General features: G+C 33.1%; 38 protein-coding genes, 1 pseudogene and 1 riboswitch (1 of these 40 only partly in view). Of the genes and pseudogenes, 36 read left to right on the top strand and 3 right to left on the bottom strand.

Annotated features, from left to right (window positions below):
- Both N3C_RS04220 and N3C_RS04215 read left to right on the top strand, forming a co-directional pair.
- On the top strand, positions 1-834 hold an 834-nt coding region (locus N3C_RS04220), incomplete at its 5' end, for an alpha/beta hydrolase (protein WP_074364815.1).
- The gene (locus N3C_RS04215; protein WP_083604409.1) at positions 831-2,555 is read left to right on the top strand and encodes a MutS-related protein; all 1,725 of its coding nucleotides are present in this window, start codon (positions 831-833) and stop codon (positions 2,553-2,555) included. The genes N3C_RS04220 and N3C_RS04215, both read left to right, overlap by 4 nt.
- 39 nt (positions 2,556-2,594) lie before the next feature.
- On the opposite strand, the pseudogene N3C_RS04210 reads toward N3C_RS04215, so the two are convergent.
- Positions 2,595-3,638: pseudogene (locus N3C_RS04210) on the bottom strand (M42 family metallopeptidase).
- 250 nt (positions 3,639-3,888) lie between these two features.
- Here N3C_RS04210 and N3C_RS04205 point away from each other — a divergent pair.
- The 11 genes from N3C_RS04205 to N3C_RS04155 all read left to right on the top strand — a co-directional run bounded on the left by N3C_RS04205 (position 3,889) and on the right by N3C_RS04155 (position 13,175).
- The gene (locus N3C_RS04205) at positions 3,889-5,148 is read left to right on the top strand and encodes an ATP phosphoribosyltransferase regulatory subunit (protein ID WP_074364814.1); all 1,260 of its coding nucleotides are present in this window, start codon (positions 3,889-3,891) and stop codon (positions 5,146-5,148) included.
- Positions 5,145-5,789, top strand: a complete 645-nt coding sequence (gene hisG / locus N3C_RS04200) for an ATP phosphoribosyltransferase (protein WP_074364813.1) — start codon at positions 5,145-5,147, stop codon at positions 5,787-5,789. The genes N3C_RS04205 and hisG overlap by 4 nt, the downstream gene beginning before the upstream one ends.
- On the top strand, positions 5,786-7,072 hold the full coding sequence (gene hisD / locus N3C_RS04195) for a histidinol dehydrogenase (protein WP_074364812.1): 1,287 nt from the start codon (positions 5,786-5,788) through the stop codon (positions 7,070-7,072). Before hisG ends, hisD begins: the two co-directional genes overlap by 4 nt.
- Positions 7,072-8,130: a histidinol-phosphate transaminase gene (gene hisC / locus N3C_RS04190; RefSeq protein ID WP_074364811.1), complete on the top strand. Its 1,059-nt coding sequence runs from the start codon at positions 7,072-7,074 to the stop codon at positions 8,128-8,130. Before hisD ends, hisC begins: the two co-directional genes overlap by 1 nt.
- 36 nt (positions 8,131-8,166) lie before the next feature.
- Positions 8,167-8,754, top strand: a complete 588-nt coding sequence (gene hisB / locus N3C_RS04185; RefSeq protein ID WP_074364810.1) for an imidazoleglycerol-phosphate dehydratase HisB — start codon at positions 8,167-8,169, stop codon at positions 8,752-8,754.
- Positions 8,755-8,766: 12 nt separating this feature from the next.
- Positions 8,767-9,372: an imidazole glycerol phosphate synthase subunit HisH gene (hisH, locus tag N3C_RS04180; protein ID WP_074364809.1), complete on the top strand. Its 606-nt coding sequence runs from the start codon at positions 8,767-8,769 to the stop codon at positions 9,370-9,372.
- The gene (gene hisA, locus N3C_RS04175) at positions 9,369-10,076 is read left to right on the top strand and encodes a 1-(5-phosphoribosyl)-5-[(5-phosphoribosylamino)methylideneamino]imidazole-4-carboxamide isomerase (RefSeq protein ID WP_074364808.1); all 708 of its coding nucleotides are present in this window, start codon (positions 9,369-9,371) and stop codon (positions 10,074-10,076) included. The genes hisH and hisA overlap by 4 nt, the downstream gene beginning before the upstream one ends.
- 16 nt (positions 10,077-10,092) lie before the next feature.
- The gene (hisF, locus tag N3C_RS04170) at positions 10,093-10,854 is read left to right on the top strand and encodes an imidazole glycerol phosphate synthase subunit HisF (protein ID WP_074364807.1); all 762 of its coding nucleotides are present in this window, start codon (positions 10,093-10,095) and stop codon (positions 10,852-10,854) included.
- Positions 10,855-10,872: 18 nt separating this feature from the next.
- Positions 10,873-11,196, top strand: a complete 324-nt coding sequence (gene hisI / locus N3C_RS04165; RefSeq protein WP_074364806.1) for a phosphoribosyl-AMP cyclohydrolase — start codon at positions 10,873-10,875, stop codon at positions 11,194-11,196.
- Between the two features lie 152 nt (positions 11,197-11,348).
- Positions 11,349-11,678, top strand: coding sequence for a phosphoribosyl-ATP diphosphatase (hisE, locus tag N3C_RS04160; protein ID WP_074364805.1), 330 nt, complete (start codon positions 11,349-11,351; stop codon positions 11,676-11,678).
- A gap of 168 nt (positions 11,679-11,846) precedes the next feature.
- A complete protein-coding gene (locus N3C_RS04155; protein WP_373432795.1) occupies positions 11,847-13,175 on the top strand; it encodes a S1C family serine protease in 1,329 nt (442 codons plus the stop codon).
- Between the two features lie 18 nt (positions 13,176-13,193).
- On the opposite strand, the gene abc-f is transcribed toward N3C_RS04155, so the two are convergent.
- A complete protein-coding gene (gene abc-f, locus N3C_RS04150) occupies positions 13,194-15,110 on the bottom strand; it encodes a ribosomal protection-like ABC-F family protein (RefSeq protein ID WP_074364804.1) in 1,917 nt (638 codons plus the stop codon).
- A 346-nt stretch (positions 15,111-15,456) separates the two neighbouring features.
- Between abc-f and N3C_RS04145 the strand changes: the two genes are divergently transcribed.
- The 8 genes from N3C_RS04145 (at position 15,457) to N3C_RS04110 (ending at position 22,883) form a co-directional block, all read left to right on the top strand.
- Positions 15,457-16,101 (top strand): redox-sensing transcriptional repressor Rex, encoded by a 645-nt coding sequence (locus tag N3C_RS04145; protein ID WP_074364803.1) that lies wholly within the window; start codon positions 15,457-15,459, stop codon positions 16,099-16,101.
- 181 nt (positions 16,102-16,282) lie between these two features.
- Positions 16,283-17,065: a short-chain-enoyl-CoA hydratase gene (locus tag N3C_RS04140; RefSeq protein WP_074364802.1), complete on the top strand. Its 783-nt coding sequence runs from the start codon at positions 16,283-16,285 to the stop codon at positions 17,063-17,065.
- Positions 17,066-17,084: 19 nt separating this feature from the next.
- The gene (locus N3C_RS04135) at positions 17,085-18,224 is read left to right on the top strand and encodes an acyl-CoA dehydrogenase (protein WP_074364801.1); all 1,140 of its coding nucleotides are present in this window, start codon (positions 17,085-17,087) and stop codon (positions 18,222-18,224) included.
- A gap of 20 nt (positions 18,225-18,244) precedes the next feature.
- A complete protein-coding gene (locus tag N3C_RS04130; RefSeq protein ID WP_074364800.1) occupies positions 18,245-19,024 on the top strand; it encodes an electron transfer flavoprotein subunit beta/FixA family protein in 780 nt (259 codons plus the stop codon).
- 23 nt (positions 19,025-19,047) lie between these two features.
- The gene (locus N3C_RS04125; RefSeq protein WP_074364799.1) at positions 19,048-20,049 is read left to right on the top strand and encodes an electron transfer flavoprotein subunit alpha/FixB family protein; all 1,002 of its coding nucleotides are present in this window, start codon (positions 19,048-19,050) and stop codon (positions 20,047-20,049) included.
- Between the two features lie 42 nt (positions 20,050-20,091).
- Positions 20,092-20,940, top strand: coding sequence for a 3-hydroxybutyryl-CoA dehydrogenase (locus N3C_RS04120; RefSeq protein ID WP_074364798.1), 849 nt, complete (start codon positions 20,092-20,094; stop codon positions 20,938-20,940).
- A 103-nt stretch (positions 20,941-21,043) separates the two neighbouring features.
- Complete coding sequence (locus tag N3C_RS04115; RefSeq protein WP_074364797.1) at positions 21,044-21,949, top strand: DNA-3-methyladenine glycosylase family protein; 906 nt, start codon at positions 21,044-21,046, stop codon at positions 21,947-21,949.
- Positions 21,950-22,127: 178 nt separating this feature from the next.
- On the top strand, positions 22,128-22,883 hold the full coding sequence (locus N3C_RS04110) for a TVP38/TMEM64 family protein (RefSeq protein ID WP_083604408.1): 756 nt from the start codon (positions 22,128-22,130) through the stop codon (positions 22,881-22,883).
- On the opposite strand, the gene N3C_RS04105 is transcribed toward N3C_RS04110, so the two are convergent.
- Positions 22,884-23,576: a TIGR01906 family membrane protein gene (locus tag N3C_RS04105; protein ID WP_178377760.1), complete on the bottom strand. Its 693-nt coding sequence runs from the start codon at positions 23,574-23,576 to the stop codon at positions 22,884-22,886. It lies immediately after the preceding gene.
- Between the two features lie 370 nt (positions 23,577-23,946).
- Between N3C_RS04105 and N3C_RS04100 the strand changes: the two genes are divergently transcribed.
- The 15 genes from N3C_RS04100 to guaA form a co-directional block, all read left to right on the top strand.
- Complete coding sequence (locus N3C_RS04100) at positions 23,947-24,231, top strand: co-chaperone GroES (RefSeq protein WP_074364796.1); 285 nt, start codon at positions 23,947-23,949, stop codon at positions 24,229-24,231.
- Between the two features lie 31 nt (positions 24,232-24,262).
- Positions 24,263-25,885: a chaperonin GroEL gene (gene groL, locus N3C_RS04095; protein WP_074364795.1), complete on the top strand. Its 1,623-nt coding sequence runs from the start codon at positions 24,263-24,265 to the stop codon at positions 25,883-25,885.
- Between the two features lie 443 nt (positions 25,886-26,328).
- Positions 26,329-28,023: a GspE/PulE family protein gene (locus tag N3C_RS04090; RefSeq protein WP_074364794.1), complete on the top strand. Its 1,695-nt coding sequence runs from the start codon at positions 26,329-26,331 to the stop codon at positions 28,021-28,023.
- Between the two features lie 12 nt (positions 28,024-28,035).
- Positions 28,036-29,259, top strand: a complete 1,224-nt coding sequence (locus tag N3C_RS04085; protein WP_074364793.1) for a type II secretion system F family protein — start codon at positions 28,036-28,038, stop codon at positions 29,257-29,259.
- A gap of 46 nt (positions 29,260-29,305) precedes the next feature.
- The gene (locus N3C_RS04080) at positions 29,306-29,728 is read left to right on the top strand and encodes a type II secretion system protein (protein ID WP_074364792.1); all 423 of its coding nucleotides are present in this window, start codon (positions 29,306-29,308) and stop codon (positions 29,726-29,728) included.
- 404 nt (positions 29,729-30,132) lie between these two features.
- Positions 30,133-31,677 carry a pilus assembly protein PilM gene (gene pilM, locus N3C_RS04075; protein WP_074364791.1) on the top strand — a complete coding sequence of 515 codons (1,545 nt, stop codon included), beginning with the start codon at positions 30,133-30,135 and terminating at the stop codon, positions 31,675-31,677.
- Position 31,678: 1 nt separating this feature from the next.
- Positions 31,679-32,431 carry a hypothetical protein gene (locus N3C_RS04070; RefSeq protein WP_074364790.1) on the top strand — a complete coding sequence of 251 codons (753 nt, stop codon included), beginning with the start codon at positions 31,679-31,681 and terminating at the stop codon, positions 32,429-32,431.
- Positions 32,432-32,439: 8 nt separating this feature from the next.
- Positions 32,440-32,964, top strand: coding sequence for a type II secretion system protein (locus N3C_RS04065; RefSeq protein WP_074364789.1), 525 nt, complete (start codon positions 32,440-32,442; stop codon positions 32,962-32,964).
- 4 nt (positions 32,965-32,968) lie between these two features.
- A complete protein-coding gene (locus N3C_RS04060; RefSeq protein ID WP_074364788.1) occupies positions 32,969-33,808 on the top strand; it encodes a type II secretion system protein in 840 nt (279 codons plus the stop codon).
- 9 nt (positions 33,809-33,817) lie between these two features.
- Positions 33,818-35,236 (top strand): hypothetical protein, encoded by a 1,419-nt coding sequence (locus tag N3C_RS04055; protein WP_074364787.1) that lies wholly within the window; start codon positions 33,818-33,820, stop codon positions 35,234-35,236.
- Between the two features lie 104 nt (positions 35,237-35,340).
- Positions 35,341-37,155, top strand: coding sequence for a carboxypeptidase regulatory-like domain-containing protein (locus tag N3C_RS04050; RefSeq protein ID WP_074364786.1), 1,815 nt, complete (start codon positions 35,341-35,343; stop codon positions 37,153-37,155).
- A gap of 169 nt (positions 37,156-37,324) precedes the next feature.
- Positions 37,325-37,753 (top strand): prepilin-type N-terminal cleavage/methylation domain-containing protein, encoded by a 429-nt coding sequence (locus N3C_RS04045; RefSeq protein WP_074364785.1) that lies wholly within the window; start codon positions 37,325-37,327, stop codon positions 37,751-37,753.
- A gap of 158 nt (positions 37,754-37,911) precedes the next feature.
- Positions 37,912-38,679, top strand: a complete 768-nt coding sequence (locus N3C_RS04040) for a prepilin peptidase (RefSeq protein ID WP_143312593.1) — start codon at positions 37,912-37,914, stop codon at positions 38,677-38,679.
- 127 nt (positions 38,680-38,806) lie between these two features.
- Positions 38,807-38,904, top strand: a riboswitch (purine riboswitch).
- A 117-nt stretch (positions 38,905-39,021) separates the two neighbouring features.
- The gene (gene guaB / locus N3C_RS04035) at positions 39,022-40,476 is read left to right on the top strand and encodes an IMP dehydrogenase (RefSeq protein WP_074364783.1); all 1,455 of its coding nucleotides are present in this window, start codon (positions 39,022-39,024) and stop codon (positions 40,474-40,476) included.
- 19 nt (positions 40,477-40,495) lie between these two features.
- Positions 40,496-41,921, top strand: partial view of a glutamine-hydrolyzing GMP synthase gene (guaA, locus tag N3C_RS04030; RefSeq protein WP_074364782.1) — the 5' portion only. Its footprint extends 107 nt past the window's final position; 1,426 of the gene's 1,533 nt are visible here — the first part of the coding sequence; its start codon is at positions 40,496-40,498; its stop codon lies beyond the right edge, outside the window.

Raw genomic sequence — 41,921 nt, 5'->3', positions numbered from 1 at the left:
AGTTTAACTAATACTTCTGGGTCAGGTTCTTATTCCATAGTATTTATTAATGATATCAATACCCCTATAGAGCAATGGAATGATGTAAAAGAAAAAATTAAGGATGATTATAAAGTTTTTAGTTATGATAGAAATGGATATGGTTGGAGTGATTCTTCAGGAGAAGAAGTAGATATGAAAAAAACTATTTCAGAGTTGAAAAATGCTTTATCAAGGTCTGGAGTATATTCGCCCTATGTTTTAGTAGGACATGGATATGGTGGTTTAATAGCTACGGAATTTGCTAAAAAGTATCCTGAAAATGTGTCTGGAGTGGTTTTAATAGATAGTCTAATGGAGGAAGATATAAAATCTGAAGAATTTCAAAAGTCTATAAATAAGCAATTAATGAAAGCGGGAGTAGGAAGATTTTTTTCTTATTTTGGAGGACTTAGATTAACTTATAAGACCAAGATCTTTAAAAATGATGAAGCATTCTTAAAGAATCTTTCCAATACCGAAAAAGAATTGTTTTTATCTCAAAGAGTAACTTCTAAACACTATTCAGCCTATTACAAAGAGCTTCAAATTTTAAAGGATTATAAAGGTAAAATACAAGAAGATGATGCCTTGGGAGATATATTTCTTCATATATTAACACCGGCTAATAAATATAATGATGAAGAAAAGGATAATGATTATATTAATAAACAAAGTAATTTGGAGAAGTTATCATCTAAAGCTGAGCAAGTGATTGTAGAGGACTCTAGTAGCTATATTCAAGTAGATAGACCAGAAGCGGTTGTTAAAGCCATTAATAAAATTGTTAAGGAGGCAAAAAAGCAGAAAAAATGAATGAAAAGATCTATTCTAATTTAAATATTCTATCTTTAGCAGCTACAGCTGGAGTTGCCTATTTTGCTTATACTTTAGGAAGAAATGTTAATAAAATATATTATGCAGCTTTTCTCTTGTCTATAATTTTTTTATATTGCAGCTACTACTTTACAAAGAAGAAAGAAAAGTTAAAAGTGCTTAGAATTATAGAAGAAAGCTGGGGGCAGTTTAGGGATAAAAAGAGAAATTTAGATATTAGCAGAAGATATTTTGATATTTTATCAAAGGACAATAATGAAGTATATATGGATGACCAAACCTGGGAAGATCTAAATATGGATGAAATATACATAATGTTAGATAGAAACCTTACTACTTCTGGGGAACAGGTTCTTTACCATATATTAAGAACTCCTTTATTTCAGGAGGAGCCTTTGATCTATAGAGATAAAATAATTAGACTTTTTCAAGAAGATAAGTATTTTAGGGAAAAGATTCAGATAGCCTTATATTACGTTGGAAAGATGAAAGATGATGATCTAAGTTCATTACTCTGGAAAGAAGCGCAAGTTAAACCTTATATGAGATTGATATGCAATGTGGCAGCTGGACTGCCAGTTGCATCATTGCTATTAATACCTTTTATGGGTTCTTCAGTATTTGTACCCTTTGTTATATGTTTTGGTATAAACGTATATATACATACAAATCATGGAGTTAAAAATGATGTAAGTATAAAAGCTTTAAGATACTTATCTGAATTAATAAAGTTTGCTGGCTTCCTTTGCCAAGAAAATAATTCTACTTTGAATCCGTACATAAAAGAAATGAAGGAAATATATGAGAAAGTTAAAGGTATTGCAAGAGGAAATAGTAATATAGGCATTCCTGAAGGTGTTGATGTATTTGCTGACTATTATAGAATTTTATTTCTTGTAGAGGAGAGAAACTATTATAAAGTAATAGCAGATATAAACAAAAATCGAGAAGTTTTACAAAGATTGTATAGGATAGTAGGAGAAATAGATTGCTTTATTTCAATAGCCTCTTATAGAGAAGAGATTGGTGAATTTGTAACACCAAAGTTTACAGCGGGACAGCTAGGAATAAGTGTAGAAGGCTTGATTCATCCTCTTATAGAAGAAGCTGTACCTAATGATATATGCATAGAGCAGGGTGGAGTAATTATTACAGGATCCAATATGTCAGGAAAATCAACTTTTTTAAGATCTATAGGTATTGCTACTCTCTTTGCTCAAACCTTTTATATGGTGCAAGCAGATAAATATCAGGCTGCCTTCTACCATATCATGACTTCCATAAGCCCTAGTGATAGTGTTGTGGATGGCAAGAGTTATTATTTAAGAGAAGCGGAATCCATATTGAGAATAATAAAGCAATGTGGACTCAAATATCCTATCCTTTGCATAATAGATGAAATATTTAGAGGTACGAATCCTGTAGAAAGAATTAGTGCCTCTGGAGAAATAATGGAGTACATAATAAGCAAAAATACTACAGCTATAATAGCTACCCATGACTTAGAATTAACAGAGCTTGTGAAGGATAATTATGAATGTTATTACTTTAAAGAAGATGTGAACAGTGATGAAGGAATTAAATTTGATTATAAAATAAGAAAGGGAGTTTCTAATACTAGAAATGCTATTAAGCTGTTAGCTTATTTAGGATATCCAGAAAGTATAGTGAAAAGAGCAAAAGAAAGAATTAGTTTATAATAAAAAAGATTCAGCCTAGCTGAATCTTTTTTTGTTGAATTACTCTGTAATAGCATATTGTAAAACTAGTCTTGTTGTGGCTTCTAAGGATTCCATATGTGTTCTTTCATATCCATGAGAAGCAAATACACCTGGGCCAATAAGGGCAGTTTTTACATCCCAAACAGCGCTGAGAGCAGCAGAGGCGTCAGAGCCATAGAAAGGGTAGATATCAATTTTGAATGGAATACTATTTTTGGAGCAAACATCAACAAGTCTTTGACGCAATTCATAGTCATAAGGTCCTGAAGAATCCTTTGCATAAATACATACAGAGTATTCAGAAGAATTCTGATCCAACCCTGGTGCTCCCATATTTACAGCAATAAATTCCTTTGTTTTCTCTGGAATTCCTGCGGTTGCTCCATGTCCCACTTCTTCGTAATTACTTATGAAGAAGTTTATAGTGTAAGGAAGCTCTAATTTATGCTCATGTATATATTTAATACAATATAAAAGGGCTGCAGCACTAGCCTTATCATCTAGATACCTACTTTTTATAAAGCCACTATCAGTGATTCTAAACCTAGTATCTATGCAAATAAAATCTCCTACAGATATACCTAATTTTTCTACATCTTCCTTTGAAGATACCTTCTCATCTATAATTACTTCCATGTTTTCAGGAGTTCTTTTTAATTCTCTAGCTTCATTGCCGCTAATGTGCACCGAAGGTTTTATGGTTTGTATAGTTCCGCTGTAGCTTTTGCCACTGGAAGTTTCAATGGTACAGTTTTCACCTTAGATACAAGTCATCATAAAGCCTCCAATAGGTAGAAAGGAAAGAGTACCCTTAGAGTTTATATTCTTTACTATAGCTCCCAAAGTATCTACATGAGCAGAAAAGGTTCTTTCATAATCCTTATTTTGTCCTTCAAAAGAAACTATAAGAGCTCCTTTATTTGTAGTTTTATAAGGAATTTGTAGTTTTGAAAGTTCATCCTGTATATAATTCATAACCTTATGGGTATAGCCGGAAGGACTCCCGATGGAAATTAAGTTTTTAAGATAATAAATTAATTTATCCTTATCAATGTTGAACATATTATCACCTCGTGAGTATATTAAGTCATTTACAAGATATTATAGCACAAAAGCTTTAAGCAGTAATAAAAAAGTGGTTACTATAAAAAATATCTTTTTAATTCATTATTCTTCTTCTGACCAAGAAAAAAGCAGTATCAAAGATCTAATCTATATTTATTCAGTAATAAAGATATTGACAAGCTATCTTAATATTGGTAATATTTTAGTATATTAGCATGATAAAGTGATAAAGTTAGGGGCTGAGTTTATGGGAAGATGGAAAAAAAGTATTCCGGAGGGTACTAGAGATATACTCTTTGTAGATTGTGCAGACAAGAATCATGTGGAATCTTTGCTTAAAGGCGTTTATTTGCAAAGAGGTTTTATGGAGATTATTACTCCCACTTTGGAGTTTTATGATGTATATGCAGGGGACAGCTTATGGATTGATCAAGAGGATATGTATAAGTTATTTGATAGTAAGGGAAGGATCTTAGTACTTAGACCGGATATAACTACACCTATTGCTAGGTTAGCTGGAACAAAATTAAAGGATAGCTTCTATCCTTTAAAGTTATGCTATAGCCAAAATGTATTTAGAACTAATGAGGATCTAAATGGTAAAAGAAATGAGTTTACTCAATCAGGAGTAGAGTTAATTGGCTGCAAAGGCTTAAGAGCAGATGTGGAAGTTATAATTACGGCGGTAAAAGCTCTCTTAGTAGCCGGCGTTGAAAACTTTAAATTAGAGTTAGGCCATGTAGGCTTTTTTAAAGGTATTATGGATGAACTACCTTTAGAGATGGAAGATAAAGAGAAAATACGAAGATTTATTGAAAATAAAAATTTTGCTGCGCTTAGAGATTTTTTAAATGAAAAATCAGAGCTTTTAAGTAAGGAAAAAATAGAAGTCTTAAATATGCTTCCAGCTTTATTTGGCGATATATCTCTATTGGAAAGGGCTAAAAAGCTAACTACTAATCCTATGGCTTTAGATGCTCTTAATGATATTCAAAAGATATATAAGATGCTGGATGACATGAAGCTTAGCCAATATATTTCCTTAGATTTGGGAATGGTTCATCATATAAATTATTATACCGGATTAATTTTTAGAGCTTATATAGATGGCGTTGGTTATGACGTGCTTTATGGTGGAAGATATGATGGGTTAGTTAGTAATTTTGGGTTGGAGGTGCCTGCTACCGGATTTGCTATAAATGTTGATAGAATTTTAGAGGTATTAAAGAAGCAAAATCATCATATTAGTGGAAGCATAACTCCCGATTATATCATTCATTGCAATGTAGAGAAGCTAGGCTTAGGTAATGAATTATTGGAAAGCTTAGTAAAGAAGGGCTATAAGTGTGAGTTATCTTTATACTCAGATAAAGGAGCTACTATAGATTATGCAAAAAATAGGGGAGTAGAAAATGTTTTGATTCTAGATGGAGATGAGGAAATATACAGATACAGTGTTAATAAAAATACTTTAGTAGGCTTATTTAAGGTGGAGGAAGAGATATGAAAAATTTAAAGATAGCTTTAACTAAAGGTAGGCTGGAAAAGGGAGCAGTTGAGATCTTTGAGAAGGTAGGGATAGATTGTAGTATCCTTAAGGATAAAGGAAGAAAGTTAATCTTTCATCAGGAAGAATACAATTTAGATTTCTTCCTTGCAAAAGCCAATGATGTAGTAACTTATGTAGAGCATGGTGTGGCTGATTTAGGGATAGTAGGTAAGGATACCTTAATGGAGGTTGGAGGAAGCTATTATGAGGTTGTGGATTTAAAGATCGGAAAATGTAAATTCATAGTAGCTTCTAAAGGAGACACCAATTTATATAGTGGTTACAATCAAAAGAAAATTGCTACCAAATATCCAGAAGTTGCAAGAAGGCATTTTGCTAGCAAGGGTATGGATGTAGAAATTATTAAAATAGAAGGTTCGGTGGAGTTGGCTCCAATACTAGGACTGGCCGATGCCATTGTAGATATTATGGAAACTGGTACAACCTTAAGGGAAAATGGGCTAGTAGTCTTAGAGGAAGTATGTCCAATAAGTGCCAGAATGATTGCCAATGTAGCTAGTCTAAAAATGAAAAAAACAGAGATGGAAGACTTAATTAAAAAGGTTCAAAACTATGTGGATGGAGTGAAGGAAGAATGATTGAAATAATAAAGGCTGATGGGGTTATAGAAAAGCAATGTATTGAAAACTTAAAAAGTAGAAGCGATGAGGTTCAACAAGAAGTACATCAAATTGTGGAAACTATATTAAGAGATGTTAAGAAAAATGGAGATAAGGCTCTATTTGAGTATACTGCTAATTTTGATGGGGTTAATATAAAGGATTTTCAAGTTACCAAAGAAGAAATAGAAGAGGCAGTAAATTCTGTAGATAAGGATTTTCTTAAGGCCTTAAATACGGCTAAGAATAATATATGGTTCTATCATGAAAATCAAAAACAGCGCTCCTGGATGGTTACCAAGGAAGATGGAGTTTTACTAGGACAACAGGTAAGGCCGTTAAAAAAGGTAGGTTTGTATGTTCCAGGTGGTACAGCGGCATATCCATCTTCAGTGCTGATGAATGCTATACCAGCTAAGGTAGCGGGGGTAGAAAATATAGTTATGGTTACACCGCCATCAAAGGATGGAAAAGTTAATCCTAATATTTTAGCCGCTGCTAAAGTTGCTGGTGTAGATCAAATATTTAAGATTGGAGGAGCTCAAGCCATTGGGGCTTTAGCCTATGGTACAGAAAGTATACCTAAGGTGGATAAAATTGTAGGACCAGGTAATATTTATGTAGCTACAGCTAAAAGAAATGTCTATGGAAATGTGGATATAGATATGATTGCAGGACCAAGTGAAATTTTAATTGTGGCAGATAAGGATGCCAATGCAGAATTTATTGCAGCAGATTTAATGTCTCAAGCAGAGCACGATGTGTTGTCTTCAGCTATATTGATAACAGATGATATGAATTTAGCCTATAAAGTTAGAGAAGAACTGAATTCTCAATTAAAGTCCATGAGTAGAAAGGATATTATTACTAGATCTATCGAGGATTATGGTGCAATTATAGTAACAAGGGATATAAAAGAATCTTTGAAACTTGCCAACGACATTGCTCCTGAACACTTGGAACTAATGGTTAAGGAACCTATGAGATACTTAGGGGATGTTGAAAATGCTGGCTCCATATTTTTGGGAGCTTATGCACCAGAACCTTTAGGAGATTATATTGCAGGTCCTAACCATGTGCTACCTACTAGTGGAACAGCTAGATTTTTCTCTCCTCTATCAGTGGATAGCTTTATTAAGAAATCAAGCTATTTGTACTATACAGAGGAAGCTTTCTTAAAGATAGGCAATGAAGCAATTAAGTTAGCAGAAACAGAAGGACTCACTGCTCATGCCAACTCCTTAAAAGTGAGGTTAAAGTAATGGGAAAGCTAGTTATTAATGATAAGTTAAATAGAATAGAGCCTTATGTGGTAGATAAGAGGGAATACAGGGTGAAATTAGATGCTAACGAAAGCTTTTTAAATTTCCCCGAAAGTTTAAAGGAAGAATTAAGTGAAGCTTTAATGAAGGTTATCTACAACAGATATCCTGATCCTGAGGCAGAGTCCTTGTGCCGTTTATATGGACAGTACTGTGGTGTAGATTCAAAATATATTTTAGCAGGAAATGGTTCTGATGAAATAATACAAACCTTAATGAATGGATTCTTAAATTGTGGGGATGGGGTGCTAACCTTAAAGCCAGATTTTTCTATGTATAAGTTCTATGCTTCCTTGATAGGAGCCTATGTATATGACTATGCCTTAGATGAAAATTTAACTTTTGATGTAGAGGATTTTATTAATGTAGCACTAAATGAAGATGTAAAGATAATAATATTTTCAACACCTAATAACCCTACAGGTGTTGTAGTAAGTAGGGAAGATATCATAAAAATAGTAGAGCAAACAAATGCTTTGGTAGTAGTGGATGAAGCTTATTATGAATTCTGCGGAGAAACGGTAGTAGATTTAGTTGCAAAGTATGAGAACTTGGCAGTTTTAAGAACTTGTTCTAAGGCCATGGGGCTAGCTGCTGCTAGGGTTGGATTCATAATTGCAGGAGAATTAGTAATCAATAATTATAAAAAGGTAAAGCCGCCCTACAATGTAAATTCCTTATCACAAGTTGCTGCTTCAGTTATACTAAAACATCCTGATATTATTAAAGATAATATTCAGAAGATAGTTAAAGAAAGAGATTATTTATATGAGGAGCTATGTAAGCTAGATCAAGGTAATAAATTTAAGGTATATCCTACTAGTTCGAATTTTATATATATTAAGTCTGAAAGAGGAAAGGAAGTATACGAAGTTTTGAGAGATCAGGGCATAGCTATCCGATGCTTTGGTGAATATTTAAGAATAAACGCTGGTAGTAGAGAGGAAAATATTAGAGTTTTAGAAGCTATAACTTGTGTGTTAGAAGATCTGAAATAAGTATAAAAGGAGGAGGGGCTTTAGCCCAAAAGATTTATGAGCAGATATTCTGAAAAAGAAAGAGAAACTAAGGAAACAGATATAAAGGTTGCAATAAATTTAGATGGAGAGGGAAAGTGCGATATAGATACAGGTATAGGCTTCTTTGATCATATGTTAAACCTTATGGCAGCCCATGGAGGAATGGATTTAAAGGTAAAGGCTAAGGGAGATTTGCATGTAGATTGCCACCATACCGTAGAGGATGTAGGTATTACTTTAGGTACATGTATAAAGGAGGCCCTAGGAGATAAGGTAGGTATTAAGAGATATGGTACTGCCTATACTCCTATGGATGAAAGTTTAGCTTTTGCATCTTTAGATATAAGCGGAAGAGCCTATTTGGTTTTTGATGTGGACTTTACTGTAGATAGAGTAGGAGAACTAGATACGGAAATGGTAGAAGAGTTTTTTAGAGCTTTAGCCTTTAATGCAGGTATTACTCTTCACATAAAAATTATGTATGGAAAAAATAATCATCATAAAATAGAAGGAATTTTTAAGGCCTTTGGTAGAGCTTTAAAGGAAGCTGTAACTATAGATGAAAATATAAAGGGAGTCATGTCTACAAAAGGCGTACTTTAAGGGGGGCTAATTTTGATTGGCATTATTGATTATGGTATGGGGAACCTTCGAAGTGTAGAAAAGGCATTAGAGGTATTAGGATATAAGGCTTTTATTAGCAATAATGCAGAGGAACTGTCAAAGGCAAAAGGTCTTATATTGCCAGGGGTTGGTGCCTTTCCTGATGCCATGAAAAATTTAAAGGAAGGATCCATAGATATATTAATAAAAGACTTTGTAAAAGATGATAAACCTATTTTAGGTATATGTTTAGGAATGCAATTGTTATTAGATGTGAGCTATGAGGTTAAAGAATGTGAAGGTCTTGGGATTATAAAAGGTGAAATTCACCAGTTGCCGGATTATGTTAAGATTCCTCATATGGGATGGAATAACTTATATTTAGATAATCCTTGCAAACTACTAGAAGGTATTGATAATGAAAGCTTCGTATATTTTGTTCATTCTTACTATGCTATTGTTGAGAATCAGGATGATTTAAAAGCATGCACCCTTTATGGTGTAAGGGTTCCAGCAGTAGTAAGTAGGGGAAAGGTCTTTGGCGCTCAGTTCCATCCGGAAAAAAGCGGAGATACTGGTATGAAGATATTAAAAAATTTTGGGGAGTTGGTAAAATGATTATTATTCCAGCTATAGATATTAGACAAGGTAAATGTGTCAGACTCTATCAAGGAGATTTTTCAAAGCCTACCAAAGTGGCAGAGGATCCAGTGGAGGTGGCAGAAAAATTCCAAGAAACAGGAGCACAATATATCCATATGGTGGATTTAGATGGAGCCTTGGAAGGAAGAACGGTTAACGAGGATATTATTATCAATGTAGTTTCACGAGTAAAGGTACCAGTGGAGCTTGGTGGAGGAATTAGAGATTTAAGGACCATTGACAGGCTAATTAATAAGGGCATCAGCAGAGTTATCCTAGGTAGCGTTGCTTTAAAAAATACACAGATGGTAATGGAAGCAGTAAAGGAGTTTGGACAGCACATAGCAGTAGGCATAGATGCAAAGAATGGTAAGGTGAGCATAGAGGGCTGGTTAAATACCAGTAATGTAAACTATATAGATTTTGCTCTTAAAATGGAGGATATTGGAGTAGATAACATAATCTTTACGGATATAAGCAGAGATGGAACCTTAAAAGGTCCTAATCTTGAGCAATTGCAGGCCTTAAAGGAAAAGGTAAGCTGTAAAGTAACTGCTTCTGGTGGCATAAAGGATTTAGAAGATATTAAAGCCTTAAAGGCAATGGAACTTTATGGGGCTATAACTGGAAAGGCCATATATGATGGCACTCTTTCGCTGGCAGAAGCACTAAAAGTATAGGAAGGTAGGGAAAGATATGCTCACAAAAAGGATAATTCCCTGTTTAGATGTAAATATGGGGAGAGTTGTTAAGGGAATAAACTTCGTTAATTTAAAGGATGTAGGAGATCCGGTGGAAATAGCCCAGTATTATAATGAGCAAGGTGCTGATGAGTTAGTTTTTTTAGATATAACCGCTACCCATGAAGGTAGAGGCATCATGATTGATGTAGTTGAAAGAACAGCTGAAAAGGTATTTATTCCTTTGACCGTTGGAGGGGGCATAAGAGATATAGATGATTTCAAAGAAATATTAAGAGCGGGAGCAGATAAGGTTTCAGTTAACTCAGCAGCGGTACGAGATAAGTATTTGATTAGTAGGGCTGCAGAAAAGTTTGGTAGTCAATGTGTTGTGGTAGCAGTGGACGGAAAAATGAGAGAAGATGGTAGTGGTTGGAATGTAGTTATTAACGGAGGAAGAATTGATACAGGCATAGATCTTCTAGAATGGGTAAGGGAAGTAGAAAAGCTTGGGGCTGGAGAAATACTTTTAACCAGCATGGATGCCGACGGAACGAAAAATGGTTTTGATGTTCCCTTAACTAAGGCAGTATCAGAAAGGGTAAATATTCCTGTAATAGCCTCCGGAGGTTGCGGTAAGCTAGAACACTTTTCAGAGGTTTTCCAAGAAACTAAGGCAGATGCAGCCTTAGCAGCTTCTCTATTTCATTATAGAGAACTTACAATAAAAGAGGTAAAAGAGTATTTGACTAAGACTAACATTCCTGTGCGACTATAATAAAATTGGGGTGTAAAGATGATAAAGGATAAAATTAAATATAATAAAGATGGCTTAATTCCTGCTATAGTTCAGCACTATGAAACTAAGGAAGTTCTCATGTTAGCTTATATGAATGAGGAATCTATTAAGCTAACATTGGAAACTGGCAAGACATGGTTCTATAGCAGATCAAGACAAAAGCTTTGGAACAAGGGAGAAAGCTCAGGACATTTTCAGTTTGTTAAGGATATGAAAATAGACTGTGATAAGGATACTATTTTAATACTGGTAGATCAGATTGGACCAGCCTGTCATACAGGAAGTAGAAGCTGTTTCTTCACAGATTTAAAGAACATATAGTTTTAAAGTGAAATATTAACAGTGATATTGATGGAGATGTAAAATAATTTGCATAGCGCTATGTTTAAAAAAAGTGTTGATGGACAAGTTTTTTTAGATATCAACCTTTTATTGAAACATTTAAATGTGTTTAAGAGAGGAAGAAGAAATTTATGAATGAGAAGGTTATAGAGGAATTGTACCAAGTAATAAAAGATAGAAAAATAAATCCTATAGAAGGCTCCTATACTAAATACTTATTTGATAAGGGGATAGACAAAATATTAAAGAAGGTTGGAGAGGAATCTACGGAAGTAATTGTGGCCTCAAAAAATACGGACAAGACAGAATTGATAACAGAGATTTGTGATCTTTGCTATCATATAATGGTTCTTATGGCAGAAAAGGATATTAGCCTTGAAGAAATAAGAGAAGAGTTAGAGAAAAGAAGACAGAAAACTGCTAATAAAAAGCCTGAAAGACCTGAAATAACTAATTTATAGCTTATTTTACTAGAATCAAACCTCTTTATGTTAGTTTATTGTACATAAGGAGGTTTATTTTTATTTAAAAATGACATCATTTTGTCACAGCATTGACACAGGATTGTCACATAATAGTTTTATTATTAATACATAAAGTAAATACGATGAAAAGCAAAGGGAGGTATAATTATGGATTTTAATAACAATGATAATTTGAATAATAATTTAAATAATGAACATAAAGACTATATTGCAGGAGAAAACTTTTATATGTTTAATCCACAGGTGGAAGAAAATACTGAAAATACCACTGAAATGAATAGTGTAAATTCAAATTATAGTGAACCAAAGAAGGTAAAGATTAAAATGAAAAATGGTACTTTTAGAAAAGCTATGTCCTATGTTTTAGTAGGAGTTATATGTGCTACTATAGGTGCTGGGGCTACGCTTGGTTCTGCACTTTACTTGCTTCCAAAGACAGATTTCTTTGAAAATACTCCTTTATACGAAGCAGTATCAAAAAAATCTACTAGTACTACTAGCTCTAATTCAGTTAGTTATAATCTTCACCCAACTACAGTAGCAACAGAAGAAGGAGCATTAACTATTTCTGAAATAGCTAAGAAGGTTGGTCCAGCAGTAGTTGGTGTATCTACAAAAAGTGTGGCAGGAATAGACTGGTTTGGTAATGAACAGATTTCAGAGGGTATAGGATCTGGAATGATTATAAACGAAGAAGGTTATGTATTAACTAATCAACATGTTATAGCTGGTGCTACAGAAGTTAAGGTGATTTTCAACAATGGTAAAGAAGTTGCAGCTAAGGTAGTAAATTCTGATGCAAATCATGATATTGCTATTGTAAAAATCACAGAGGATGTGGAGGTACCAGGAGTAGTTGAACTAGGAACCTCTTCATCTTTACAAGTTGGGGAAACAGTAGTAGCTATTGGAAATCCTCTTGGTAAAGAATTTTTAGGCTCTGTTACTAGTGGAATTGTTAGTGCGGTAAACAGAAAACTTGGAGATAAAGATATAGCATATATTCAAACAGATGCAGCTATAAATAGTGGTAATAGTGGTGGACCGCTAGTTAATTCACAGGGACAGGTTATAGGAATAAATACTGCTAAAATTTCTAGCACCGGTACAGTAAGTGTTGATGGTATGGGATTTGCTATTCCAATAGATCTAGTAAAGGATAAATTAGATGATTTATCTAAGCCAGTGCCAAAGCTTGGTATTGCAGGACAAAGCATAGATAAAACTACTGCAAAGCAAAAAGGATTAGTGGAAGGTGTGTTTGTAGCGGAAGTTCAAGATTTTAGTGGTGCTCAAATGGCTGGTATAAGAGTTGGTGATATAATAGTTAAATTTGACGGACAGACTGTAAAATCAGTAGATGAAATTAATAAAATAAAGAGCAAACATGCTATTGGTGATAAGGTAGAAGTAGAAGTATACAGATACACTGATGATGAATATAAAAAATTTCAAGTTAAATTAACAGAATAAAAAAGAAATGGGAAGAAATTAAACAATTTCTTCCCATTCTTCGTATAAACTTTCAATTTCAGACTCTAACTCTGTGATTTTTCGGTGTACTTCTTGACTCTTTTCTGGATTGGAGTATACTTCCTCTAGACAGAGCTGATGGTTAAGTTCCTTTACTTCTTCTTCTTTATCAGCAATTAGTTTTTCTAAAGTTTTAATTCTTTTAGCCCTTTCTCTTTCAGCCTTTTCTAGTTCACGTTTTTTCTTCTTCTCTTCTTGAATTTTTGTTTTTGTTAAGCCTGTATCCATAGGAGCTGAATCTGTTGTAGCATTTGAACTCTTTTTCTTTTCTACATAATAACTGTAGTTACCATGATACTCTTTTATTCCATCTTCATTAAGTTCATAGATTTTATTAATAACTTTATTAAGGAAGTATCTATCATGGGAAATTACCATTAAGGTACCGTCGTATTCTAGCAAAGCTTCTTCTAAGGCTTCTCTAGACATTATATCTAGATGATTTGTAGGTTCGTCTAATAGTAGTAAATTGTTTTTTGCTAACATAAGCTTTAAAAGATTAATCCTACATTTTTCACCACCGCTTAAGGTGGATATAACTTTAAATACATCATCACCAGTAAATAAGAAGGCTGCTAATGCATTTCTAAGTTCTGTGATAGTCATTTCTGGGAAGCTGTCCCATATCTCATCTAATACTGTTTTTTCTTCGCAGAGGTCCGATTGCTCTTGATCATAGTAACCGGGATACACATTTTTTCCTGTATGTACAAAACCGCTATCACTTTGTACTTGATCTAAAATGATTTTGAACAGCGTAGTTTTTCCTCTGCCGTTATCACCGATTATAGCAGTTTTGTCTCCACGTTTTACATCAAAGAAAACATTTTTAAATAGTAGCTTATCTCCATAACTCTTTGAAAGGTTCTCTGCATGAAGTACATCATTACCGCTTTTTATTAGAGCTTCAAAGGAAATTCTTGCAGCTCTTTCGTCAGAGTCTGGTGCTTCTATACGTTCAATTTTTGCTAGAGCTTTTTCTCTACTTTCTGCAGCTCTAATACTTTTCTCCCTATTAAAGGAGCGGTATCTAGCGATTATTTCTTCTTGTCTTTTAATTTCTGCTTGTTGTATGTTATAGGCTTTTAATTGGGCCTCTTGATCCTTTTTCTTAAGTTCCAAAAACTTGGTGTAGCTAGCATTATAACAGCTAATCTTACCTCTAGATATTTCAAAGGTGGCGTTGGTGACAGAATCTAGAAAGAATCTATCGTGAGAGATAACTACAACAGTACCTTTATAAGCTTTTAAATACTCTTCAAGCCATTCTATAGCCTTTAAATCCAAATGGTTTGTTGGCTCGTCTAAAAGTATTAAATCTGATTTAGTCAAAAGAAGTTTGCATAGGGCAACTCTTGTTTTTTGACCTCCGCTTAAAATACCTATTTCCTTTGAAAAGTCTTCTTCCGTGAAGCCAAGTCCTGTAAGTACTCTATGTACCTCACCTTTATAGGTATATCCCCCTCTCTTTTCAAAGAGGTCACAAGCTAGAGTATAGTCTTTAATTATTTTATTGTGATAAGCTTCCTTAGAAGCGTCATAGGGCTCAGCCATTTTAAGCTCAAGATTTTTTATTTTATTTTCAAGATCTATTAGTGGCTGAAAGACGGTAAGTGCTTCCTCATATATAGAATTATTACTGTTTAGAGAAAGATGCTGGGATAGATAACCAACGGTCTTACCTTTATCAATATAAACTTCTCCGCTATCCTGTTGAATTTCACCGGTTAGTATTTTGAATAAGGTAGATTTACCAGCTCCGTTGGAACCAATTAAACCAATTTTATCCCCTTCGTTAATATTAAAGGTGATATCTTTTAATATTACATCTATTCCATAGCTTTTACATACATTTTTACAACTTAAAATAATCATACTATTATCAATCCTTTAAGAATTTTTCTTATAACTTTAGCTTTCTTTTGAAACTCTTTATCATTATAATATGAATGCATATGAGATTCAAATGTTAATAAAGAAAGCAAAAGAATAGATTCTAGATTTTATTAATTACATTATTTATAATAATATTATATCATTGGTTATTTAAAACTAAGAATGTATTAAACTATAATTTATACAATATAAATTTGAAGATTTTGCATTTAAAAATACGATTGACATTTCGAAGATTCGTATATGATAATAACAAGAGATGTATAGTATTGTATATGTAAGTAGTAGAAATTCATATATAAACTAAAAAATTGAGGAGTGTGCTATGGAACGTAAAAAGAATATTTCAATGGCAGTAATAAAAAGATTGCCTAAATATCAAAGATATCTAAGAGAATTGTTGAATAACGATGTGGATAGAATTTCTTCTAAAGAGCTAAGTGAAAAAATAGGCTTTACTGCATCACAGATAAGACAGGATTTAAACTGTTTTGGTGACTTTGGCCAACAGGGCTATGGTTATAATGTAAGAGACTTGTATAATGAGATAAATTCTATTTTAGGACTAGATAGAGTGTATAAAGAAGTAATAATTGGTGCTGGTAACATCGGGCAAGCTATAGCTAATTATACTAGATTTGATAAATTAGGTTTTTCTCTAGAAGCTATATTCGATGCAAATCCTAAGCTAATAGGCTTAAAAATAAGAGATGTGGAAATACAAGATATAGATCAATTAAATAACTTCTTAAAGAATAATAGTATAGATATTGGTATTATTTGTGTGCCTAGTATAAATGCCCAAAAGGTATGTGATATGTTAGTAAGAGGTGGCGTTAGAGGTATTTGGAATTTCGCTCCTGTAGATTTGGGTGTACCAGAAGATGTAATAGTTGAGAATGTTCATTTAAGCGAAAGTATTTTAACATTAACCTATTTATTGAACGAGAAAGATAAACAGAATAAGTAAATTGTCCGCCGGTGTTAAACAATTAACAAGTGCTTTTGAGTAAATTGAATAAAATATGTTTTTTTACTATTGAAAAGTGATAATCTTATAGTTATAATTGTAATTGGAGCTAAAGATAGCTTCAATTATTTTTGTTCTGGATTGTTATATTATTAACAAGCTTTAAAGGGAGGATTGCCAAATGGAATTAAAAAATGTTGCTATAGAAAAGCAAGGAAGAATAGCCACTATAACAATAAACAGACCTAAGGCATTAAATGCATTAAACTCTGAAACTTTAAAAGAACTTGACTACATAATTGCTGATTTAGAAAATGACGATGAAATTTACGCTGTGATTTTGACAGGAGCTGGTGAAAAAGCATTTGTTGCCGGAGCAGACATAACAGAAATGAAAGACTTAAATACTATAGAAGGAAGAAAATTCTCTATATTAGGAAATAAAGTGTTCAGAAGATTAGAAAACCTTGAAAAACCAGTTATAGCTGCAATAAACGGCTTTGCTTTAGGCGGAGGTTGCGAGTTAGCTATGGCTTGTGATATAAGAATAGCTTCAGAAAAAGCTAAATTTGGACAACCTGAAACTGGATTAGGCATTACTCCTGGATTTGGAGGAACACAGAGATTACCAAGACTTGTTGGTACAGCTATGGCTAAGGAATTAATATATACAGGAAGAATGATGAAAGCTGATGAAGCTTTAAGAATAGGTTTAGTAAATAAGGTAGTAGAAGCTGATAAGCTTATGGAAGAAGCTAAAAATATGGCTGAGACCATTGCTGCCAATGCACCTATTGCAGTTAAACTTTCAAAAGCTGCTATAAACAAAGGTATGCAATGTGACATAGATACTGCAATTATGTACGAAGCAGAAGCCTTTGGCGAATGTTTCTCTACTGCAGACCAAAAAGAAGGTATGACAGCTTTTGTAGAAAAGAGAGATAAGAATTTTCAAAACAAATAATTTAGGAGGGCAATGAAGAATGGATTTTACATTATCAAAAGAACAAGAATTAGTTAGACAAATGGTAAGAGAGTTTGCCGAAAATGAAGTAAAACCAATTGCAGCTGAGATAGATGAGACAGAAGAGTTCCCAATGGAAAATGTAAAGAAAATGGCTAAGTTAGGCTTTTTCGGAATACCATTTAAGCCAGAATACGAAGGAGCAGGTGGAGATAGCCTATCTTATATATTAGCTGTTGAAGAACTATCAAAGGTTTGTGCTACTACAGGTGTTATTCTATCAGCACACGTTTCTCTTTGTGCTTCCGTAATTGATGCTTTTGGAACTCCAGAGCAGAAGGCTAAGTACTTACCAGACCTTGCTAGTGGTAGAAAGTTGGGGGCTTTTGGTTTAACTGAACCAAACGCTGGAACAGATGCCGCTGGACAGCAGACTACTGCAGTTTTAGAAGGTGATCATTACGTATTAAATGGTAGCAAGGTATTTATCACAAACGGTGGTGTAGCAGATACTTTCATAATCTTTGCTATGACAGATAGAAGCCAAGGTACTAGAGGAATTTCTGCTTTCATAGTTGAAAAAGACTTCCCAGGATTCTCCATAGGAAAGAGAGAAAACAAATTAGGTATTAGAGCATCCTCTACTACAGAATTAATCATGGAAAACTGCATAGTACCAAAAGAAAACCTACTTGGAAAAGAAGGAAAAGGTTTTGGTATAGCTATGAAGACTCTTGACGGAGGAAGAATTGGTATAGCAGCTCAGGCTCTTGGTATAGCAGAAGGTGCTTTTGAAGAAGCAGTTAACTATATGAAGGAAAGAAAACAGTTCGGAAAACCATTAAGTGCTTTCCAAGGTTTACAGTGGATGATGGCAGAATTAGAAGTTAAAATTGAGGCTGCAAGACATTTAGTTTATAAGGCAGCTTGGTTAAAGGATCAGGGTCTTCCATATACTGTAGATGCTGCAAGAGCAAAATTATTTGCATCAGAAGTAGCTATGGAAGTTACTACTAAGGCAGTTCAGGCCTTTGGTGGATATGGATACACTAAGGAATATCCAGTAGAAAGAATGATGAGAGACGCTAAGATAACAGAAATCTATGAAGGAACTTCACAGGTTCAAAAGATGGTTATTTCAGGAAATCTTTTCAAATAAATTCGTAGGAGGAAGAGCAGATGAATATAGTTGTATGTTTAAAGCAAGTACCAGATACTACAGCGGTTAAAATAGATCCTAAAACTGGAACTCTTATTAGAGAAGGAGTACCTTCCATAATAAATCCAGAGGATAAGCACGCTTTAGAAGAAGCTTTAGTTTTGAAGGATAAGTATGGTGCAAAGGTAACAGTTGTTAGCATGGGACCTCTACAGGCAAAAAATGCTTTAAGAGAAGCTTTATCCATGGGTGCTGATGAAGCTATATTAATCACAGACAGAGCCTTTGCAGGAGCAGATACTTTAGCTACATCCGTAGCTTTAGCTGGAGCTATAAGAAAATTAGATTATGATATAATATTTGCTGGAAGACAGGCTATAGATGGAGATACTGCACAGGTTGGACCAGAAATAGCTGAGCATTTAAATATTCCTCAGGTTACATATGTACAAGAAGTTAAGGTAGAAGGAGATAAGTTAGTTGTTAATAGAGCATTAGAAAATGGTCATGAAATAGTTGAAGTTAAAAGTCCAGTTTTATTAACAGCAATTAAGGAACTAAACAAGCCAAGATATATGAATGCTAAAGATATATTTGCATCTGCCAACAAGGAAATAAAGATTTGGAGCGCTGATGACATAGATGTAGATAAGTCAAAACTTGGTCTTTCTGGATCCCCAACAAAGGTTAAGAAGTCCTGGGCAAAAGAAGTTAAGGGCGGCGGAGAATTAATCAACAGAGATGCTGAGGATGCAGCATCCTACATTGTGGTAAAGCTTAAAGAAAAACACTACATCTAATGGATTATGAGGAGGATTGTGAAATGAGTTTAGCAGATTACAAAGGCGTTTGGGTATTTGCAGAGCAGAGAGAAGGCGTACTTCAAAAAGTATCTCTTGAGCTTTTAGGGGAAGGAAGAAAGATAGCAGATAAATTAGGAGTAAAGCTTACTGCTCTACTTCTAGGAAATAATGTAGCAAATCTAGCTAATGAATTAGTGGCATATGGTGCTGATGAAATTCTAGTGGCAGATCATGAATTATTGAATAATTATACTACAGATGGTTATGCTAAGGTTATCTGTGACCTTGTTAGAGAAAGAAAGCCTGAAATACTTTTCATAGGAGCTACATATATTGGAAGAGATTTAGGTCCTAGAGTAGCAGCTAGATTAACTACAGGTTTAACTGCTGACTGTACTTCTATAGATGTAGAAGAAGGCACTGGAAACCTAATGGCTACAAGACCAGCTTTTGGTGGAAACTTAATGGCTACAATTGCTTGCCCTGAACACAGACCACAGATGGCAACTGTTAGACCTGGAGTTTTCGCAAAATTAGCAAAGGATGAAGCTAGAACTGCAACTATTGAAAATGTAAAGGTTGATTTAAAAGAAGATGATATCAGAACAAAGGTTGTAGAAGTTGTTAAAGAAATTAAGGATGTTGTTGATATCGGAGAAGCTGAATTTATAGTATCCGGTGGTAGAGGAGTTGGAAAGGCAGAAGGCTTTACACTTCTTAAGCAATTAGCAGATGTATTAGGAGGAACTGTTGCAGGTTCCAGAGCTGCTGTAGATAACGGATGGATAGATAAGCATGCTCAGGTTGGTCAGACTGGTCAAACTGTTAAGCCAAAGGTTTACATTGCTTGTGGTATCTCTGGAGCAATTCAGCACTTAACTGGTATGCAGGATTCAGATTATATAATAGCTATAAACAAGGACGAAAATGCTCCAATAATGAAGATTGCAGACCTTGCTATAGTAGGAGACTTATACAAAGTTGTACCTGAATTAATAGCTCAGTTAAAAGGTGAGAAATAGTAATTGTCTATGGACAATTAAATTAAATAGGAGGTAAATATAATGGAAAAGATTTTTGTTCTTGGCGCTGGTACTATGGGAGCAGGTATTGCTCAGGCTTTTGCCACTAAGGGTTATGAGGTTATATTAAGGGATATTAAGGACGAATTTGTTGAGAGAGGTATTAACGGAATAGATAAGAATCTTTCAAAGCTGGTAGCAAAGGGTAAGATAACAGAAGAGGTTAAGGTTGAAATTCTTTCAAGAATAACTGGAACTACTGACATGAATTTAGCTGAAGACTGCGATTTAGTAGTAGAAGCTGCAGTTGAAAATATGGAAATCAAGAAGTCCATATTTGCTGAATTAGATAAGATTTGTAAGGCTGAGACTATTCTAGCGTCAAATACATCTTCCTTATCAATAACAGAAGTTGCAACTGCTACAAATAGACCAGATAAGGTTATAGGAATGCATTTCTTTAATCCAGCTCCTGTTATGAAATTAGTTGAAGTAATCAGAGGTATAGCAACTTCACAGGAGACTTTTGACAAGGTTAAGGAAATATCTATAGCTATAGGTAAGGAACCTGTAGAAGTAGCAGAAGCTCCAGGATTTGTAGTTAATAGAATATTAATACCAATGATTAACGAAGGTATTACAGTTCTTTCAGAAGGCACTGCTAGTGTAGAAGATATCGATAAGGCTATGATGCTTGGTGCTAACCACCCAATGGGACCATTAGCGTTATCAGACTTTATAGGTAACGATATAGTTCTTGCTATAATGGAAGTACTTTATAAGGAAACTGGAGATCCAAAATACAGACCTAATCCATTACTTAAGAAGTACGTTAGAGCAGGATACCTTGGAAGAAAGAGCGGAAAAGGATTCTACGATTATACAAAATAGTTTACCTAAAAAGCAGCTTAAAAGCTGCTTTTTTTCATTTAGAAGTGATATACTATTATTAATAATAAAGAAATAAGATCATAAACAAAAGGAGAAGGTACATTTGGACTATAAAGATATAGAAGTAAAAGATAACTATCTAATAATTAAAGATGTAGAAAATTTTGATCCTGTTCATATCTTTGAATGTGGTCAATGCTTTAGGTGGAATAAGGTAAGTGATAATGACTTTATTGGAGTTGCTTATGGTAAGGTTATAGAGGTGGTAAAGGAAGGTAAGGATGTTATTATATATAACAGTACTGAAGAAGACTTTTATAATATATGGTGTGAATATTTTGATTTAAAGAGAAATTACTCTGAAATAAAGGAAGAGCTGAGCAAGGATCCTCTATTAAAGCAAGCTGTAGATTTTGGTTATGGAATAAGAATATTAAAGCAGGAGCCCTTTGAAATTGTAATTTCCTTTATTATTTCTGCCAATAATAGAATTCCAATGATCAAAAGATGCATTGAAAATATAAGTAGAAGATGGGGAGAGCAAATAGAATATAATGGAGTTATTTATTATGCTTTTCCAAGTCCAGAAAAACTAGCTACAGTGTCAGAAGAGGAGTTAGAATCCTGTGGATTAGGCTTTAGAGCTAAGTATGTAAAGGATACGGTATCAAAGATTTATAACAGTCTAAAGGGAGTAGAAGGATTTGAAAACTACAATATATATAATATTGCAAATATGGTAGATGATGATTGTCACAAAGCCTTACAACAATTTAATGGAATAGGACCTAAGGTAGCAGACTGTATAATGCTTTTCTCTATGAATAAAATAAGCGCCTTCCCTGTAGACGTTTGGGTAAAAAGAGCCATGATGCATTTCTATACCGCTCCGGATTTATCACTGAAAAAAATCAGAGATTTTGCTAGAGAAAAGTTTGGGCATATGTCAGGTTTTGCTCAGCAATATTTATTTTACTATGCTAGAGAAAATAATATAAAAATCGATTAAATTCACTTTAAAAGGTAACACCTTAACATTATTAAAGGTGTTATCTTTTTTTAAAGCACAAATTTCTAAAATATATCCTCCACAAGCTTTAAATTTTAAAAAGTAATTGATAAAAAAAGTTATATTACAAGATTATGGTGGAATACTAAAACCAAATTATGAAAGGTGGAGGAACATTATGGAGAATTATGATAAACACAGCAAGGCTTCAAGATTATTTTTTCCTTTAAACTATGTTTATTATTTTAGGTATGAAATAATAATTGGTATTGTATTAGGATTACTTTCCTCAGGAATTTATATCTTTGTTCAAAATTATAGCTATAGCTTAACAAGTCCAGAAGATATAAAAAAGTTAATAGAAAGTTTTCAGGGAGCAGGTGTTTTAGTTTTTACAGCTTTAGTATTTCTTCAGGTAGTGGTATTTTTTATTCCTGGAGAATTTCTTCAGGCTGCAGGAGGATATATCTATGGTGTAGTAGTAGGTTCTATTATATCTATAATAGGCATATTATTAGGAAGCATTGTAGTGTTTTTGTTGGCTCGTAAGCTTGGGGTGCCCTTTTTAAGTACTATTATTTCTGCAAAGAAGTTGGAGCAATTTAGAGGGGTATTAAACAGAGGGAGAGAAACCAGTAAAGAGCATATTAGAAGAATTAGATTGTTGGTTTTTTTTATTTACTTTATTCCTGGCTTTCCTAAGGATGCTATAGCATATATTGCTGGTATTACTGATATGAGGTTAAAAGATTTTTTAGTAGCTTCTATGATAGGAAGAATACCGGCTATTGTAATATCTGCAAGTTTTGGCGCTGGAATATATAATGGCAATAAACACTTGCTAGTATTCATTGCCATATCCTTAATTATATTATGTTATATTGGCGGTATTAAAGGTAAAGATTTATTAAAGGATTTTAAGGTTGAAAAATAATTAGTGGAAAATATAAGAATTTTTATTTCTACCTTTATTAAGACATCTGTAAATTACATATAAAATAATACTAAATATAATAAGTAATAATAGAATACCTAGAGCAGCATGCATAAAAAATTCTTGAGGCAATATATTTATTATTGGGTCTAAATCTGGATCAAAAAGCCAATAATCGTTGTTAAAAAATATTTTGTGAAAAAGGGTAAAGGTTGCATCAAAGTTTATAGCAAATGGAATAGCCAAAATTATAGGCAAGGCTATTAAAGCTATAGATGCAATCTTTAAAAATGTAGTATGCCTTTTTATTAATTGGATGATTGTAAAAATTACACTTAGGGCTAAAGTTATGTAAAACAAATAGTCTATATATATAAATATATTTTTGACCTCTTCAAAATGAATTTTTCCTTCAGGAGACATTTCAAAGTCCGGTAAATTAAGTTCTTCTATATTTTTATCCCTTATGTAATTTATAAGAATGTCATAATTATTTTTTATAGTAGACTTATCCATATTATAGTTTTCTGCTATTTTTAGATAATCTATATCAAAATAATATAAGAACTTAGAATTTAAAATTAGTTTTACAGAAGAGCTGATTAAAAAAAAGGCAATAGACAATGCTGTTAAGGAATTTAATATCCAGCTACCACTTGATTTTTTTTTGTAGCCTAAAGTCATAGTATACATAATTTTACCTCCCTGTTTTGGATAGTTAGCCATACTTATTGTATATAAAATAGTCTTAATTAACAAGGTAATTTTATAATTTCTATATAGTATGAAATATTTACTAAGAATTAAGTATAAAAAAAGAAAATAATAGAAATAATGTACAAATGGAAGATTAATTTAGAAAATCACAGCAAATTGATAATAATGTGGCTTTTATTAGGTATTCAACATTTGATAATAAAAGCCAGTTTAATTATTATAATAATTGTATTAGCACTCAACGTTAAGGAGTGCTAACAATCAAAAAGGAAATAGTATAAAAACCCAAGACAAAGTTAGATTTCGGGTTTTATAATACATAAATAAAACTTAAGGAGGGGTTTAAATGAACATTAGACCACTTGGTGACAGAGTTGTATTAAAGAAATTAGAAGCTGAGGAAACTACTAAAAGCGGTATAGTGCTTCCTGGCAGTGCAAAAGAAAAACCACAGGAGGCGGAAGTTGTAGCTGTTGGTCCTGGTGGAATTGTAGATGGTAAAGAAATCAAAATGGAAGTTAAAGTTGGCGAGAAGGTTATAATCTCCAAATACTCTGGTACAGAGGTTAAATTAGACGGAGTAGAATACACTATAGTAAGACAAGAGGATATTCTAGCCGTTGTAGAATAATAAAATATAGTAGTATAGGAGGGAATAAAGAATGGCTAAAAGCATTATATTAGGTGAAGAAGCAAGAAGAAAAATGCAAAAGGGTGTTGATATTCTTGCTGATACAGTAAAGGTTACTCTTGGACCAAAGGGAAGAAATGTAGTATTAGATAAGAAATTCGGTGCACCATTAATTACAAATGACGGTGTTACAATTGCTCGTGAAATTGAATTAGAAGATCAATATGAAAACATGGGAGCTCAGCTTGTTAAGGAAGTTGCTACAAAGACTAACGATGTAGCTGGAGACGGTACAACTACTGCAACTTTATTAGCTCAAGCTATTATAAGAGAAGGATTAAAGAACGTAACTGCTGGAGCTAACCCAATGATGGTAAGAAACGGTATAAAGATGGCAGTAGATAAGGCTGTAGAAGAAATCAAAAAGATTTCTAAGCCAGTAGCAGGTAAGGAAGATATATCAAGAGTAGCTGCTATTTCTGCTGCAGATGATGAAATCGGAAAGCTTATAGCAGATGCTATGGAAAAAGTAGGCAGCGAAGGTGTTATAACTGTAGAAGAATCCAAGTCCATGGGAACAGAATTAGATGTAGTAGAAGGTATGCAATTTGACAGAGGTTATGTAAGCCCATATATGGCTACTGATACAGATAAGATGGAAGCTAACCTAGATAATCCATATATACTTATCACTGATAAGAAGATCTCTAACATACAAGAAATACTTCCAATACTTGAACAAATCGTTCAGCAAGGTAAGAAGCTATTAATCATAGCTGAAGACGTTGAAGGCGAAGCTTTAGCTACATTAGTAGTTAACAAGTTAAGAGGAACTTTCACTTGTGTTGCTGTTAAGGCTCCAGGCTTTGGCGACAGAAGAAAGGAAATGCTTCAGGATATTGCAATCCTTACTGGTGGAGAAGTAATTTCTGAGGAATTAGGAAAAGACTTAAAAGAAGTTACTTTAGACATGCTTGGTACTGCTGAAAGTGTTAAAGTTTCAAAGGAAAACACTACAATAGTTAATGGTAAAGGTGACAAGGCTGAAATCAAAAATAGAGTAGCTCAAATCAAGAGACAAATAGAAGAAACTACTTCTGACTTTGACAGAGAAAAGCTTCAAGAAAGACTAGCAAAGCTTGCTGGTGGAGTTGCTGTAATCAAAGTTGGTGCAGCTACAGAAACTGAACTTAAAGAAAAGAAATTAAGAATAGAAGACGCTCTTGCAGCTACAAAGGCAGCTGTAGAAGAGGGTATAGTTCCTGGTGGTGGAACTGCATTCATCAATGTTATCAACGAAGTTGCAAAACTTGATTCTGAAGAAGCAGATATTAAGGTTGGTATCAATATAATTAAGAGAGCTCTTGAAGAACCTGTAAGACAGATTGCAGCTAACGCTGGAGTTGAAGGTTCTGTAATTATAGAAAAGATTAGAAATAGTGAACCAGGGGTAGGCTACGACGCTTTACATGATAAGTATGTAAATATGTTAAAAGCTGGTATAGTAGACCCAACTAAGGTTACTAGAAGTGCTCTTCAACACGCTGCATCTGTAGCCGCTACATTCTTAACAACAGAAGCAGTAGTAGCAGATATTCCAGAAAAGAACCAGCCAGCACCTGGTGCAGGAATGGGAATGGACGGAATGTACTAATATAAATAAAAAGAAACCTTTAATCATCTTGAAGATGATTAAGGGTTTCTTTTTTTATGTAGCTATATGGCTAATAGTACTATTAAATACATGTACTTATAATAGTTGTATAAACAAGACATAAGTTATGAGGAATGTTTATTTATATTAATTATCTTGTTAAAGTTGTTTAAGTATGTCGATTATTAGGGTAAAAAACATGCATAAAAATCGTTATTTTTTAAGTTGATTAACTTTTTTTATGGTAAAATATATAATAAGGAAATAATTAATAGATAATCATTAATAGGAAAATAATTCAAAATTTATTGAAAAATATATTTTGAATTATAATTATAGTATAAGGTTATATTTTTAAAATTTAACAAATAATACTATAATGTATCTTTGCTTATAATATAATTTTTCTTGGTAGTCACTTTATATTGATAGGGGAATGGCATATGGTTTCAGCTTATAAAAAGAAATTAGGGGACATCCTAGTTGATAGTGGAAAAATTACAGAAGCACAGCTAATACAGGCTTTAGATAAGCAGAAAAGTACCAAAAAGAAGCTTGGAGAAGTTTTAATTGATGAAGGTTTGATTACTGAAGAAGAAATATTTGAAGTTCTTCAAATTCAACTAGGATTTAGCCGAGTATATTTAGATGGAATAGTTATCGATAAGGAAGTAATAAAGAAAGTACCAATTAATATAGCTAAAATGTATACCTTAATACCTTTTCAATTAGATGGAAACGTTTTGAGCGTAGCTATGCATGATCCCTTGAATTTCTTTGCTGCAGACGATGTTAGCATTACATCTGGCTGCGAAGTGCAAATATTTATAGCTACTAAGTCGGAAATTAATAAGGCTATAGATAAATATTATTCTGGGCAAAATGTTGCCATGGCTGCAGAAGAGCTTTCTAAGCAAAACAAGATAGCTTCAGAGGAAAAAAAGGTAAAGGAAGCCATAGCGGAAGAGGAAATCAATAATGCTCCTATAGTAAAATTGGTAGACTCTATTTTGAAAGATGCCATAAAGGCAAGAACTAGCGATATACATATAGAACCTTTCGAAAATTACGTAAAAATTAGATATAGAATAGATGGTCAGCTTTATGAAAAACAAAGAATAGCAAAGGATTCTTTAGCATCCTTAGTAACTAGAATAAAGATACTTTCTAATTTAAATATTGCTGAAAAGAGAATACCTCAGGATGGCAGAATTAAGATGAAGTCCGATGGAAAAGAAATCGACATGAGAGTATCTGTACTACCTACTATACATGGAGAAAAAGTTGTTATTAGAATATTAAATACCAACAATTTCAACATAACTAAAGAGCAATTAGGAATGGAAGAAGATGATTTGGAGAAGTTAGAAAGAATCATTCAAGCTCCCTATGGAATTATATTAGCTACAGGACCTACCGGTAGCGGTAAATCTACAACATTATACTCTATATTAAAAGAACTAAATAAAGATGATGTTAATATTGTAACCGTTGAAGATCCGGTAGAATACATGCTTGAAGGTATTAATCAAGTGAATGTTAACGTAAAGGCAGGATTAACCTTTGCTTCTGGTTTACGTTCAATTTTAAGACAAGATCCTGATATTGTTATGATAGGCGAAATTAGAGACAGCGAAACCGCAGAGATAGCTATAAGGGCTGCAATAACAGGACATCTTGTTTTAAGTACTTTGCACACCAATGATGCACCATCAACGGTAGTGAGGTTAATGGACATGGGAATTCAATCTTATTTGGTTGCTAGTTCTGTAGTTGGTATTATAGCTCAACGTTTAGTAAGAAAGATATGTCCACATTGTATTGAGGAGTATACTGCTTCAGATTATGAAAAAAAGATTCTTGGAGTAGATACTGATTTAGATATAAAACTGTATCGTGGAACAGGTTGCATAAAATGCGAAGATACAGGCTATTCAGGAAGATTAGGAGTCTATGAAATATTAGAGGTTACAAAAGAGATTAGGGATCTTATTACTAAAAAAGCAGATGTAGAAGAAATTAAGCAGGCAGCTATAAAGAATGGAATGAAAACTATTAGAAAAGGCTGCAAAAACCTTGTGCTTAGAGGTAAGACTACCATTGATGAACTTATTCGAACAGCTTTTGTAAAGGAATAGGAGGTGAAATAGATGCCAATTTTTCAGTACGAAGCTAAACTACTTAATGGTGAGACTAAAAAGGGAAAGTTAGACGCGGTAGATGAAAATGCTGTTAGAGCAGCATTAAGGTCTATGAATTATTATCCACTAATGATAAAGGAAGAAGGGAAGGGAGATATTGATTTAAGAAAGTTTACTTCAGTAAAAACCAAGGATATTGCAGTATTTTGCAGACAGTTTTCCTATATTCTTTTATCCGGTATGAATATTGTAAAGGCCTTGGAAATTCTTAAGAATGAAACGGGCAATAAAAAACTTGCTGAAGCCATTGCTATTCTATATGATGATGTGCAAAAAGGTAGAAGTTTATCAGCAGCCATGAAAAATCAGGAGGTCTTTCCTGAGATGCTTGTTAATATGGTTTCCGTTGGAGAAGCTGGTGGTAACTTGGATGAGATCATGGTAAGAATGGCAGATTATTATGACAAGGAATATGCACAGGTTCAAAAAGTGAAACAAGCCATGAGCTATCCTATAATTATTGCAATAGTGGCTGTTATAGTAGTAAATCTTTTGATAATATTTGTTCTCCCAAAGCTTCTTGGATCAATGATGGACGAACCTGAAAAATTACCTCTAGCAACCCAAATGCTTTTGGGCATGAGCGATTTTATGAAGAATTATTGGTACATAATTTTATTAGCTTTAGGGGCATTGATTGCGCTTTTTAAGGTAGGTAAAAAGAATGAAAGAAATATTGGATGGGATAAATTTAAATTAAAAATTCCTGTATATGGTAAGTTGTCCCTAAAAATTGCCCAAGCTAAGTTTGCCAGAACCTTTGGTATGCTTTTAAATAGCGGTTTATCCGTTATAGAAAGTATGTCTATTTCATCAAAGATATTAGGTAATAAGTATTTGGAGTCTTTACTAGAACAAGCCATTGAGGATGTAAAAAAGGGAGTTGCTATAAGTACTTCCTTAAAGGCAAAAGGAGTTTTTTCAACTATGCTGATTCAAATGATAAAAATTGGTGAGGAATCTGGATCCTTAGATGATGTACTAGGAAAGACTGCAGTCTTCTATGACAAGGAAGCAGAAAATGCTATGACACAAATGACTACAATGATTGAACCACTTATAATAATATTCTTGGCTATAGTTGTAGGGTTCATAATAATTTCAATAATGCTACCTATATTTGAAAGCTATGATAGTTTAGGAAGCATAATTAAGCTTAATTTCTTGATTTGATTTATTTGTTTAAAATTAAAATTTATATAAATAAGGAGGAGTTATAATGAAAAAATTTAAAAAAGCAAAGAAAGGTTTTACACTTGTAGAACTAATTGTAGTTATAGCTATATTAGCTATATTAGCTATAGTACTGGTTCCTAGAATTTCAGGATATCAGGAAAAAGCAAGAAAGTCTACATATCAACAAAGTGCAAAAACTATATTAGACGCAGTAGAGGCATATAATGCGGATAAGACAGATTCTGACAAGATAAAAGGGGAGGACACAGTAGAAGAAGCATTAAAAAGCATAAATAGTGAAGTTAGTACACCGGTAATAAAGGAAAGTGGCGATATTTATGAAAAACTTAAAGATACCAAAGTTTCACAGTTAGATGACATGGCCGCTGGAAAATTTAAAGTAAAATCCGATGGTACTATAGAATGGGACAAAACTAAAAGTGAAGGCGAAGGAAGTGGTTCATAGTTGATTATCTACTACTAGTATGATAAGGATTTGGTTAGAATCCTTATCATACTAGTAACTTTTAAATATAGGCAAAAGATAAAAATTTAATGGAAAAGAGTTTACCTAAATTAAGTTCATAGCAATTATTATATATTAAGGACTACAAACTTATAATTAATAAAAAAATAGAGAATTCATAAATCTTACTATTAGAAAAAATATATAGCTATTTTACATTAAATTTTAATTGAAAGGTTAATAAGTAATTAATTATTGAAGAAAGAATTAATGATTTATAAGAGTTTGAAAAAAGTTGTTAATATACTTAACTAATATTTAAGTACAAGATTAGCAATTTACATATATCAATTATCCATTGAAAAGTAAGATTTATATGATCCAAGTAAAGGTGGTGTAAAGCATTGAGTAATGAAATTATTTCCATAGATATTGGTAGTAAGTACACCAAAATTATTGTTGGAAATAGCAGTAAGGTTTTAAGCTATGATAAAGAATTGACACCTAAAGGGGCAGTTTTTAAGGATGGATTACAGGATATTAATGTTCTAAGTGATTTAATTAAGTCAATCTTGAAAAAAAGAAACGTTACTACAAAGGATGTTTCTTTTGTAATAAGAGGTAGAGATATAGTTATTAGACATATAGAAATGCCATTAATGGGAATAGATAAGCTTGATGAAGCGGTTGTATGGGAAATAACTCAGTATTTACCAGAATTGGTTTCTGATTATTACATAGATTATCAGATTACAAATATCACTAGCTTTAAAAGTGATAAGGTTTACAAACTTATGGTAGCAGCTGCTCCTAAAAAGAAGATTGACAAATATGTAAAGTTAGCAAGCCTTTTGGAGTTAAAAGTAAAGGCCATAGATGTAGCTGCTAATTCTATTGCAAGGGTTTTTTCCGGCTTATATGATTATAATAAAAATCTTGAGAGTATAGGTATATTGGACATAGGTGCTATGAGTACAAGTATAAGTATATTGGACAAAGGTAGCCTGTTTATTGAAAGAGAAATTCCTATTGGGGTTAGTCAAATGGCAGAAGCCTTTGCTTCTAATTTTACTGAGGATCCTGAAAAGTATCATGAAAAATTTATTACCAAGTTTAATTTGCTTAAAGCTGAAGCTGACTATAGTGCTGAGGGAAAAGTCAAATTAATGTTTGATAATTTGATGGAGACTCTACAAAAAGTTACAACCTTTTATAGGGGAGGAAACTACGAAAAGAAGCTAGACTATGTATTGTTACTTGGAGCAGGTTGTGAGGTTTATGGAATAGAAAAGTATGTAAAACAATCTATAGGCGCAGAGGCTAAAGCATTTAACTCAATGGAAGACTTGTATTTGAATATGGAGGTTCCTTATGGTTTTGACCCTAGATTTTATAGCAACTGTTTAGGAATGTTGCTTAGGGACAAAACCCATGGTTTGAATTTGCTTCCTGACAATATGAAAAAATCAAAGTCACACATGGAAATTTCAAAAAAGATTGCAAAAGCAGCTATAATAACAGCTTTACTTGTGGTTTTTGCAAATGCCGTAATATTTGGTTATTACATGTATGTTAAAAATATTAACAAGGACCTGGAAAAAAAGATTGCAAGCAAGTCTGAGGTGCAAAAAGAAAATATTAGACTTACTAAAGAGAAAAGAGAATATGCCAACTATATTGATAAGGTTGACTTGCTAACTAATAGTAAGGAAATATTATCTGAGAAAGTATACAATTTAAAGAATTCTAAACCTGAAGATGTTACTTTTCAATCGGTGGTGTGTAACGGAGTAGAATATACTATATCAGCAGTAACGGCAAATTATGAATCTATTTCAGCTATGACAGCTATGCTTCAAATGTCTGATGAATATAGGAATTGTAAAATTAAAGATGTTAAATTAAAAGATCAGAACTATACCTTTACTATAGTAATTAGAGGTGAATAGAATGAAAAATCTTTCTAAGAATGAAAAGTTATTGCTTATAGGACTTGGTTTTTTAATTGTGCTTGTTGCTTATTATCAATTTTTACTTACCCCACTGTTAGATAATATTATAGATACAAAATATCAAATAGAGGAAAATAGGACAACTTTTAATAAGTTAGAGCTTATGGAAAAAAGCAATAAAGCTATGAAAAAATCTATAGAGGAATTAAAAGAAAAATATGAAGCATTTAAGAAGTCCTTACCTATAGAACTAAGAGATCCTGAAATTCAAAGCTTTTTAAATTCAAGTGCAGAAGCCTTTAATGTAAAGATTCTAAGTACAGCTTATGGAGAAGCAGTTGATGTATCCCTTGGTAATGATAAAAAGAATAATGAAAGTAAAAATGAAAGCAAAAATGAAAAGGGCCAATTAAAGTTAGTACCTGTAACTGTTAATATGGAAGGAAGTTATCTTGATATAATGAAGTACATTTATCATTTAGAACATTTTGAAAAGGAAGAAAATGATGATAGTGTAAGTGAATTATCCATTGATGTTCCTGACACAGCAAAAAATAATATTAGAATAAATGAAGTAAAAAGTATTAATGTTGCTAAGAAAATGAGCTCTGATGGTGGAGAAGTAGGGGATAAAGTTAGTGCAGCTCTAGTAATTAATTATTATTATGTTACAGGAGATGAAGAAGATAAAAAGAATATGGATTACGAAATAAATATTCCTGTTGGTACAGGTAACGATCTTTTTAACTAAAGTGGGAGGTGGCCGTTATAAAGAAAAAAGGTTTTACCATTGTAGAGTTAATAGCAGCTGTAGCTATTATTTTACTTAGCTTACAAGCGGTAACCATAGCTGTAACTGCTTCCTCTAGAATGTGGAAGATTTCTAATAATAAACTGGATGTTAATACTTTTAATTTATCTATTAGTCAGAATATTAAAAATAGAGGTAGAAGCTACTTAAAAGATATATATAAGGCCACTGGAACTTTTGCAGGTAGCACTATGAGTTTTTATATTTATTTTAATGATAATAGAGAAATAACTCCTTATTTTGAAGGAGCACTAAAGAAGGATGATGGAGATTTTAAGTTCAAATTTGATAGTGCAGGTGATTTTGAAAGCTGTAAAGCTAAAAGTGATGGAGAAAAATATGGAGCTTTAGTAACTATAAAAGAAAAAAGTGATACTGATAATTATTCTGTCTATGAGATAGACGTTACGGTGTGGGACTTACTTAATGATGGTAAATATAAATCACACTCATCCTTTTATATAGGAGGTTAGCCTTATGTTAATAATTAAGAAAAAAGGGGTAACTCTTATAGAGCTTATTGTGGTATTGGCTCTTACTCCTATAGTGTTAAGTTTAATATTTAATGTAATATCTTCGTTATACAGGATGAGTGATAATGAAACTAAACGCTCTAATGCTACAGAGCAAGCAAAAACCTATATTTCAATGATTAGCAATGATTTAAAGAACTGTAGAACCTATTTGGATTCTGAAGAAATAGAAGCTGTAGATGATTTAAATAAGCTAATACCTAGTGGTGGCAAAGCGGTAGTTTATATAGAATCTTTTAATAATGAAAGATATATGTATGTGATGGCTCCAAGTGGTGAAGGTAAATATGATCTTCAAAAAATAGTTTTTAAGAATGGAGTTACTCAAAATAGTTACAAGGCAAAAAAGATTAAGAAAGAAGATGGCGATGAGGATTATGATAAAGAGTATGTAGATGAAGCTGTCTTTGAGAAATGTAAGATGGATAAGAAAAATGTAGTGCTAGATCTTACTATTAACCCAGTTTCACCATATCTAAAAGATGCGGATTTAATTAATTACCAAAATGAGTTTTTATATTACGATAATTTTGCTTATGAAACCTTTCTTTTTGTAAGTACAGTTCATGATATAAATAAAATTTATTATAAGGTTGAACTAGAAAGACATTATACCTATGATGCAGAAGTAGAAAGTACTACTACATTAATGAAATATGTAAAAGAAGCTAAGGTTATAAGAAATCAAAAGGAAAATAAGTTGACCAGCGTATATGTAAAGACGGAAGATGAAGGTAATATTAAAGAAATTTCTTCTGATGTGTATGTTTTTACACAATCTTAGGAGGTTATAATGAAAAGAAAAGGATATGCTCTTTTGCTTGCAATTGAAGCAATGTTTATACTAACTTTGCTGGCAGCAGCAATGGTAACTTTGGCATCCACTAGCTACAAGAGTTCCATAAAAAAAGAGAAGTTAGAACAGCTGAAGTTAAAATCAGAAAGTGCCATAGAGAAACAGTATGTTTATTTAAAAGATTATATTATGAAAAATCCAATAGTATTAGTGGATAGCTCTAAATATAATCTAGCAAGTATTAGTAAAGTAAATGAAAACTATGAAGGGATACATATAGAAACCTCATTATCCAAGGTGGAAAATTTTGAGGATGCACCTACTGGTAGAAAGGTAAATTGCTTAAAAATTGAGGCAAGGGCTCAATACTTAGAAGAAGGTAATGTAGCTGTAGGTAGAATATTAAAAACAACAGTTTATATAGATATGGATTCTATATATAACGAATATTTTGAAAGGATCTTTAAGAGTTCTTTCACTACAGCTCCAAAAGAACCATTAATCTATGGAGGTGCTATAGAAAGCTCTTTTAAAATTAATGACGCTGTTAATTTAAAAACTAGTGGTAATATGTTACTTCAAGGGACCGTTACCTTGAATCCAAGTAGTTTTGAGATGGATGAAGGCGAAATTTTTCTAAAGTCACCTAAAAAAATAGAATTTCAATCAAATGGCCTTGTAGAGGCTGAAAACAGAATAAGTAGAGTTGAGGCAATTGAAGACTCTGATTTTGAAGAATGGACAAGTAGAAATGCTGATTATCTTTACTTTTGCCCAATATTAAATATAACCAGTAACGGAGGAAAACCACTGGCTAATTATATAGGGGATGGAAATCCTATCGATGACAATTCTTTAGAATTTTTAACTGTAGACAATAGCGATACACTTATGGATGTTCAAAATACCGTTACTTATAAAGTTAGAAGTAATAGTGGGCCTGTTTCCTTTCAACATTTAATTAATGGAAGAAATAGAAAAGGTGATGTGGAAGGCCTTTATCCTGTTATCATAAATAAACTTCGTACCTTATATCCTCACTTAGGAGATGAGGTTATTATGAGATTTGGAGAATTTTATAAGGTACTATTGATTGATGGAAATCTTACTATCGAAGATGATAAAGAATTTGCTTATAATAACTACGTTATTTATTGTAGCGGTAAAGTTACCTTTGAAGGAGACGCTTATTTTTATAATAGCAGTATATTTGCTCAAAAGATAGAGTTGAAGGGAGGGAATGTCCTTTTTAATGGTATAAATACTAGACAATCATCTAAAAAGATAGTTGGTAACAGATATTTAACAGACTTTAAGAGCGCAAATAAGGGAGCAATAAGTGAATATTTATTAAAGAACATAGCAAATTATGGTGATTATCTTCAATTTAGAGTAGTAAAATGGGAGCAGGAGTAGAGTGAATATTGCAATGGAAAGCTTAATATTTTAATTATCAAAATTAAGTTAGTACAAGTGCATTATGTTATAAATAAATGATTAGAAAAGGAGGGGGAGAATATATGAAGCGTGCAAAGAAGGCTATTACAATCATTATTATCTTTTTAGTGTTAGCTTCAAGTTTTATATTTCAACCTAATTTAGGCATTGAAGCTAAAATTCTAAATACAAATGGAAATAAAAGTCTAGATAAGAATAATGGTGATTGGTCAGCACCAAAGGTTACTTTATGGAACACCGACGAGGCAGATTTGATGGTGAGGGTTGGAGACATAGATAATTTTGGAATGTCATGGGGAGGTATAAATCCCTTTAGTGGTAAAGAAACTGAGGTTCATAGGTACCCTTATAGCCCTGAAGCTGATGATCCTGATGGTACTGATAGGATTATGGTTGTGAGTGGATATAAAGGACATATAATATATCAAGATTATATAAAAAGATTTGGTGCAAGTTTATGGTGGCGAGGAGATTTGCAGTGGCAGTTGCAAAATGAGTTGGCAAATAAGACTACAAGAGATGGATATACAGAAACTACCTTTGCAAATTTACAATTTGATACACAGGTTAGACCTGTAACTATTCAATATGATTTAAAAGGTCTAGAAGTTAAAAATGCTTACATCGAAATGTTTGTAGATGATATCCAACCAGAAAAATGGGATAGGCAACCAAATGGAGAGATAGTTCGTAACCTTGGAAGAGGTGGGTTTTCACAACTTAGTTATAACCAATACCAGGTTACCATGAGCTATGATATAGGAGAGGGAAAAGATAAAAAAACTGTATCTGAAAGATTTTCTAGCTTTGAAAGGGTTATTAATAATCTAGACCAACACGGTCCTATTGGAAAATTAATCACTTTAGTAGTACCGGAAGATAAGCTAGACTTCATAAGATATGGTGGTTCAGGACTTAGAATAAAGATTGATGACCCAGACCATGATACTGGTGATGGTTATGCCATTGACTTTGTAAGGTTACTTATAAACAAAAAAGATGAATTTACAGTTAATAATGGAAGGGTAAAAGGTGGAGTATATGAAGCTAAATATGTAGGGGATAAACTAGACATTGATAAATCTAAACCTATTATTGGTGCAAAGGTAAGCATCAGCGGAGTTAAAGATCCTATAATAACTGATAGCAAAGGACAATATTATTCTGATAAAGTACCAGCAGGACAAGTTATAGTTACAGCTGAAAAAGATGGTTATGCTACAAGAAGTGCTACTATAGAGACTCTTATAGCAGGAAAAGAAGTTAATCAGGATATAGGACTTGTTAACTTATCATCACCTAATACTCCTGTAATATCTGTTAGCACAGAAGAACCAACTAATATAGATGTAGAAGTAACTATTACCTATGCTGAGGGTCATGTTGAAAGAGTGTACAGAATAGATGGAGGGGAATGGAAGGAGTATACAGGACCTTTTAAGGTGTCAGAGAACTGTAAGATAGAAGCTAAATCTAAAGAAAAAAGAAAGGTAGAAGATGATAAAACTGTAGAATTAGAGAGTGGTATAGCAGAAAAGAAAATAACTAATATTGATAAGGATCCTCCAACAGGTAAAGTTATTGTAGATTATTCAGATCCTTCAAAACCAGTTTTAAAGCTTATATTAGATGAGGAAGATTCAGAAATCATAGCACCGGGAAGTACAGTAGAATATGATAACAATACTTATAATGTAATAGGATCAAATATTTATCTAGCAGGGGTAAAGGTGGCAACAATCAGTGAAGATGGTAAAGCTGTAACCTGTTATCTTAAGTTTGGATATACTTTCAGATTTAAAGATAAGGCCGGTAATATTGGTACTGCATATGGTGAATCAAACTTGCAATGGAATGTACCATTAAAGGACAGATAATAGAACTATATAAGGAAACTGTTGACGAAAATGTCTTCAGTTTCCTTTTTGCAAATATTAATTTTAAGTAATTTATCCTTTTATTATAATAGAATAATTAAAACTCCTGAATATTGCTCAAGGAATTGTCAATAATTGAAGTATATTTTAATTTAAGGAGGAAATTTTTATGAGCAAATCGGGAGTAAAGAAGGCCTTTACCCTAATTGAACTTATGATTGTGCTGGCTGTAATTGCTATATTAGCTATTGTTCTTATACCTAGGGCAGGAGCAGCTAGAACGGAGGCCAAGGTTATTGGTGTATCAACTAATGTAAATGCTGTTAGATCATTTTTAGAAGTAAGGACTGGGGCTAGATTTATAAATAATGCTACGGAGTTAGGAGGAGCAATTAATACTGCTTTTACTGGTGATGATGCTTTAAAAAATCCTCTAGATAATAGCGCTAAAGCTGTAATTGTGAGGCAATCTGGAGAAGCAAGTCCTGGTGATGTAGCAGGTAGTGTGGTTGTGATTGTAAATGGAAGTCAATATGAACTATATGGAGTAGATAATACTGGTAGTAAGATAGGAAATTCAGTAATAATTAAGAAATAAGAAAAGGTAAAATATGGGTGTTTATACATCCATATTTTACACTTATAATATTTTGATTCATGTGGAAAGAACTAGATAAAGTATAGAAAAGGAAGGATTTTAAAGTTATAATTAGAATATAGAGATATAACTTCAATTTTTTTGATATGGAGGTAAATATGTTATCTTTTGATTTTTTTGCTGTATATATTTTTATAATAGGATTGCTATTAGGAAGCTTTTATAATGTATGCATATACAGAATCCCTAGAGAAGAGTCCATTATTTTTCCGCCTTCTCACTGCACAAAGTGCAATACTAGATTAAAGGTTTTCGATTTAGTGCCTGTATTTAGTTATATATTTTTAGGTGGTAAATGTAGATATTGTGGAAGTAAAATATCACCTAGATATGCTATAGTAGAATTTATGACTGCCCTTATTTTTACTGTTTTATACTTAAAATTTGGACTAGCCTTTGAGTTTTTTAAATTTGCAGTATTGACAAGTTTTATTATTGTAATAGGGCTAATAGATCATGATACCACCGATGTTTATGCTATTACTACTTGGCCTGGAATAATTTGTGGATTAATATTTCTTATAGTAGCTTATTTTTTAGACAAGCCTTTTTTGGATGGTATATATGGAGCCTTGATAGGTGGTGGAGTAATTGCAGCAATTGTCGTTTTAACTCAAGGTATGGGACATGGAGATGTAGAAATTTGTGCTTTGGCAGGGCTGTATTTAGGCTTTAAAGGCAGTATAGTTATGCTGTTTTTTTCCTTTGTTATTGGAGGAATTGTTGGAATAATTCTTATAGCTACTAAGAAAAAGTCACGTAAAGATTATATACCCTTTGGCCCTTATATAGCACTTGGAGCCTTAGTTGCATTGCTTTTTGGAGAGCAAATATTTAATTGGTATACTTGTTGCTTGCTTGGATAAATTACATTACATTCAATCTATAATAATATTTTCTTGATAACGTTTTATTAGCTTTTAGGCAATTGACAAATTATGCACTATGAACTAAAATATTAAATAACAATTTAAGAAAGTATAAAATTGAATAAAAGTTATAATATGAATTACTTATATATACCCATAATATGGATGGGAGTTTCTACCGGAAGCCGTAAATTTCCGACTATAAGTGAGGGTTAATTTTGTTGTTAAAGCATATTAATTTTCGCTATAGTGAAAACTAATATGCTTTTTTCGTATATGGAAAATTAATGAAAAAGGTTATTTAAAATAAGTTACTATATAGAAAGGATGTTGTTTTGCATGGCTAAAATCTTAAAGCAAGCCTATACCTTTGATGATGTTTTATTGGTACCCAACAAATCGGAAATACTACCAAGGGAGGTTAAGTTAAATACTAATTTGACAAAAACGATAAAACTTAACATTCCTATTATGAGTGCAGGCATGGACACAGTGACTGAATCTAAAATGGCTATAGCTATTGCAAGAGAAGGTGGCATTGGTATTATTCATAAAAATATGTCTATAGAAGCCCAAGCTTTAGAAGTGGACAGGGTTAAGCGTCAGGAAAATGGAGTTATAACAGATCCATTTTATCTTTCACCAGAAAACACTATTGAAGAAGCTCTTCAATTGATGAGCAGATATAGAATATCAGGAGTACCTGTTACAAGCAACGGTAAGTTAGTTGGTATAATAACAAATAGGGACATTGTATTTGAAACAGACTATTCTAAAAAAATCTCTGAAGTAATGACAAAGGAAGGACTTGTAACAGCGCCAGAAAACACTACTATTGAAGAAGCTAAGGAATTATTAAAGAAACATAAAATAGAGAAGCTTCCTTTAGTAGATAAAGATAATAATTTAAAAGGATTAATTACTATAAAGGACATAGAAAAAGCTATTAAGTTCCCTAATGCGGCTAAGGATGCTCAAGGTAGACTATTATGTGGTGCTGCTGTTGGAGTTACTGGTGATATGATGGATAGAATCCATGCTTTAGTTAAGGCATCGGTAGACGTTGTTGTAGTGGATACTGCTCATGGACATTCTAAAGGTGTAATAGATGCAGTTAGAAGAATTAAAGAAGCTTATCCTAACTTACAGGTTATAGCTGGTAATATTGCTACTGCAGAGGCTGCTAGAGATTTAATCGAAGCAGGAGCAGATTGTATAAAGGTTGGAATTGGTCCAGGTTCTATCTGTACTACTAGAGTAGTAGCTGGTGTAGGTGTACCTCAATTGACAGCAGTAATGGACTGTGCAGAAGTAGCTAAGGAATATGGTGTTCCAGTAATCGCTGATGGAGGAATTAAGTATTCTGGAGATATAGTTAAGGCTTTAGCAGCAGGAGCTTCTGTAGTAATGATGGGTTCCATGTTTGCTGGATGTGAAGAAGCACCAGGTGAAATAGAAATTTATCAAGGTAGAAGCTATAAGGTTTATAGAGGAATGGGATCTATTGGTGCTATGAACTGTGGTAGCAAGGATAGATATTTCCAAGAAGGTAATAAAAAGCTTGTTCCAGAAGGTGTAGAGGGAAGAGTACCTTATAAGGGTGCTGTTTCAGAGACTATTTATCAGCTTATAGGTGGATTAAGATCTGGTATGGGATATTTAGGAGCAGAAAATCTTAAGGTATTGACTGAAACTGCTACTTTTGTAGTTCAGAGTTCTGCAGGTTTAAGAGAAAGTCATCCTCATGATATAGTAATTACTAAAGAAGCCCCAAATTACAGTGTAAACCAATAAGGAGCGGAGGAAAAACAATATGGATAAGGAATTGGTCTTAATAATAGACTTTGGCGGACAATACAATCAGCTTATTGCTAGAAGAGTAAGAGAGTGCGGAATATACTGTGAAATAGTACCTTATACTTATTCCTTGGATAAGATAAAGGATAAAAATCCAAAGGGGATAATATTTACAGGAGGTCCTAATAGTGTTTTTGAAGAAGGAGCTCCTACAGTAGATCCTAAGCTCTTTGAACTAAATATTCCTATATTAGGCATATGTTATGGACATCAGTTAATTGCACATCTCCTTGGGGGAGAAGTAAAGAGCTCCAAAAGAAGAGAGTATGGTAAAACTGAGGTGAATTTATCTGGTCAAAGTGTATTGTTTAAGGACATAGAAGGAGCGAATCAGTGCTGGATGAGTCATACTTACTATGTATCCAAAGTTCCTACAGGCTTTACAGTAATAGCTAACTCAGAAGAATGTCCAACAGCAGCTATGTCCAACGATGAAAGAAAAATATATGGAGTACAGTTCCACCCTGAAGTTGAACACACTCCTTTCGGTAAGGATATGCTGAAAAACTTCTTATTTGGTGTTTGCAATTTAAAAGGTGATTGGACTATGGCATCCTTCGCAGAATCAAAGATAGAGGAAATTAAGGCATTAGTAGGAGATAAGAAGGTTTTATGTGCCTTGTCTGGCGGTGTAGATTCTTCTGTAGCGGCAGTATTGGTACACAAAGCTGTAGGAAAGCAGCTGACCTGTATTTTTGTGGACCATGGTCTATTGCGTAAGGATGAAGGAGACCAAGTAGAAAAAGTATTTAAAGAACAATTTGATATGAATTTGATAAGGGTAAATGCACAAGAAAGGTTTTTGAATAAATTAAAGGGTGTTACTGAACCAGAGAAGAAGAGAAAAATCATCGGTGAAGAATTTATTAGAGTTTTTGAAGAGGAAGCTAATAAATTAGGAGAAATTGATTATCTAGTACAGGGAACAATTTATCCTGATGTAGTAGAGAGTGGAACCAATACTTCTGCTACTATAAAGAGCCATCATAATGTAGGCGGTCTTCCAGAAGATATGAATTTTGAGCTTATAGAACCATTAAGAGAATTGTTTAAGGACGAAGTAAGAGCAGTTGGTGAGGAATTAGGTATACCTCATGAACTAGTATGGAGACAGCCTTTCCCAGGCCCAGGCCTTGCAATTAGAGTATTAGGTGAAGTTACAGAAGAAAAGCTATTTATAACTAGGGAAGCAGATGCTATCTTTAGAGAGGAAATTGCTAAGGCTGGTTTAGAAGGAAAGATATGGCAATATTTTGCTTGCTTGCCTAATATTCAATCCGTAGGGGTAATGGGTGATGAGAGGACCTATAGCCATGCAGTAGCTCTCAGAGCGGTAACCTCCTCCGACGGAATGACTTCCGATTGGGCTCATATACCATATG

Source organism: Clostridium sp. N3C (genome assembly GCF_900095445.1).
Lineage (GTDB): Bacteria > Bacillota > Clostridia > Clostridiales > Clostridiaceae > Clostridium_AU.
This window is presented reverse-complemented; position numbering and strand designations above follow the sequence as displayed.

Excerpts from the sequence above, each read along its gene's own strand:
- N3C_RS04215 (WP_083604409.1), top strand. The coding sequence starts at position 831 with ATGAATGAAAAGATCTATTCTAATTTAAATATTCTATCTTTAGCAGCT.
- N3C_RS04205 (WP_074364814.1), top strand. The coding sequence starts at position 3,889 with ATGGGAAGATGGAAAAAAAGTATTCCGGAGGGTACTAGAGATATACTC.
- hisG (WP_074364813.1), top strand. The coding sequence starts at position 5,145 with ATGAAAAATTTAAAGATAGCTTTAACTAAAGGTAGGCTGGAAAAGGGA.
- hisD (WP_074364812.1), top strand. The coding sequence starts at position 5,786 with ATGATTGAAATAATAAAGGCTGATGGGGTTATAGAAAAGCAATGTATT.
- hisC (WP_074364811.1), top strand. The coding sequence starts at position 7,072 with ATGGGAAAGCTAGTTATTAATGATAAGTTAAATAGAATAGAGCCTTAT.
- hisB (WP_074364810.1), top strand. The coding sequence starts at position 8,167 with ATGAGCAGATATTCTGAAAAAGAAAGAGAAACTAAGGAAACAGATATA.
- hisA (WP_074364808.1), top strand. The coding sequence starts at position 9,369 with ATGATTATTATTCCAGCTATAGATATTAGACAAGGTAAATGTGTCAGA.
- hisF (WP_074364807.1), top strand. The coding sequence starts at position 10,093 with ATGCTCACAAAAAGGATAATTCCCTGTTTAGATGTAAATATGGGGAGA.
- hisI (WP_074364806.1), top strand. The coding sequence starts at position 10,873 with ATGATAAAGGATAAAATTAAATATAATAAAGATGGCTTAATTCCTGCT.
- hisE (WP_074364805.1), top strand. The coding sequence starts at position 11,349 with ATGAATGAGAAGGTTATAGAGGAATTGTACCAAGTAATAAAAGATAGA.
- abc-f (WP_074364804.1), bottom strand. The coding sequence starts at position 15,110 with ATGATTATTTTAAGTTGTAAAAATGTATGTAAAAGCTATGGAATAGAT.
- N3C_RS04145 (WP_074364803.1), top strand. The coding sequence starts at position 15,457 with ATGGAACGTAAAAAGAATATTTCAATGGCAGTAATAAAAAGATTGCCT.
- N3C_RS04140 (WP_074364802.1), top strand. The coding sequence starts at position 16,283 with ATGGAATTAAAAAATGTTGCTATAGAAAAGCAAGGAAGAATAGCCACT.
- N3C_RS04135 (WP_074364801.1), top strand. The coding sequence starts at position 17,085 with ATGGATTTTACATTATCAAAAGAACAAGAATTAGTTAGACAAATGGTA.
- N3C_RS04130 (WP_074364800.1), top strand. The coding sequence starts at position 18,245 with ATGAATATAGTTGTATGTTTAAAGCAAGTACCAGATACTACAGCGGTT.
- N3C_RS04125 (WP_074364799.1), top strand. The coding sequence starts at position 19,048 with ATGAGTTTAGCAGATTACAAAGGCGTTTGGGTATTTGCAGAGCAGAGA.
- N3C_RS04120 (WP_074364798.1), top strand. The coding sequence starts at position 20,092 with ATGGAAAAGATTTTTGTTCTTGGCGCTGGTACTATGGGAGCAGGTATT.
- N3C_RS04110 (WP_083604408.1), top strand. The coding sequence starts at position 22,128 with ATGGAGAATTATGATAAACACAGCAAGGCTTCAAGATTATTTTTTCCT.
- N3C_RS04105 (WP_178377760.1), bottom strand. The coding sequence starts at position 23,576 with ATGTATACTATGACTTTAGGCTACAAAAAAAAATCAAGTGGTAGCTGG.
- N3C_RS04100 (WP_074364796.1), top strand. The coding sequence starts at position 23,947 with ATGAACATTAGACCACTTGGTGACAGAGTTGTATTAAAGAAATTAGAA.
- groL (WP_074364795.1), top strand. The coding sequence starts at position 24,263 with ATGGCTAAAAGCATTATATTAGGTGAAGAAGCAAGAAGAAAAATGCAA.
- N3C_RS04090 (WP_074364794.1), top strand. The coding sequence starts at position 26,329 with ATGGTTTCAGCTTATAAAAAGAAATTAGGGGACATCCTAGTTGATAGT.
- N3C_RS04085 (WP_074364793.1), top strand. The coding sequence starts at position 28,036 with ATGCCAATTTTTCAGTACGAAGCTAAACTACTTAATGGTGAGACTAAA.
- N3C_RS04080 (WP_074364792.1), top strand. The coding sequence starts at position 29,306 with ATGAAAAAATTTAAAAAAGCAAAGAAAGGTTTTACACTTGTAGAACTA.
- N3C_RS04070 (WP_074364790.1), top strand. The coding sequence starts at position 31,679 with ATGAAAAATCTTTCTAAGAATGAAAAGTTATTGCTTATAGGACTTGGT.
- N3C_RS04060 (WP_074364788.1), top strand. The coding sequence starts at position 32,969 with ATGTTAATAATTAAGAAAAAAGGGGTAACTCTTATAGAGCTTATTGTG.
- N3C_RS04055 (WP_074364787.1), top strand. The coding sequence starts at position 33,818 with ATGAAAAGAAAAGGATATGCTCTTTTGCTTGCAATTGAAGCAATGTTT.
- N3C_RS04050 (WP_074364786.1), top strand. The coding sequence starts at position 35,341 with ATGAAGCGTGCAAAGAAGGCTATTACAATCATTATTATCTTTTTAGTG.
- N3C_RS04045 (WP_074364785.1), top strand. The coding sequence starts at position 37,325 with ATGAGCAAATCGGGAGTAAAGAAGGCCTTTACCCTAATTGAACTTATG.
- N3C_RS04040 (WP_143312593.1), top strand. The coding sequence starts at position 37,912 with ATGTTATCTTTTGATTTTTTTGCTGTATATATTTTTATAATAGGATTG.
- guaB (WP_074364783.1), top strand. The coding sequence starts at position 39,022 with ATGGCTAAAATCTTAAAGCAAGCCTATACCTTTGATGATGTTTTATTG.